This is a genomic window from Chloroflexota bacterium, from assembly GCA_011322445.1.
Classification (GTDB): domain Bacteria; phylum Chloroflexota; class Anaerolineae; order Anaerolineales; family DRMV01; genus DRMV01.
The window spans coordinates 1-45,162 of the sequence record DRMV01000042.1 but is presented as its reverse complement, the minus strand read 5'-3'; the positions used below and the strand labels follow the sequence as shown (position 1 = coordinate 45,162).

49 protein-coding genes are annotated in these 45,162 nt (G+C 60.2%); 20 read left to right on the top strand and 29 right to left on the bottom strand.

The window, feature by feature from the left end:
- The 4 genes from ENJ54_09110 to hemE form a co-directional block, all read right to left on the bottom strand.
- Window positions 1–944 (bottom strand): biotin/lipoyl-binding protein (locus tag ENJ54_09110; GenBank protein ID HFC09990.1); only part of this gene is annotated, 944 nt, incomplete at its 3' end.
- A 464-nt stretch (window positions 945–1,408) separates the two neighbouring features.
- Window positions 1,409–2,695 (bottom strand): glutamate-1-semialdehyde-2,1-aminomutase, encoded by a 1,287-nt coding sequence (gene hemL, locus ENJ54_09105; GenBank protein ID HFC09989.1) that lies wholly within the window; start codon window positions 2,693–2,695, stop codon window positions 1,409–1,411.
- A gap of 121 nt (window positions 2,696–2,816) precedes the next feature.
- Window positions 2,817–4,268, bottom strand: coding sequence for a protoporphyrinogen oxidase (gene hemG, locus ENJ54_09100; GenBank protein ID HFC09988.1), 1,452 nt, complete (start codon window positions 4,266–4,268; stop codon window positions 2,817–2,819).
- 72 nt (window positions 4,269–4,340) lie between these two features.
- Window positions 4,341–5,417 carry a uroporphyrinogen decarboxylase gene (gene hemE / locus ENJ54_09095; GenBank protein HFC09987.1) on the bottom strand — a complete coding sequence of 359 codons (1,077 nt, stop codon included), beginning with the start codon at window positions 5,415–5,417 and terminating at the stop codon, window positions 4,341–4,343.
- Window positions 5,418–5,454: 37 nt separating this feature from the next.
- Between hemE and ENJ54_09090 the strand changes: the two genes are divergently transcribed.
- Window positions 5,455–5,679: a hypothetical protein gene (locus ENJ54_09090; protein ID HFC09986.1), complete on the top strand. Its 225-nt coding sequence runs from the start codon at window positions 5,455–5,457 to the stop codon at window positions 5,677–5,679.
- Complete coding sequence (locus ENJ54_09085) at window positions 5,669–6,019, top strand: type II toxin-antitoxin system RelE/ParE family toxin (protein HFC09985.1); 351 nt, start codon at window positions 5,669–5,671, stop codon at window positions 6,017–6,019. Before ENJ54_09090 ends, ENJ54_09085 begins: the two co-directional genes overlap by 11 nt.
- Window positions 6,020–6,149: 130 nt before the next feature.
- On the opposite strand, the gene ENJ54_09080 is transcribed toward ENJ54_09085, so the two are convergent.
- The 3 genes from ENJ54_09080 to ENJ54_09070 form a co-directional block, all read right to left on the bottom strand.
- Window positions 6,150–7,340, bottom strand: a complete 1,191-nt coding sequence (locus ENJ54_09080) for a TIGR04053 family radical SAM/SPASM domain-containing protein (protein ID HFC09984.1) — start codon at window positions 7,338–7,340, stop codon at window positions 6,150–6,152.
- Window positions 7,341–7,427: 87 nt separating this feature from the next.
- On the bottom strand, window positions 7,428–8,447 hold the full coding sequence (hemB, locus tag ENJ54_09075) for a porphobilinogen synthase (protein ID HFC09983.1): 1,020 nt from the start codon (window positions 8,445–8,447) through the stop codon (window positions 7,428–7,430).
- 18 nt (window positions 8,448–8,465) lie between these two features.
- Window positions 8,466–9,305, bottom strand: a complete 840-nt coding sequence (locus ENJ54_09070; GenBank protein HFC09982.1) for a uroporphyrinogen-III synthase — start codon at window positions 9,303–9,305, stop codon at window positions 8,466–8,468.
- Here ENJ54_09070 and ENJ54_09065 point away from each other — a divergent pair.
- Window positions 9,295–9,570, top strand: coding sequence for a hypothetical protein (locus tag ENJ54_09065; protein ID HFC09981.1), 276 nt, complete (start codon window positions 9,295–9,297; stop codon window positions 9,568–9,570). The genes ENJ54_09070 and ENJ54_09065 overlap by 11 nt on opposite strands.
- Window positions 9,557–9,784: a DUF2283 domain-containing protein gene (locus ENJ54_09060; GenBank protein ID HFC09980.1), complete on the top strand. Its 228-nt coding sequence runs from the start codon at window positions 9,557–9,559 to the stop codon at window positions 9,782–9,784. The genes ENJ54_09065 and ENJ54_09060 overlap by 14 nt, the downstream gene beginning before the upstream one ends.
- A 12-nt stretch (window positions 9,785–9,796) precedes the next feature.
- Here ENJ54_09060 and hemC read toward each other — a convergent pair whose 3' ends face one another.
- The 9 genes from hemC to rplU all read right to left on the bottom strand — a co-directional run bounded on the left by hemC (window position 9,797) and on the right by rplU (window position 18,081).
- Window positions 9,797–10,699 carry a hydroxymethylbilane synthase gene (gene hemC, locus ENJ54_09055; protein ID HFC09979.1) on the bottom strand — a complete coding sequence of 301 codons (903 nt, stop codon included), beginning with the start codon at window positions 10,697–10,699 and terminating at the stop codon, window positions 9,797–9,799.
- 25 nt (window positions 10,700–10,724) lie between these two features.
- Window positions 10,725–12,158, bottom strand: a complete 1,434-nt coding sequence (locus tag ENJ54_09050; protein HFC09978.1) for a glutamyl-tRNA reductase — start codon at window positions 12,156–12,158, stop codon at window positions 10,725–10,727.
- A gap of 35 nt (window positions 12,159–12,193) precedes the next feature.
- Entirely contained in the window at window positions 12,194–12,913 is a 720-nt protein-coding gene (locus ENJ54_09045) for a CAP domain-containing protein (GenBank protein HFC09977.1), read from the bottom strand.
- 407 nt (window positions 12,914–13,320) lie between these two features.
- Window positions 13,321–14,517: a DNA replication/repair protein RecF gene (locus ENJ54_09040; protein HFC09976.1), complete on the bottom strand. Its 1,197-nt coding sequence runs from the start codon at window positions 14,515–14,517 to the stop codon at window positions 13,321–13,323.
- An 83-nt stretch (window positions 14,518–14,600) separates the two neighbouring features.
- The gene (gene def / locus ENJ54_09035) at window positions 14,601–15,110 is read right to left on the bottom strand and encodes a peptide deformylase (GenBank protein ID HFC09975.1); all 510 of its coding nucleotides are present in this window, start codon (window positions 15,108–15,110) and stop codon (window positions 14,601–14,603) included.
- A 21-nt stretch (window positions 15,111–15,131) separates the two neighbouring features.
- A complete protein-coding gene (locus ENJ54_09030; GenBank protein HFC09974.1) occupies window positions 15,132–16,850 on the bottom strand; it encodes a cyclic nucleotide-binding domain-containing protein in 1,719 nt (572 codons plus the stop codon).
- A 130-nt stretch (window positions 16,851–16,980) separates the two neighbouring features.
- Entirely contained in the window at window positions 16,981–17,445 is a 465-nt protein-coding gene (locus ENJ54_09025; GenBank protein HFC09973.1) for a 50S ribosomal protein L31, read from the bottom strand.
- Between the two features lie 39 nt (window positions 17,446–17,484).
- On the bottom strand, window positions 17,485–17,748 hold the full coding sequence (locus ENJ54_09020; protein ID HFC09972.1) for a 50S ribosomal protein L27: 264 nt from the start codon (window positions 17,746–17,748) through the stop codon (window positions 17,485–17,487).
- A gap of 18 nt (window positions 17,749–17,766) precedes the next feature.
- Window positions 17,767–18,081, bottom strand: coding sequence for a 50S ribosomal protein L21 (rplU, locus tag ENJ54_09015; GenBank protein ID HFC09971.1), 315 nt, complete (start codon window positions 18,079–18,081; stop codon window positions 17,767–17,769).
- 343 nt (window positions 18,082–18,424) lie between these two features.
- Between rplU and ENJ54_09010 the strand changes: the two genes are divergently transcribed.
- From ENJ54_09010 to ENJ54_08985, 6 genes are all read left to right on the top strand, one after another.
- On the top strand, window positions 18,425–19,498 hold the full coding sequence (locus tag ENJ54_09010; GenBank protein ID HFC09970.1) for a hypothetical protein: 1,074 nt from the start codon (window positions 18,425–18,427) through the stop codon (window positions 19,496–19,498).
- A 123-nt stretch (window positions 19,499–19,621) separates the two neighbouring features.
- Window positions 19,622–20,617, top strand: coding sequence for an ABC transporter ATP-binding protein (locus tag ENJ54_09005; GenBank protein ID HFC09969.1), 996 nt, complete (start codon window positions 19,622–19,624; stop codon window positions 20,615–20,617).
- A gap of 3 nt (window positions 20,618–20,620) precedes the next feature.
- Complete coding sequence (locus ENJ54_09000; protein ID HFC09968.1) at window positions 20,621–21,361, top strand: hypothetical protein; 741 nt, start codon at window positions 20,621–20,623, stop codon at window positions 21,359–21,361.
- On the top strand, window positions 21,361–22,902 hold the full coding sequence (locus ENJ54_08995) for a hypothetical protein (protein HFC09967.1): 1,542 nt from the start codon (window positions 21,361–21,363) through the stop codon (window positions 22,900–22,902). Before ENJ54_09000 ends, ENJ54_08995 begins: the two co-directional genes overlap by 1 nt.
- A 9-nt stretch (window positions 22,903–22,911) precedes the next feature.
- A complete protein-coding gene (locus ENJ54_08990) occupies window positions 22,912–23,565 on the top strand; it encodes a hypothetical protein (protein HFC09966.1) in 654 nt (217 codons plus the stop codon).
- 269 nt (window positions 23,566–23,834) lie between these two features.
- Window positions 23,835–25,040, top strand: a complete 1,206-nt coding sequence (locus ENJ54_08985; protein ID HFC09965.1) for a sigma-70 family RNA polymerase sigma factor — start codon at window positions 23,835–23,837, stop codon at window positions 25,038–25,040.
- A gap of 124 nt (window positions 25,041–25,164) precedes the next feature.
- Here the strand turns inward: ENJ54_08985 and ENJ54_08980 are convergent, their stop codons facing one another.
- Both ENJ54_08980 and ENJ54_08975 read right to left on the bottom strand, forming a co-directional pair.
- Window positions 25,165–25,851: an RluA family pseudouridine synthase gene (locus tag ENJ54_08980; protein HFC09964.1), complete on the bottom strand. Its 687-nt coding sequence runs from the start codon at window positions 25,849–25,851 to the stop codon at window positions 25,165–25,167.
- A complete protein-coding gene (locus ENJ54_08975) occupies window positions 25,848–26,726 on the bottom strand; it encodes an isopentenyl phosphate kinase family protein (protein HFC09963.1) in 879 nt (292 codons plus the stop codon). The genes ENJ54_08980 and ENJ54_08975 overlap by 4 nt, the downstream gene beginning before the upstream one ends.
- Window positions 26,727–26,798: 72 nt before the next feature.
- Between ENJ54_08975 and murJ the strand changes: the two genes are divergently transcribed.
- From murJ to ENJ54_08955, 4 genes are all read left to right on the top strand, one after another.
- A complete protein-coding gene (murJ, locus tag ENJ54_08970) occupies window positions 26,799–28,424 on the top strand; it encodes a murein biosynthesis integral membrane protein MurJ (protein HFC09962.1) in 1,626 nt (541 codons plus the stop codon).
- 17 nt (window positions 28,425–28,441) lie between these two features.
- Window positions 28,442–29,035: a glycerol acyltransferase gene (locus tag ENJ54_08965; GenBank protein HFC09961.1), complete on the top strand. Its 594-nt coding sequence runs from the start codon at window positions 28,442–28,444 to the stop codon at window positions 29,033–29,035.
- Window positions 29,036–29,329: 294 nt separating this feature from the next.
- A complete protein-coding gene (locus ENJ54_08960; GenBank protein ID HFC09960.1) occupies window positions 29,330–29,851 on the top strand; it encodes a hypothetical protein in 522 nt (173 codons plus the stop codon).
- A 38-nt stretch (window positions 29,852–29,889) separates the two neighbouring features.
- Window positions 29,890–30,945 (top strand): helix-turn-helix domain-containing protein, encoded by a 1,056-nt coding sequence (locus ENJ54_08955; GenBank protein ID HFC09959.1) that lies wholly within the window; start codon window positions 29,890–29,892, stop codon window positions 30,943–30,945.
- Between the two features lie 243 nt (window positions 30,946–31,188).
- On the opposite strand, the gene ENJ54_08950 is transcribed toward ENJ54_08955, so the two are convergent.
- From ENJ54_08950 to plsX, 4 genes are read right to left on the bottom strand one after another with little or no spacing between them, the layout of a single operon-like run.
- Window positions 31,189–31,689: a hypothetical protein gene (locus ENJ54_08950; protein ID HFC09958.1), complete on the bottom strand. Its 501-nt coding sequence runs from the start codon at window positions 31,687–31,689 to the stop codon at window positions 31,189–31,191.
- A complete protein-coding gene (locus tag ENJ54_08945) occupies window positions 31,679–31,981 on the bottom strand; it encodes a hypothetical protein (GenBank protein ID HFC09957.1) in 303 nt (100 codons plus the stop codon). Before ENJ54_08945 ends, ENJ54_08950 begins: the two co-directional genes overlap by 11 nt.
- 6 nt (window positions 31,982–31,987) lie before the next feature.
- Window positions 31,988–32,716, bottom strand: coding sequence for a hypothetical protein (locus ENJ54_08940; GenBank protein HFC09956.1), 729 nt, complete (start codon window positions 32,714–32,716; stop codon window positions 31,988–31,990).
- Between the two features lie 7 nt (window positions 32,717–32,723).
- Window positions 32,724–33,731, bottom strand: coding sequence for a phosphate acyltransferase PlsX (gene plsX, locus ENJ54_08935; GenBank protein ID HFC09955.1), 1,008 nt, complete (start codon window positions 33,729–33,731; stop codon window positions 32,724–32,726).
- Window positions 33,732–33,806: 75 nt separating this feature from the next.
- Here plsX and ENJ54_08930 point away from each other — a divergent pair, with 75 nt between their 5' ends.
- From ENJ54_08930 to ENJ54_08915, 4 genes are all read left to right on the top strand, one after another.
- On the top strand, window positions 33,807–34,565 hold the full coding sequence (locus ENJ54_08930) for an NAD-dependent deacylase (GenBank protein ID HFC09954.1): 759 nt from the start codon (window positions 33,807–33,809) through the stop codon (window positions 34,563–34,565).
- A gap of 107 nt (window positions 34,566–34,672) precedes the next feature.
- Entirely contained in the window at window positions 34,673–35,251 is a 579-nt protein-coding gene (locus ENJ54_08925; GenBank protein HFC09953.1) for a sigma-70 family RNA polymerase sigma factor, read from the top strand.
- A gap of 1 nt (window position 35,252) precedes the next feature.
- Window positions 35,253–36,116: a DegV family protein gene (locus tag ENJ54_08920; protein HFC09952.1), complete on the top strand. Its 864-nt coding sequence runs from the start codon at window positions 35,253–35,255 to the stop codon at window positions 36,114–36,116.
- Entirely contained in the window at window positions 36,100–36,372 is a 273-nt protein-coding gene (locus ENJ54_08915; protein ID HFC09951.1) for a hypothetical protein, read from the top strand. The genes ENJ54_08920 and ENJ54_08915 overlap by 17 nt, the downstream gene beginning before the upstream one ends.
- Before the next feature lie 17 nt (window positions 36,373–36,389).
- Here ENJ54_08915 and ENJ54_08910 read toward each other — a convergent pair whose 3' ends face one another.
- The 6 genes from ENJ54_08910 to ENJ54_08885 form a co-directional block, all read right to left on the bottom strand.
- Complete coding sequence (locus tag ENJ54_08910) at window positions 36,390–37,139, bottom strand: ComF family protein (GenBank protein ID HFC09950.1); 750 nt, start codon at window positions 37,137–37,139, stop codon at window positions 36,390–36,392.
- On the bottom strand, window positions 37,129–38,079 hold the full coding sequence (locus ENJ54_08905; protein ID HFC09949.1) for a type II secretion system F family protein: 951 nt from the start codon (window positions 38,077–38,079) through the stop codon (window positions 37,129–37,131). The genes ENJ54_08910 and ENJ54_08905 overlap by 11 nt, the downstream gene beginning before the upstream one ends.
- Before the next feature lie 11 nt (window positions 38,080–38,090).
- Window positions 38,091–39,077 carry a secretion system protein gene (locus tag ENJ54_08900; GenBank protein HFC09948.1) on the bottom strand — a complete coding sequence of 329 codons (987 nt, stop codon included), beginning with the start codon at window positions 39,075–39,077 and terminating at the stop codon, window positions 38,091–38,093.
- Window positions 39,078–39,096: 19 nt separating this feature from the next.
- Window positions 39,097–40,482: a CpaF family protein gene (locus ENJ54_08895; GenBank protein HFC09947.1), complete on the bottom strand. Its 1,386-nt coding sequence runs from the start codon at window positions 40,480–40,482 to the stop codon at window positions 39,097–39,099.
- Between the two features lie 16 nt (window positions 40,483–40,498).
- The gene (locus ENJ54_08890; GenBank protein ID HFC09946.1) at window positions 40,499–41,731 is read right to left on the bottom strand and encodes a CobQ/CobB/MinD/ParA nucleotide binding domain-containing protein; all 1,233 of its coding nucleotides are present in this window, start codon (window positions 41,729–41,731) and stop codon (window positions 40,499–40,501) included.
- Window positions 41,732–41,854: 123 nt separating this feature from the next.
- Window positions 41,855–43,006, bottom strand: coding sequence for a hypothetical protein (locus ENJ54_08885; protein HFC09945.1), 1,152 nt, complete (start codon window positions 43,004–43,006; stop codon window positions 41,855–41,857).
- A 166-nt stretch (window positions 43,007–43,172) separates the two neighbouring features.
- Here ENJ54_08885 and ENJ54_08880 point away from each other — a divergent pair, with 166 nt between their 5' ends.
- Entirely contained in the window at window positions 43,173–43,967 is a 795-nt protein-coding gene (locus tag ENJ54_08880) for a DUF2437 domain-containing protein (GenBank protein HFC09944.1), read from the top strand.
- A 27-nt stretch (window positions 43,968–43,994) separates the two neighbouring features.
- Here the strand turns inward: ENJ54_08880 and ENJ54_08875 are convergent, their stop codons facing one another.
- Window positions 43,995–44,726, bottom strand: coding sequence for a 1-acyl-sn-glycerol-3-phosphate acyltransferase (locus ENJ54_08875; GenBank protein ID HFC09943.1), 732 nt, complete (start codon window positions 44,724–44,726; stop codon window positions 43,995–43,997).
- A 201-nt stretch (window positions 44,727–44,927) separates the two neighbouring features.
- Here ENJ54_08875 and rpmF point away from each other — a divergent pair, with 201 nt between their 5' ends.
- The gene (gene rpmF, locus ENJ54_08870) at window positions 44,928–45,110 is read left to right on the top strand and encodes a 50S ribosomal protein L32 (protein ID HFC09942.1); all 183 of its coding nucleotides are present in this window, start codon (window positions 44,928–44,930) and stop codon (window positions 45,108–45,110) included.
- Window positions 45,111–45,162: the final 52 nt, after the last annotated feature.

Sequence of the window (45,162 nt, the reverse complement as noted above, 5' to 3'; positions counted from 1 at the left end):
CGTGGAGCGCACCCTAAGTTGGCTGGTGAAACGCCGGAGTGTACGCACCCGTTGGTGCAAAAAACCGGAAAACTATTTGGCCTTTGTGTTATTCGCTGCTGCCTCCATTGTGCACGATTTGGCTTTTTTCGGATAGACTCTAAGTTGATTTCGTATTCAGAAGGTGGATAGACCACCGGCTCATTTCGACCAGTGTCGGGGTCGTATTCGTACACGATTCGCTCTTCGCCCGTGCGAGGATTGACGACGGTTTGGGCGAAGGTTTCAATAATGTAGGTGTCTTCGTAATACCGCTGGGAAACCCGCAATCCGGCTTCGGCTTCTTTGACAGCCCGTTCCGCGGCTTTGATTTCTTCTTGCTGTTCTTCGGTGGGGTTATCGCCGTATTCGGCTTTGAGCTCGGCCAGATGGGCCTGGGCTTGCTGAAGTCGTTCAGTCCAATTGAACACGCCCAGGCTGACCAGCCAGATGAGGTGGCCTTTCTTCTCGTCCAGGTTATCTTCGGCCGCGGCCAGTTCGTATTCGGCTTCAGCCAGTGCGCTGGGGGAAGTGAGTTCGCGCAGGTTGCGCTGAGCCTGTTCCAGCCGCAGGCGGGCGTCGGTGTCGTCCAGGCGGGCTAAGAGGTCGCCTTCTTCGACGTGATCGCCGACTTCGACCAGCACTTCCACCACTTCGCCGCCGGTATCGAAACCCAAAGCGACTTCATAGGCCGGGGCCAGATTGCCACTACCATTGGCGTAAAGCACTAAATCGCCTCGGCGGACTTTCGCGGTTTTGAGTTCGCTTTCTGTGGGGGCTTGCGCGGCCTCTTTCGTTTGCTGATAGCGGCTGTAACCATAGTAACCGCCGCCGGCCAGCAAGAGCACCAGAAGGGTCAATAACCATTTGTTTCTGAACAGTTTGCTCATGGCGTTGTCCTTGTTGTATAGAGATGAGTGTATCATGCCTGTTATAAATTGGTCTCGCCCCTGATAGAGGCGAGACCAAGGAGAGTGGCTCAGGCTCAGATCAGCAAAGGAAAGAGTCGAGGGCCTGCACGGCGGAAATCAGTGATTCGAATAAGCCAGCCCTTATGAAGGAAGCACCCTCATTATTACGATTGTAATGTGGTAGAGTTTTGCTTTTCTGATGAGTGGAAGGCAATATTGGGAGTGCGGTGATTCCCAAGTGTTGTCATTGTAGCGAGGCGTGGTTAATAGAACTTTAGTAGGATGTAAGGGGATTGTAAAATCTTTTCTGAGGAGTCAGGGGAACAGGACGCGAGCAAGTGTTGTAGAAAAAAGAGAAATCTCCCGGTAAAGGTAGGGAAGCAACAGAACCCCAACCACCAGGAGATCCACCATGAAATTTAGCACAAAAACGATAGCCTTTTTATAGAGAAGGCTGACACGCTTGGCGCCGTTGCGCCTTATGCAATTTCTTGCATCGCCTCCATCGCGGCTTCCACCGTTGCGTCGATCACCGCATCGTCGTGCATCAGGCTGATGAAACCAGCCTCGAATTGCGAGGGGGCGAGGTACACGCCGCGTTCCAGCATGGCCTGGAAGAAGTGGGCAAAGCGTTTGGTGTCGCACGTTTTCACCGTAGGCCAGTCACGCACCGGCGTTTCGGTGAAGAAGGTGGCGAACATGGTACCCACGCGGGTTTGCTGCACGGGCACGCCTGCGGCGCGTGCGGCTTCGCCAATGCCCGCGGTCAGGCGCTGGGCCGCGGCTTCCATTTGCTCCCACACGCCTTCTTTTTGCAGCGCCCGCAGTGTCACGATGCCCGCGGTCATGGCTAAGGGATTGCCCGAAAGGGTGCCAGCCTGATACACCGGCCCCAACGGTGCGACCATTTCCATGATTTCCCGCTTACCGCCGTAAGCGCCCACAGGCAGGCCGCCGCCGATGACCTTGCCCAGGGTGGTCAGGTCGGGCGTGACACCGTATAGCCCCTGCGCGCCGTGGGGGTGCACCCGCCAGCCGGTCATCACCTCGTCGAAAATGAGGACCGCGCCGTGTTCCTGGGTGATTTTCCGCAGACCCTGCAGGAAACCCTCAACAGGCGGCACCACGCCCATGTTGCCGCCCACCGGCTCGACAATGACTGCGGCGATTTCCTCAGGATATTGCGCGAACAGCGCGCGCACGCTTTCCAGATCGTTGTAGCGGGCGACCAGGGTATCCTGAGTTGCCCCGCGCGGCACGCCGGGAGAATCAGGCAGCCCCAAAGTGGCAACGCCGGAACCCGCCTGCACCAACAGCATATCCGCGTGGCCGTGGTAGCAACCCTCGAATTTGACGATTTTGTCACGCTGGGTGTAGGCTCGCGCCAGGCGCAGCGCGCTCATGGTGGCCTCAGTGCCGCTGTTGACGAAGCGCACCATTTCCACCGAGGGTAGGAAGGCACGCACCAACTCGGCCAGTTCCACTTCCAGCGGGCTGGGCGCCCCGTAACTGGTGCCCCTGGCCACGGCCTCTTGCAGGGCTTCCACTACATCAGGGTGCGCGTGGCCGAGGATGAGCGGCCCCCAGGAAAGGACATAGTCAATATAACGGTTGCCGTCCACGTCGTAAAGGTAGGGGCCTTCCCCGCGGGCGATAAACAAGGGCTGACCGCCCACGGCGCGGAACGCGCGCACAGGCGAATCCACTCCGCCGGGGAGAATTTGCTGCGCGCGCTCAAACCATCGGATGGAATTGGGAATGTGCATGGGAACCTCCGAGGAAATTGCGAGTGAGGAGCTGCTTGCAAGATGCAAGTTGCAAGTTGCAAGATGCAAGATGCAAGTTGCGAATCGCGAATGGCGAGGGGGGCCTTTTATAACACGCCACTCATAACTCACCATTCATAATTCGTTCCACCGCTTCCCGCCCTGAACGGATGCAATCGGGAATGCCGATGCCGCGGTAGGCATTGCCGGCCAGGGCGAGGTTGGGCCAGGGGGAAAGCGCACCTTCTGCGGTCCGCACCCGATCCAGATGTCCCAGCGTGTACTGCGGCATGGCCTGGGGCCACACAAACACCTCGGCAAACAGCGGCTCTGCGGTAATACCCACGGTCTGCGCCAATTCGCGGCGGGCGATGGCTTCCAGAGCCGCGTGGTTCCAGGAAATGTCGGCTTCCTGGCCCGCTCGGCCCACGAACACCCGTACCAGCGCGTAGCCTTCAGGCGCGCGGTGGGGGAATTTGGTGGAAGTCCACGTGCAGGCGAGGGCTTCCCGTCCTTCGCTGTGCGGAATGACGTAGCCGTAGCCGTCGAGGGGGCGGGGCAGATCGGTTTCCCGATAGGCCAGGGAAACGGTAGCGGTGGTGGCATAAAGAATACCGCGCAGGGCCGCGGCGGCCTCCGGGGCAAAGGGTGCGACCAAATCCGCGGTGGCATAGGCCGGGGTCGCGAGCACCACCGCGCGAGCGTGATATTCGCCCTGGGGCGTGGTCAGGTGGAAACCGTCCGCGGTGGGGGTAAGCGCCTGCACAGGCGCGCTGGTGTGCAGCGCCACGCCGCCCGCGCGCAAAGTGGCTTCCAGGGCTTCCACGATTTCGGCGAGGCCGGTTTCGGGGGTGAGGAAGGCGCTGCGGGTGCCGGGGGCGCGTTTGCCCATTTTGCGGCGCATGGCCAGCGCCCCCTTGATCAGGCCGCCGTATTTTTGTTCCAACTCCCGTAAATACGGGAACGTCGCGGGCATACTGAGTTGGTCACCGTCGCCCGCATAGATGCCGCTCAGCAAAGGCTCAATCAGATTTTCGTAAGCCCCGCGCCCCAGGCGGCGGGTGAGGAATGCACCCAGGCTTTCGTCACCATCCTCGCGGCGGGGCGGCAGGAAGAAATCCAGCCCCATGCGGGCCTTCTGAGGCCACGACAGCAAGCGGGTGCGGATCATGGGGCTAAAGCGGGTGGGGATCATCATGGTCAGGCCGTCGGGCAACGGCTCTAACCTGCCCCGATGCAAAACATAGGTGGCCTTGCGGTGAGGGTTGGTGCCCCGCAGGCGGTCTTCGATGCCCAGTTCGCGGCAGAGTTCCACAGCCCAGGGCTTGGTTGCGAGGAAGGTGTCGGGGCCGCCCTCCACCACAAAGCCATCCCGGCGATGGGTGGTAATCTTACCGCCAAGGCGCGGCGCGGCTTCAAAGAGGGCAATATTCGGCGAGGCGGCTTTCCCACTCTGGCCGCCTTCTTTTCTGGCTATACGAAGCGCCTCGTAAGCCGCAGCCAGGCCCGAAATGCCACCGCCAACAATGGCTAAGGTTAAAGTCTTGGATTTGATAGAAAGGGGTGTTGTCATGGTTGCCTTTGATCAGGTTGCAGGGTGCAGGGTGCAGGATGCAGGATGCAGGATGCAGGATGCAAAGGGTGTTCAATCTGTGGCATCTGCGTAATCTGCGGCTGCTGTCCGCTCGTGCACCATCGCGACCACATCCCGCACGGCTTCTACTGGCGTATCGGGCAGGATGCCGTGGCCGAGGTTGAAGATATGCCCTCGCCGCGGCGCGCGGCGCAGGACGCCTTCCACCTGGGCGGCGAGTTCCCTGGTAGGAGCAAACAAGGCTAAGGGGTCCAGGTTGCCCTGCAGGGGTGCGTTGCCCAGGCGGGAAGCCGCGCGGTCGAGCGGCTCGCGCCAATCAATGCCCATCACGGTGCCACCGGCTTCCTGCATGGCTTCCAGCAAATGGCTGGTGCCCGTGCCAAAGTGAATGACCGGCACGCCAGTTTCCTGCGCGGCCTGAAGCACGCGACGGCTGTAAGGCAGCACATAGCGGCGGTAGTCGGGCACGCTGAGCACGCCTACCCAGGAATCGAACATCTGCACGGCCTGCGCGCCGGCTTCCACCTGGCCGACCAGATAGGCGGCCAGGGTGTCGCTGAGTTTGTCCATCAACGCGTGCCAGAGGTCGGGCGCGGCGTACATCATGGTCTTGGTGGTGCGGTAGTGCCGCGACGGGCCGCCTTCCACCATGTAGGAAGCCACGGTAAACGGGCCACCAGCAAAGCCAATCAGGGGCACGCCGCGGCCTTCCAGGGCCTGGCGGGTCAGGCGGACGGCTTCCAGCACGTGCCCCAAATCCGCGGTGATGTCGGGGCGGCGAAGGCGGGCAATGTCATCGGCAGTGCGCACAGGGTTGTGGAACGTTGGCCCCTTGCCGGGGACGAATTCCAGTTGCAGGCCCATCGCCTCGGCAGGGAGCAGGATGTCGGCGAAAAGGATGGCGGCATCCACGCCCAGGACGTCTACGGGCTGAAGGGTGACTTCCGCAGCAACGTCGGGGCGGCGGGTGATTTCCAGCAAGCTGTATTTCGCGCGCACGGCCTGATATTCGGGCATGTAGCGCCCGGCTTGACGCATAAACCACACCGGCGTGGCGTCCACCGGCAGGCGGCGGCAGGCGCGGAGGAAGCGAGGGAGGGGTGACGTTGCAGAAACATGTTGTGACATTGTATAATGTCCTTAGTAGCAAAATGAGCGAACCCGAATGGGAGCATTAGCAATGGACAATAAAGAACTTAACCTCATGCTGGAAGAAGTACAACGCACGCCCGAAGAGTATTGGCCTGCGCTGTTACAACTCATTCGCACGTTTCGAGAAGCCATTACACTGAAACCAGCCAAAGCATCTTTCCGCCAAGGTTGGCAAGAAGCCCTGAACGGAGAAACCCAAGATATCGAAACCTTGTGGGAAGATATTGATGCCGAATGAGGATGGCAAACGCTCGTTAGCCTATACGCCGGAATTCAAACGGAATATACGGCTTCTAAGTCGGCGCTATCGTCATATCCGCTCGGATATTGAGCCTATTCTGGAGCGTATCCAGAACGGCGACACGCCTGGGAAACAAATTCCTGGTGTCAAATACGCTGTTTTCAAAGTACGGGCCAAAAATTCAGACGCTCGCAAGGGCGCACGAGGGGGTTATCGCATCATTTATTACTTACCCACACCGGACAAGGCAATTTTGATCACGATTTACTCCAAAAGCGACCAGGCGGACGTCAGCATCCAACGTCTGCGACAAATTATTCAGGAAAGCGAGCATTGAACACTGCGCCAGCCTTGGCTCCGAGTGTTGCGTCCTTCGACTGCAGCCCTCGCTCACGCTCATGCTTCCGCTCAGGGCACTTCAACCTAATACAAACACCACTTACAAGTTACAAGGCAATTCTTGCGCATTATTTCTCGTCTGGCCGATACTCCCCGCGGCGGATGGCTTCGTCCACCAGCACACACGCGGGGTCAGAGGCCAGGTAATCGCCAAACACGCCGTAGGCGCGTCCGCGCTGCCCGCCGCAGACATCGCGATAGGGGCATGTGCTGCAGGGGCCTTTGAGCCTGTCAGGGTCGCGCAGGTCACGGAACAAGGGAGCATTGCGGTAAACGTCCACCACGTTGTGGGTTCGGACGTTGCCCGCCGAAATGGGCAAAAAGCCCGAAGGCATGATTTCGCCCAAATGGGAGATGAACAAAAAGCCGTTGCCATCGTTCACGCCCTTGGTGGGGCGGTTAAGGCCATCGGCATACTGGAAGCCTGCGCCCTGGAATGTGACCGCAGCGCCGCCACCCAACTCTGCCCGCCGCCGTTCAATGCTCACCCGGCGGTACATGGGCGCCGCGGTGCCCTTGATGTCAAAGGGTGCAGCCTTGGAAAGGTCATACAGCCAATTGAACACCCGCTCGTGTTCCTGAGCAGAGATCATCCACTGCGCCTGGGCGCGCCCTGTGGGTACCAGGAAGAAGACCGACCACTGCACCGCGCCGACTTCCTCAATGAAGGGCACCATCTCAGGCAGCAAATCCACGTTGAATTTGGTCACCGTGGTATTGACCTGCACGCTCAGCCCCACCTCGTGGGCGTTGTGCAAGATGTTCATCGTCCGCTGCCAGGAACCATCCACCCCACGAAAATCATCGTGCACCGCGGGCGTAGGTGCATCCAGGCTGAGGGCAATGCGGCGGATGCCGGCTTCCCTGGCCTTGCGCAGGCGTTCCACCGTGGGCAGCGCGGTGGCCGTTGGTGTCAGAGAGCAGCGCAAGCCCTTTTCCGTGGCATAGGCGATCAGGTCAAAAAGGTCCCTGCGCATCATAGGGTCGCCGCCGGTGAAAATGAGGATGGGATTGCCAAATTCGGTAAACTGGTCAATCAGGCGGAAGCCTTCCTCGGTGGTCAATTCGTCGGGATGGCGTTGGGGCTGGGCATTGGCCCGGCAATGTTTGCACGCGTACGCGCACGCGTGGGTAATTTCCCACGCGATGGTAAACGGCGCTTTGTTGAAATCCACTTCCGCGTAGCGGCGGTCGTGGGTGCGCCGCTCGCGCGCGGCTTCGGGGGAAAGGTTAGCGTAGGGGTCTTGGGGTACGGTCATTCCTCACTCCGTAAAACAACGGTGAGAAACCACCGATTTCACAGATTACACAGAAAAAATCTGAGTAAATCTGTGTAATCTGCGGTTTCACTTCAACCACCGCGCCGCATCTTTGGCGTGGTAGGTCAGGATCAAATCCGCCCCCGCGCGCTTGATGGCGGTGAGGGCTTCCAAAACTGTGCGCTGCTCGTCCAGCCAGCCGTTGGCCGCAGCGGCCTTGATCATGCTGTATTCGCCGCTAACATTGTACGCGGCCAGCGGCAATTCGGGAAACGCGTCTTTCACTTGCCGGATGATGTCCAGATAAGGCAAGGCAGGTTTGACCATGAGCATGTCCGCGCCTTCGGCCACATCCAGTGCGGCTTCCTTGAGGGCCTCGGCTGCATTGGCGGGATCCATTTGGTGCGAGCGGCGGTCGCCGAATTTCGGGGGCGATTCCGCGGCGTCGCGGAAAGGGCCGTAGAAAGCCGACGCGTATTTCACCGCATACGACAAAATCGGAATATGCTCAAACTGCGCCTCATCCAGTGCGCGGCGGATGGCCTGCACCATGCCGTCCATCATGCCGCTCGGGGCAACCATATCCGCGCCGGTTTCCGCATGGGAAACCGCGACCTGACCAAGAATTTCCAGCGTGGGGTCGTTGAGCACATAGCCCTCGGGCAAATGCGGGTGGGGGCGCGGGTCGCCCGTGTTGAGCAGGCCGCAGTGCCCGTGGTCGGTATATTCACAGAGGCAAACATCGGTCACCACCACCATTTCAGGCACCGCGTCCTTGATCGCCCGCACGGCCTGCTGGACGATGCCTTCCAGCGCAAAATTTTCCAGCCCCACGGGGTCTTTTTCTGCAGGAATACCAAACAAAATCACCGCGGGAATGCCCAATTGCCACACTTCCCGCGCTTCCGCGGCCAACTGATCAACGGAAAACTGGAACACGCCGGGCATGGAAGGCACTTCGCGGCGGATGTTGCGGCCATGACGGACGAACAGGGGGTAAATGAAATCACTGGGGTTGAGTTCGGTCTCCCGCACCATGCGGCGCAGGGCAGGCGTGTGCCGCAGGCGTCGCGGGCGGCTGGTGGGGAAAAGGGGGAATTTTGCCATGAGAGCCTCCGAGAGGTGTCAGGTGTCAGGTGTCAGGTGTCGGGATAGACGGACGATGGCCTCAACCAAACCTTCGGCAGTGTAAGGGTCTGCTACGGCGGCCACGGGGAAGCCCATTTCCCTGGCGGCCTGGGCGGTAATCGGGCCAATGCACACCACCTGCGGGTTGCCAGGCAGGGCCAGCGGGTCCAGTCCGGCCTGCCGCGTCAGGGCAACGAAGTTGCGCACGGTGGAAGGGCTGGTGAAGGTCAAATAATCCACCCCACGGCGCAAGGCTTCCAGGCCTTCAAGGGAAGGCTGCGCGGGCAGCGTGTCGTAAACCGGCACCTCATGAGCCTCGCCGCCCGCGGCGGCAATCATTTCTGCCAGGGTTGGGCGGGCTTGCAAGGCCCGCAAGAGCAACACTTTTTGGCCGCGCACATCGCCCAAGCCCGGCAAAATGGCCTCGGCCACATATTCCTGGGGCACAAAAGCGGGCGTGATGCCCCGCTGGCGCAAAGCCCGGGCAGTTTTAGGCCCAATCGCGGCCACGCGCGCCTTTTGCAACGCCTTTGCAAGCCCCAAGGCTTCTGCGCGCTCCCACACAATGCGCACGCCATTGACGCTGGTCAGCACCATCCAAGCATATTCGTCCACGTGGCGAAGCGCCGCATCCAAAGCCGGATTAGGCGTTATGGCACGAATGGCAATGGCAGGGAAGCGCACAGGCCGAAAGCCGCGGGCTTCCAGCAGCGCGGCCAGAGGCCCGGCCTGGTGCGCCGGGCGGGTGATGAGGACAGTGGGGGCGTTTTGGCGTATAATAGAAGTCACGATATCGTTTCCTCGTATTTCTCTCAGGAGAGATACGGTGAAAATCATCTGGACAGCATATTTGCGTTACCGTGCCCGCGTGCGTGGCTTTGATTTAAAGCGGCTGGACGAAATACTGCGCTATGGCAACGAACGGTACTACGACACCCAAACGGGGCGGTTCGTTGTGGTAGGACGCTGCGGAAAACAACTCTGCCTCGTCCCTTACGAAATCCGGGCAGAAACCATCACGCCGGTAACAGTACATGCCACAACTCGAAAGCAAATCCTCCAACGTGTGCGCGTAGGAAGGTATCTCCATGTCCAAGGATAAAAAACCACGGTTGCGATATTTCGAAGAAGAAGATGTGCTCCATTTGGTGCTTTCGGAAGAGCCGGAAGCCAACAGCGTGGAAATTTCGCCAGACATCACCGTGGAATTGAACGCGCAGGGCGACATTATCGGCATCGAAATCTTGAATGCGGGGCGATTTTTGCAAAACGCGCTTTTGGAAACCGTTCAGGCAAAACTCCTCATTTCGGGGTAGAGCGTTCCACAATCACTTCAACCACCGCCGCGCGCCTTCGGCAATGGCCTTTTGGGCCAAGGCTTGCCCCAGGGCACGGGCAGACTCGCCCGTAAGGCTACCCCGCCAATGGCCACTGCCATCGGGTGCGCCTACAAAGCCGGTCAAACGCAGCGCGCCCTGCGGCAAGGCTTCTGCATAAGCCGCGACAGGCACCGCGCAGCCACCGCCGAGGGCTTCCAGAAACGCACGCTCAGCATCCACCGCGGCGCGGGTGGCAGGATGTTCTATCGCGGTCAAAAGGCGCAGCGTTTCGGCATCGTCATCCCGACACTGCACCGCCAGCGCGCCCTGCCCGGGCGCGGGCAGCATCACTTCCAAAGGAAGCCACTGGCTGACGTGCTCTGTCAGGCCCAGGCGTGTCAGCCCAGCCCCAGCCAGCACCACCGCGTCGTATTGGCCTTCCATAGCCTTGCGCACACGAGTATCCACATTGCCGCGCAGGGGGCGAATCTGCAGGTCGGGGCGCACAGCCAGCAGTTGTGCAGCCCGCCGCAGGCTTGAAGTGCCCACCACCGCGGCCTGGGGCAGGGTTTCCAGGGTGTAGCCCTGAGCGGACACCAGCGCGTCGCGCACTTCCGCACGCTGCGGGATCGCGCCTACGGTCAGACCAAGCGGCATTTCGGTGGGCAAATCCTTGAGGGAATGCACCGCGGCATCCACACGGCCATTGAGCAGGGCGGCTTCAAGTTCCTGTGTGAACAACCCCTTGCCGCCGATCTCCGGCAGGGGTTTGTCAAGCACACGGTCGCCGTGGGTCACGATGACCTCTTCCTGGCAGGTCAAGCCAGGATGCACTGCTTCTAAAGCCCGAATCACCCACTGGGTCTGCCAGCGGGCCAGGGCTGAGGGGCGGGTAGCAAAAATAAGTCGCATAGTCGGGTGGTCAGCGAGCCGTTGGTCAGTTGGTGGAAATACCGAAAAGGCGACGGGCGACCGCGGCGGTTTCCGCGGCGCGATGGCCCTGGGCGGCCTCTTTGAGCGCCACCGTGGGGGAATGCAACAATTTGTTCACGATGGCTTTCGTCAAAGCCTCCAAACGCGCCCGTTCCTCTTCCGTGAGGTGGGGCATCTTGCGCAGAGTTTTCTCCAGTTCGGCCTGGCGCACCATTTCGGCCTGGGTGCGCAGTGCCCGAATAATCGGCACGACTTCCAGGGTCTGGAGGTAGCCCACGAAAGCAGCAACTTCCTCTTCAACAATCGCTTCCACTTGCGGCACAGCAGCCCGCCGGGATGCCAGTGCGTCTTCCAAATGGTCTTGCAAAGCATCCAGGTCGTAAAGCTGCACCCCCGCCATCTCCCCCACAGCGGGCTCTACATCGCGAGGTACGGCAATATCCAGCAACACCAAAGGACGACCGGCGCGTGCGTCCAACGCCTCTTGCACGTGTCGAGCATCAATCAAGGTATGCGGTGCGCCCGTAGAAGTCAGCACAATATCTGCCCAGGCGAGGGAAGGCAACAACGCCTCAAAGGTTGTTGCCTCGCCTCCCCATCGCGCCGCGAGCGCCTCGGCTTTGCTCAGCGTGCGGTTCATTACCCGAATATGGGAAACACCCCGCACCCGCAACGCTTCCACCGCCTGCTCGGCCATTTCCCCCGCTCCCAACACCAACACCCGCGCGGTATCAAAGTCTTTCACCGTTTGGGCGGCCAAATGCACCGCCATCGTTGCAACCGAAGCCGGATTATGGCTAATGGCCGTTTCGGTGCGCGCCCGCTTGCCCGTATGCACTGCGGCCTGGAACAGCCGTCCCAACACGGCGCGCACGGTGCCTTGCCCGCGGGCGAGTTCCCACGCGCGGGTGACTTGCCCCAGAATCTGGGGCTCGCCCAACACCAAAGAATCCAGCCCGCTGGCTACACGAAAAAGATGCGCTACCGCGTCAGCATCGCGGTAGCGGTAAAGATGAGGATGCAAAATCTCGGGGGCAACCTGCCGGGCATCAGCCAGAAATGATTCCAGCGTCTGGAAATCCTCAGTGGGGGCAACCGCGTAAATTTCCGTGCGGTTGCAGGTCGAAAGAATGACCATTTCCGAAACACCCGCCGGGCGGCTGCCGTTCTTTCCACACCCCAGCCGCGCCAGCGCGGCGCGAATGTCTTCTTCCGAAAACGCCACCTGCTCGCGCAAACCCAAGTCGGCGGTGCGATGGTTGAGGCCCAGGCAATGAATGGTTGGCACAATGCACCTCAAAACTTCTGGAATAGACAACGCTCGCTCTTTACTATACTCCTGCCCCGCCAGCCCCGCCAGACAAGTATCCTCAGCATCCGCTAAACCAGAGATTAAAAGCCCTAAAAGGCGCCTTAAACTTTCAAAGGGTGACCCCAGAGGATCACCCTTTTGGAAATCATCACTCTAACAGGCTATGGATGCCCAAAATCGGCCGTGAAATAGCCACCGTAAGGGCTTCCGGCCACATACACGTAGCCAATGCCTACGTCCACATACGCCGAATTGAGCATGTTTTCCCGATGGCCGTCGCTGTTCATCCAGCCATTGAAAGCCGCCTGAGGCGAGTTGTACGAACCGCTACCGGCATAGATGTTCTCGGCAGCAGCAGTAAAGGTGTAGCCCTGTCGCCGCATCCGATCAAAGGGGGAAGAACCATCAGAGCCCGTATGAGAGAAAAAGCCGTTGCAGCCCATATCCTGACTGTGAGCGCGAGCGGCCGCCACCAGCCGCGAATCCATGCGCAAGGGTGGGATGCCCCGATTCTGGCGTTCCTGGTTGATCAAATCGAGCAATTGCTGCTCATACGAAGCATTGAGGCTGTAACTACATCCCGCAGGTGTCGGTGTTGGCGGCACCGGTGTCGCAGTAGGCGGCACAGGGGTAGCAGTTGGCACCCGCGTGGCGGTAGGCGGTACGGCTGTGGCCGTTGGTGGCACCATCGTTGCCGTGGGAAGGTGCGTCGGCGTAGGCGGCACAGGTGTCGCCATAGGTGCTGGCGTTGCCGTGGGCGGGTGCGTCGCGGTGGGAGGAAGCATCGTCGGCGTCGGTGGTATGCGCGTGGCCGTGGGTGGCATCGTGGCCGTTGGGGGCTTTGCCGTGGCCGTAGGGAACGGCGTGGCGGTGGGCGGCACGCGCGTGGCCGCAGGCAACGGCGTCGCCGGGGCTGCCGCCGTATTCGTGGGCACAACAGCCGTAGGGGAAGGTGACGCCAGTGGCATCGTCGCCTTTGGCGCTACCGAAGGCGTCGACGGGGCAAAAGGCGTCCATGTGGGTGTACTTTCCCCTTGCCAAACGGTCGTCACCCGCGGCCCCTGAGCCTGCGGCATCGGTGGCACCGCACAGGCAGCCAACAGCACCACACTGACGGCTACCCATCCTGCAAATCGTCTCACTCTTGCAAACATCCTCTGCTCCTCAACAACGTGGTAGTCGTTTCCCCCAGTATACCCAATGCCATCGCGGCCAGCCATAGTCCAAAAGTCTTAGCGCAAACCCTGCCCCCTTCACTCCCCCTGCCACGAACCACTTCCCCGACCTCTTATGCCACCAGCCGCCCTTCTTCCAAATGCCAGACCGTGCTGTGCGCCACAAAGTCGGCATCAAACAAGCCCAAATCTGTGGTAGTTAGAATCACCTGTTCCGCCTCAGCGAGATAAGCCTGCAAATCTTCCCTGCGGCGGACATCGAGTTCGGCCAAGATTTCATCCAACAGCAACACCGGGCGGCGTCCGGTCTTCCTCGTCATCCATGCCATTTCTGCCATTTTGAGAGAAAGCAACGCCGTGCGAATCTGCCCTCGCGAGCCATACAGGCCCAAGTCGAGTTTGCCATCCAAAAAGCGGAAGTCATCTCGGTGAGGCCCGATGGTCGTCACGCCGCGGGCCACCTCTTCCGCACGCCGCCGTGCCAGAGCCTCTTGCAGCCCCTGCGCCAATGCCTCCGTTGAAAGGGAAGCCAGCGCCGCGTTGTCGGTCGCTTGTAACAATTGCCCCTCACCAAAAGGGTCATACGCCGGCAAATACCGCAGGCGGAGGTTTTCCATGTTTTGCGTCAAACGCCAATGCACCTGACGCGCCTCGCGCTCCAACGCCACAAGGGCGCGGCTGCGGGCAGCCATCAACTCAGCCCCCCGCAGCGCCAAACGCGCGTCCCAATACCTCAACTGCTCCCAATCACCGCCTTGCTCGGCCAGCAACTTCAGCAAAGCATTACGCTGAGTAAGCGCCTGCGTATATTCGCTCAGCGCCTGAGCATACCCCTCCTGCGCCTGCGAAAGCAACATATTGAGATAACGCCGCCGGGTTTCCGGCGCGCCTGTCACCATTTCGGTCATCTGGGGCAAAAAAAGCACTGCATTGAACGTCCCCAGGGCCTCGCTCAGTTTCTTTTTGATGCCGTCTAACAACACCTCCCGACGCAAACGCACTCCATTGCCGTTGGCTTCCAGAATCAGGCGCACTTCCAGGGTGCGCGCCGAAGATTCACCTTCCCGCTGAAATTCCGCGACAATACGCCCCACCGCCGGGAACCCCCAACGCTGGGCGCCAAAATTCACCAACTCACGGTCATGACGGGAATGAAACGAAGCAAACGTTGCCAGGTAATATACCGCTTCCAACAAACTCGTCTTGCCCTGGGCATTGCCCCCCACCAACAAAAGCGTCCCTGCGGGCAGCGTTTCATCAAGGCGGACGTAATTCCGAAAGTTCTGCAAAGACAGGCGTAACAAACGCATCAGCGGCTACCCGAAAATGGCGTGAAAAACGCTGCCAGGGAAAGCCCGTGGCAGCGCGGCAAAAAATACGGCACCTGAACCAATCACACGCGATCCAATTCCGCTGCCCGCTCAGGCGACACCCGCTCAACTCGCGTCGCTCGATCGGTGAACAACACGCCGTTGAGGTGGTCAATCTCGTGCTGAAAAATCCGCGCCAGCCAGCCGGAAGTGCGCAAACGGAAGGGTTTGCCGTGGCGGTCAAGGCCGCGCACTTCCACGCTCCTGGCCCGCACCACATCACCGATAATCCCCGGGATGGAAAGGCAGCCTTCCACCCCTACCTCAGTCTCTTTGGAAAACGCCACAATCTCCGGATTTACCACCGCGTACAACTGGTGCGGCACCCCCTCCTCGGGATCTTCATATTCCACCACGATGACCCGCTGAGACACGTTGACTTGCGGTGCAGCCAACCCCACCCCCGGGGCGTCCCGCATGGTGTCAATCATATCGTCAATCAACTTCTGCAAAGCGGGGCCAAAATCCGTCACCCGAGCGGCCTTGCGGCGGAGCACCGGATGCGGCACTGTTACGATTTCACGAACGGCCATAATACCTCCTGAGCAGTCGAATTATACCTCACTTTCGGGCTTCTCAGGCAAAGGCGGCCCGCCTTCCTCCATGGTGATTTCGTAAAACGCTTTCAGCAAGCGCAGCATGTGATCGCTCTCGCGCTGGGTATCGGCTGCCTCTTTCTGCCGTCGGCGGCGCTCCATATAGTGAAAAATTTCCTGTTGCACCATATCAGGCCGGGCCACCCCCTCGAAAATCATGGTGGTCGTGCCGACGCGAATTTCGACATCCCCAAAATTGAACAACCACCCCAGGAACCCCCGCCGCTGGTAGGTCATGTTCTCAATGCTTTCCAGCGGCGCGGACTGTTTGTCTTCCGAACCAAAAGGCTTGCGGTAAATATCAATGATGTGCTCGGGGGTCAGTTGGTAAATATCGTTGCTCCAATCCCACACTTTGTAGCCAAACCAGATCGCCAGCCCCAATCCCACCAATACCGCGACGCCCCACCACATTGCGGCGTAGGCCACGTGCGGGAACGCGGCCCATCCTGCCACCACCAGCACCCACCACCCCACCAACAGCAGGCCCTCGAACCCGCCACGTCGCAGCAACAAAAACCAATGCTTGCGGTAAGTGACCGTGCCATTTTCCTCGACACGCTGCTTCAACCAGCGCGTGTATTTGCGCAGCGTGCGCGGCAACCAGCCTTCCGTGCGCTGCACCCCTGAAACCCCCGCCCCCCCTTGGGCTTGATTTTCCGAAGCAGGTGGCAGTTTACCCAACCGCTCCATCACCATGTGGCGCAGCTCTTCTTCGGATTGGCGGCGAACATGGCTGCGGGCGCGCTGCCAGTATTCCTCCACCAGGGCAGCAACGACGTAAGGGAAAGCCACCTCACTGATGATGATTTTGCCAGCATACGTGCGCACGATCACATCGCCGTAATGCAACAAGCGTCCCCACCAATCGGTGCGCACGTGCACCGAAAGCACCGATTCCAGGGAAGCCTCGTTCCGGCTCTCGTAGAGAAAAACAATCTTGTCCACCCACGCCACCCGGCGGTTGGTGACCACACAATAGTCATTCCGCCAGTCCTCAAACTCCCAGGCAAGCCCCGGCAAAACCAGCAGGCCAATCACGCCCCCCACCCCCATCAGCAGCGTGCTGCCTTTGACCGAGCCGATAACCAGCAAAGCCGCGGCCACAGTGCCTGCCAGCAACAACCACCATGTGCGTGGCACCAACGCAATCGGCGGACGTCCCAGCAAAAGGTACACCATCTCGTCAGCCGGAATCCAGGAAGGGCGCTTACGCCGAATGCGACGGCGGCTGCGTTGCACAAGGCTCAAAAACTCCCAAATGTCTCGATACTGGGCCACAGCCTCGCCCACGGCTTCCAACGGCCAGCAATACACCTCCCCTGCATCCAAAGCCCGCCCCGTATATTCAAAAGCGGGATAGTCTTCTTCCAGCACGCACTCTTCTCCCCAATAGTCGCGGCTGACCAAAACACCCACGCGCTTGCTCGTTTTTTCGAGAGGCAAATCTTCGGCATCTTCCAGCATTTTCCCTACAGGCCGAAAAAGTTCCACCCTGCCGCGACGGACGAAACACAAGCCGTGGCACGCCTCGCCCGCGCGCGCCACCACGTCACCCGCCTGAAAAGGACGGCCTTCCATGGATTCCAGAAAACCTGCCAGCACCTCATCCGGCAGATCGTGGAAAAGGTGAATATGACGAATCCATTCCAGGTTTTCAGGCGAAGGAGCAACCACAGCCTCACCTCGGCCAAGGGGAGATGGTTTGATTGTAGCACGATTTCCAGTGCAAGCAGCGGGCCAAGCCAACAAAAAAGCCACCGCACAGGGCTGCGCGGTGGCTTCTCAAAGCAAAACAAGGGAAAAACTATGCTGCTTCTGCTTCCGGCAAAGTGTAACCTTCGCGCCGGAGGGCTTTTTTCAAGTCGATGAGCGACTTGCTGCCAAAACCATCAATTTCCAAAAGGGCTTCGGGGCCCTCAGCAAGTTTTTCCAACGCCTGGCCGGCGGTGGTAATGCCCGCCTTGCTCAACGCGCTCACAGCGCGCTGGCTAAGGCCAAAATCGGTGAGTGGGCGCTCCGGCGAAGTGCGGGCGGCCGCGCGGGCTTCCTCTTCCTGGCGATAACGCTCGTAACGCTCAAGGCGCTTCTTGAAGCGTTCCACCTGGCCTTCGGTGTCCACGATGCGCTGTTCACCGGTGAAGAAGGGGTGACACTTATAGCACACGTCGGTGTGCACCACCGGCACCGTCGCCCCGGTCGTCCAGGTGTTGCCGCAAGCGCAAATCACTTTGGCATCGTAGTAGTATTCGGGATGAATGCCTTTTTTCATGGCTGCTTCCTTTTTTTCTATCCGCAACAATAGCGGGGTTCAATTCTCGGAGAACGGCACAACGCTGACGCGCTTCCGGCCATCGCGAATGGTTTCATACTGCACGATACCATCCACCAGGGCAAAGAGGGTATAATCGCCACCCACGCCCACGTTGCGCCCCGGCTTGATTTTCGTGCCGCGCTGGCGCACGAGGATGTTCCCGGCACGCACGCGTTCGCCGCCGTATTTTTTCACGCCCAAGCGTTTTGCTTGACTGTCGCGACCATTGCGGCTGGAACCGCCGCCTTTTTTATGAGCCATAGGTCAACTCCTCTCCACTCAGGCTTCAATCGCGTCGATGCGCAAGCGGGTGTATTGCTGACGATGGCCGCGCTTTCGGCGATAGCGTTCACGGGGAATGTACTTGAACACAATAACTTTGCGGCCTTTGAAATGCTTTTCAACCGTGGCTTTCACTTTGGCACCGGGCACGGTGGGATTACCCACCTGCACCGCGTCGCCATCAGCCACGAGAAGCACGCGCTCCAGTTCAATCTGGGCGCCCTCTTCGTGCGGCAAGCGGTCCACTTCAATGGTGCCGCCGGGGACGGCTTTATATTGCTTGCCGCCACTCTCGACAATGGCATACTGCATACAAACCTCCGACTTCACTTCGCCGCCAGCGCCGCCAAACAGGGCCGCGTAGCGGGGAAGTTGGGGTAAAGCCCGCAGCAGCAGGCTTTCGGAACGGACAACACAAAACCCCGCCCCTGCGCGCCGCGCCGGGGCTAAGGCCACGCAATTATACTGAAAGGGGGGATGGATGTCAACGAAAACAGAAAAACAACGCGCGGTGATTGGGGAAGGGAAAGTGCCGGGCACCCTCTTTTTCAGGTTCAAGCATCAGGCGCCTCTCCAAAAGTTCCTTGCGGCATGTCACCGCCAAGCAGGCTGAGCGGTAACAAGACGCCTCGACACACACCCGCTTCGGCCACACATGCCCCTTGACGCCGCCGTCAAACTCGGCTATACTGCACAGCAACCAAGTGACTATACGAACATACTACACGCAAGGCAGGTCTTTATGACTCCTGAGAATGTTCCTCCACCCAACACCCAGCCTTCTGGCGCTCACCTGACGCCCGAGATGCCCCTGGCCCCTGTGATCAAGGCCTGGAGCATCTACTTACAAGACCAGGGGCGCTCCCCACACACCATCAAGGCCTTCACCGGCGACCTGCGGCTGCTTGCCAGTTACCTGCCCCCCGACACCCCCCTCGGCCGCATCAGCACTGACGACCTCAACCGCTTCATGGATTGGGTAAAAGAAGGGCGCGGCGTGCCCTGCAGCCCCAAAACCTGCGCCCGCCGCATCACGTCGCTCAAGTCGTTCTTCAAGTGGCTATACGAGGGCGGCGTTATTCTCACCAACCCTGCCGAGCGGCTGGTGCAGCACTCCGTCCTCAGCCCTTTGCCTGAAGTGCTTTCCCCTGCCGAGGTTGAAGCCGTGGTGGCGGCAGCCCAGGCCCTGCGCACCGCCCGCCCCGCCGACGCGCGCCCTTACGTGTTGCTTACCCTTTTGCTCGGCACAGGCATCAAGAAAAGCGAAACCGTCAACATCCACCTCAACCACCTGGCTCTTGACGTCCCAGAGCCTTACCTCTTTGTGCGCTACGCCAGCCCCCAGCATCGCTATCGCGAGCGCAAAATCCCTCTACCAGAAGGCTGGCTGGAAGCCTTTGAAGAATATCGCAGCCAATACGCCCTCCAGGAACGCCTTTTCCCCTGGACAGCGCGCCGGCTGGAATACCTTTTGGAAGAATTGGGCGAGGCCGCAGGCCTGAACAAGCACCTTTCCTTCTCCATGTGCCGCTGGACAGCCGCGCTCATGGATTTACGGGCCGGCATGGAACCCAACGCCATTCGGCAAAAACTGGGGGTTTCCAAAGTGCAGTGGCGAGAGTTGTATGCCAAACTCCAGCGGCTCGATAGCCTTGTGCCCGCAGAATCCACCCCCGCAGCGAGCACCCCCTCCCCGGCCCAGCCGCCTTCCTCTGCCCCCCAAGATTAGGATTTCATTAGAAATTTGACATACCCTCTTGACTATGGCGTCCCCGCGGGTCTATAGTAAAGCCTGTGGGGACGCTGCGCGCGCCCTCGATTCCACTCGTGGAGCGACGCCATGACCCAAACCATGATCGCCGTGCAAGGCCTTACCAAAACGTATGGTCCGCGGGTCGCCATCGACCACCTGGATTTCAGCGCCAAAAAAGGGGAAATTCTGGGCTTCCTGGGCCCTAATGGCGCCGGCAAAACCACCACCATGCGCATCCTGACCGGCTACATGCCGCCCACCACGGGAACAGCCCGCATTGCTGGCTTCCACGTGGTGGACGAATCGCTGGAAGTGCGCAAACGGGTGGGCTACCTTCCCGAAACGGTGCCCCTCTACAACGACATGAGCGTGCTCGACTACCTTGTTTATATGGGGCAGTTGCGCCGCGTGCCAAAAGTAGAAGACCGCGCCTGGGAAGTGCTGGAACAGGTGGGCATGGAAGACCGCGCCGACAGTTTCATCGGCTCACTTTCCAAAGGGATGCGCCAGCGCGCGGGGCTGGCTCAGGCCATTTTGCATCGGCCTGAAGTGCTCATCCTCGACGAGCCCACCATCGGCCTCGACCCCACCCAGGTGGTGGAAGTCCGCAACCTCATTCAGGAGATCGGCAAAGAGCACACCGTGCTGCTTTCCACCCACATTTTGGCCGAGGCCCAACAGCTCTGCGACCGGGTGCTCATCATCAACAAAGGGCACATCGTTGCAGAAGACACCCCTGAAAACCTGCAAATGCGGCTTCAGGGCGGCACTCGCATTCTGGTCACCGTGCAAGGGAAGCCACAGGAAAGCCTGCTTGAACGGCTGCGGGCACTGCAAGGCGTGCAAATGGTTGCCGGCAAGGACGACGGCCAAATTGAAATCGTGGCCGAGGAAGGCAGCGAAGTGCGGCCTCAAATTGCCCGCACGGTGCTGGAAAGCGGCCACAACCTGCTGGAAATGCGGCGTCTCGCGATGAGCCTGGAAGAAATCTTCCTGCAACTCATCGGAGAAGAAACAGCCGCAGAGGCCACAGCCGAAAGCGAAGCCGAAGCGAGCGCCGAAGCCACCGAAGCCGAACCCACCGAGGAGGCGTGAGCCATGCGCACATTGTGGATTATCGCCCGCAGGGAATACAGCCGCTATTTCACCACCCCGGCGGCATACCTGGCCGCTTTCCTCTTCTTGCTCGTGCTGGGCATCATCTTTTACGCCAACATCGCCGCGACCACCATGCGCTCGTTTATGATGCCCGGCTCAGCCCCCGACATCAGCATCATCGTCAACCCCATGACCACACTGCTGGTCTTCATCGTGCCCGCCCTCACCATGCGGCTTCTGGCCGAAGAACAGCGCATGGGCACCATCGAACTGCTGCTCACCTCGCCGGTGAGCGACGCGGAACTCATCATCGGCAAATGGCTGGGCAGTTTCCTTTTCGTTGCCACGCTCATCCTCATTGCGCTGATCTACCCCGTGGTGCTCAACCAGTTGGTTTCGCCGGGCATCGATTGGGGTCCGGTCATCACCGGCTTCCTGGGGCTGCTGCTGATGGCTGCCACGCTGACCGCGCTGGGCACAGCCGTGTCTGCGCTGTTCAACAACCAGATTGCAGCCTTCGTGGCAACGCTGGCTTTCTTCCTGCTGCTGTGGCTGCTGGGCTTCCCCAGCCAGAGCATGGGCGGCAGCAACCTTTGGCAATACCTTGACCTCAGCCATCATTTCTACGACACCTTCGCCCGTGGCATCATCGACACGCGCGACATCATCTACTACCTGAGCGGCGCCGCGCTGGGCTTGTTTGCCGGCACGGTCATCATTGAAACCCGGAGGTGGCGCTGATGAAACGCGAACAACGTCAACGCTATGCCCCACTGGTCCTGGCGCTTGCCCTCGTAGGGCTGGCGGTGGCTTTCGGCGGCTACATCGTTTACCGCGCCTTCGCCCCTGTGGTGACGGTGAGCCTCACATGGACAGTTTTATTGCTGGCCCTGTATGTCTTCCTGGTGCCTGAAAAAGTCCAAAGCGCCCTGACCGGAAGACAGGCCCGTTATGGCAGCAACGCGCTCATTTTGAGCCTGGCCTTCATCGGCATCCTGGCCGTCATCAACTACGTCGGCTACCAGTTTCCCAAGCGATGGGACCTCACAGCCGACAAAAGCCACACGCTCACCCAGGTCACGTTAGACACGTTAGCCAAACTTCCCCAAAAAGTGACGGCCACGGCCTTCTACACCTCGCGCATGCCCAAAGGGAATGCCCAAAACCTGCTCGACCAGTATGCCTTTGCTTCGCACGGCAAGTTTACCTACAAGTTCGTCAACCCCGAAGCCCAACCTACCATCGCGCAGCAAATGGGCATCACCCGCGACGGCACCGTGGTGCTGCAAATGGGCGACCGCACCGAAAAGGTCACGGCAGTGACGGAACAAGACCTGACCAGCGCCCTGGTGCGCCTCATGCACCCCAAGAAGCAGGTGGTCTACTTCCTCACCGGCCACGGCGAGCGCTCGCCTGACGACTTCGACGACAAAGGCTATTCCACCGCCAAGCGCGAACTGGAAAACAAAAACTACACCGTCAAGCCGCTCAGCCTGCTGAAACACAAAGCCGTGCCAAAAGATGCCAACGTGGTCATCATCGCTGCGCCGCAAAAGCCGCTCTCGCAAGAAGAGATTGCCGCGCTGGAACTCTTCATCCAAAACGGCGGCGGCGTGATGGTGCTGCTTGAACCGCCCCTCAAGCCCGATACGAAACCCGGGCCGCTGGTCACCTATTTGGAAGCCAAATGGCACCTCAACCTCACGCCCGACCTGGTCATCGACCCACTGGCTAACCCGGCAACGGTTATCGTTTCCTACAAATATGGTGCGCACAAAATCACCGACCCCATCAAGACCGTCGCGACCATCTTCCCCACCGCACGCAGCGTAGGCGTGCCAGTGCCCGTACCCGATGGGCTTGACGAAATTACCCTGGTGCGCAGCGAGCCCAAATCGTGGGCCGAGACCAACCTTGCCGCGCTGCAAAAGCAACAAGCCAAAGAAGACGATAAAGACATCAAAGGGCCGGTGGGCATCGCGGCAGCGCTGGAAAACCTGAAAACCCACGGGCGCGTGGTGGTCGTGGGTGACGCCGACTTTGCCAGCAACGCCTACTACCCCGCTTACGGCAATGCCGATTTCTTCCTCAACAGCGTCGACTGGCTCAGCAAACAGCAGGAACTCATCCACCTCAACCCGCGCACGCCCACCCAGCGCGTCGTCGTGCTGCCGCGACGTGATACGCTGATGCTGCTCTTCCTGGCCTTCGTGTTCGTGCTGCCTGGGGCTGTGCTGCTGGCAGGCGTGGTGGTATGGGCGCGACGGCGTCGGCGGGCATAGGAGGCAGCCATGATTCGCCGAAGCACATGGATTACCCTCATCGTCTTCCTCGTGTTGGCCGCCGCGGGCTATGGCGCCATCACGTACAAGAACCAGCGCGCCAAAACGCATCCTACGCCTTCCCCCACACCTAACGACGTCATCACCTTTACCGAAAACGACATCGTAAGCGTGGAAATCGACGGGCAAGGGCGCAAGGTCGTCTTGCAGCGCAAAGACCCTAAAAGCCCGTGGCAAGTGGTACAGCCAGCACCCCAAGGCAACGAGCGCCCTGACCAGCAGCGCATCAGCACCGCCGTTTTCAACATCACCACTCTCAGCGCCCTAAACAGTGTGCCGGAAGGCATTGACCTGAACGCTCTGGGGCTGCTCAAACCAACGTACATCCTCAAACTGCGCCTTGCCAACGGCAAAACCTGGCAGGCCGAAATCGGTAAAGAAACCCCCATCGGCAGCGGCTACTACGCCCGTGCAAACGGCCAGTTACTGGTGGTCGAAAAATACGCCGTTGACAGCATTGCCTCGCTGTTGAACAAGCCGCCGCTGGCGACCCCCACACCCACACCGACGCCTACACCCACCAGCACGCCAACGCCCATGCCTTCACCGACGCCTACATCCAACAACACCGGCGGCCCTCCTCCTCCCACGCCGACTCCCTGACCTCCTCCTCTCTCGCTCGGGGCAGCCTGCGGAAGGCTGCCCCGTTGCCCTTCAACGCGGGCAGATTCCCGCGCTGCACAACCATTAAAAAACCATTACAAAATCCAAAAAGGATGCCAAGAGGGTTGATTTTTGCCTTGAAAGGCTGTATGCTGAAATTGTTCTGAGACGCATTTTGCCGTGATATAATCACGGTTTTGGTGCCACCGAGCACCTGATTCCCGCACGTGGGAAGCGACAAAACCCCTGGCATGGAGAGCACACGCACCATGATTGAAGAAGAACTGTTACTGACCGAAATCGAAGAGGAATACTCCCCCATTGCCCACCTGGTTGACCTGGGGCGGCAAAAAGGCTTTGTAACTTTAGACGACATTCTGCAGTTTTTCCCTGAAGCCGAACAAAACGTTGACCAATTGGAAGAAGCCTTCGCCGCCCTGCTAAGTGCGGGCATTCCTTACATTGAAGACGAAATCGTCGAAAACCCCACCGACGAAGAACTCGAGGCCGAAGAGGAAGAAGAAGACGCGACGCCGCAGATCGACGAGGAAGATTACCTGGCCAACATCGATACGGACGACATGATCGGCCTCTACCTGAAAGAGGTGGGGCGCATCCCGCTGCTGACAGCGGAAGAGGAAGTAGACCTTGCCAAGCGCATTGAGGCTGGCCGGGCAGCGCGCGAGGAACTGGCGCTGGGCGTGGACGACCCGGAACGCCGCCAGGAACTCCGCCGCCTGATTGAGGATGGCTGGCGGGCGCGCGAGCACCTCATCACCGCCAATTCTCGCCTGGTCATCAGCGTGGCGAAAAAATACATGGGGCGCGGCGTGCCCTTCCTCGACCTGATTCAGGAAGGCAACATCGGCCTGATTCGCGCCATCAAGAAATTCGACTACCGCCGCGGCCACAAATTCAGCACCTACGCCACCTGGTGGATTCGCCAGGCCGTCACCCGCGCCATCGCCGACCAGGGGCGCACCATCCGCGTGCCGGTGCACATGGGCGACCAAATCAACAAACTGTTGCGGGTGCAGCACCACCTGACCCAAAAACTGGGGCGCAACCCCAACATCAACGAACTGGCCGAGGAACTCGGCGTGCCGCCCAAAAAAGTGGAATACATGCTCAAGGTTGCCCGCAGGCCGCTTTCCCTGGAAATGCCCACCGACGACGAAGAAGATTCGGTGCTGGGCGACTTCATCGAAGACAAAGACTCCCCCGCGCCCGACGAAGCGGCCACCCGTAATCTGCTACGGGAACATCTGGAAAGCATCCTCGACTCGCTGCCGCCGCGCGAAGTGCGCATTCTGCAACTGCGCTACGGCCTGCTCGACGGGCAGGCCTACACGCTGGAAGAAGTGGGGCGCAAAATGGGCGTCACGCGGGAACGCGTCCGCCAGATCGAAGCCCAGGCGCTCAGCCGCCTGCGCCACCCCAACATCCGCCGTCAGTTGCGGGAATATTTAGGGTAGTCGCGTGGTCGGGTAGTCAAATAGTCAGATAGTCATATCGTCGGGTAGTCGGGCAACTTGCACGGCTACCCGACGAAACGATTAACCACCGACCAAGCGACCATCCGACTATCCGACGACGCGACTATTCATACAGATTCCCATACGCCGCGAGGTTTTCCAGCGCGGCGGCAAAATCGGGCGGGTGGAGCGCCGTAAAGCCCATCGTTTCCCCCGTAGCAGGATGCTGAAAAGTCAGCCGCCGGGCGTGCAATGCCAGCCGCTGAATGGGCAAAGGGTGGTCATCCGTCGCGTCGCCGTAAAGCGGGTCGTTCACAATGGGGAACCCCAACGCAAACAAATGCACCCGTACCTGATGCCGCCTTCCGGTGTGCGGCGCGGCTTCCAGCAGGCTGAAAGCGCCGAACCGCTGCAACACCCGCACCTCGGTGCGGGCTGGCTTGCCGCGAGCATCCACCACGGTGCGCTTACGGCGGCCACGGTTGGGCGTCAGACGCAGGCTGACCGTGCGTTGCCGCCACACTGGTTCACCAAACACAATCGCGTGGTAAGTTTTGCGGATTTCCCGCTGCGCAAACTGAGCGTTGAGGGCGCGGTGGGCTCCCGCGGTGCGCGCCAGCACCATCACGCCGCTGGTTTCCCTATCCAGCCGATGCACCACCCACAAACGCCCCCACTGCGGCGCCAACAACGCGGCCAAATGGGGCAAATCGGGCTGCCAGCCGTCGGGCACCGTGAGCAAGCCCGCGGGCTTCGCCACCACCAGCAGGTAGTCATCGGCAAATAACACCGGAATTTCCCACGCCGTCATTGTGCCACCACCCGCGTGCCCCGGGGCTCGCCCAACAGCGCTGCCTGCACATCCTCGCCGCGGCGCCCGTCGAAAATCAGCACTTCCACGTCAGGAGAAGCCGCAGCAAGAGCAAGCATGGTTTCGACTTTAGAAGCCATGCCGCCGGTCACATCCGCCGCTGCGGAGCCGCCCAGCGCTGCGGCGAGCGCAGGCGCGTTCGCGGGGGTGATTTCCGGCACGATGCGGGTGCATTGCGGGAAATCAGCCCACACGCCGGGTTCCACCCCCGCAATCAAAATGCGCTGGGGGCGCAAACGCGGAGCGAGGAAGGCAAAAATCTCTTCGGTGGAAACGATGACGCCGCCGCGCCGCGCGTCGAAGACCACATCGCCATAGGTCACCGGCACCAGTCCCGCGGCCAGTGCGGCTTCCAGCGGCGCGGTATCCCAGCGGTGCAGGATGCCATCTTCGGCCAATGCCACCGCCGAGGGTGGGAAAGCCACCGCGGGCACACCGGCTTCCAGCAACGCATCGACCACCAGCCGGTTGAGGCGCTGCGCGGCATGCCACACCCGCACGAAATGCTGCCAGTCTTCCGGCTGGCGCACACCGTGGCGGATGTCGCCGCCCTGTTTGGCAGCCCAATGCCCAAAAGAGCCAGAGCCGTGCCCCACCAGCACCCGCAGGTCGGGGCGGGCACGGCGGGCTGCAGCCAGCGCCCCGGCCAAAGCGGCCAGACGGCCGGGCAGGGGGGTGTAGGGGCGGTGCTTGTCGGTAATCAGCGAGCCGCCAAGTTTGAGGAAGACCATGCGGGCATTATACCGCGGCGCGTCGTTTAGTCGTGTGGTCGTTTCGTCGTCTGGTCGTTTCGTCGTTTCGCAATTCGAATTCATAATTCGCAATTTTTCTCATCGCGCGGCACCACCACACCGGGCATCAGGGCATCACGTGCTATAATCGCACCCATGCTTGAAGAAAGCGCCTTTGAAGAGGCCCCTCTCGACGCGATCGAAGAAACACCTCCCGGCCCAAGCGGCGGGCAGCAGATTGCTCGCGCTGCCGGGGTGGTGATGGCTGCCTTCGTGCTCAGCAACCTCGCGGGCCTGGCGCGGCAAATCCTGGTTTCGCAGGCTTTCGGCACCGGTGCGGCCATTGATGCTTTCAACGCCGCCTCGCGCCTGCCCGACCTGCTCTTCAACCTGGTGGCAGGGGGGGCGTTAGGCTCGGCCTTCATTCCCACCTTTACCGGCTTTCTCGCCAAGGGGGAACGCAAACGCGCCTGGCATTTAGCCTCATCCATCGCCAACCTTGTCACCATCACGCTGTTACTCACCAGCGTGATAGCCTATGCCTTTGCCACGCCCATCGTGCGGCACATCCTCGCCCCCGGCTTCAGCCCCGAACAGCAGGCGCTCACCGTATCGTTGCTGCGGGTGCTACTGATTTCTCCACTGATTTTCGGCCTCAGCGGGCTGGTGATGGGCATTTTGAACGCCCATCAGCGCTTTTTGCTGGCCGCGTTAGCGCCCACGATGTACTGGCTGGGGATGATTTTCGGCGTGCTGGTGTGGGCGCCGCGCTGGGGCATCTTCGGGCTGGCATGGGGCGCAGTGCTGGGCGCGGCGCTGCACCTCGGGGTGCAAATTCCCGGCTTGCTGAAACTGCCCGGCAAGGCCTATCACCTCACCTTAGGCCTGCGCGACGCCGCGGTGCGGGAAGTCGGACGGCTGATGGCCCCGCGGGTGCTGGGCGTCGCCATCGTGCAGTTGAATTTCTGGATCAACGTTGTGCTGGCTTCCTCGCAGCCCAAAGGCAGCCTGACCGCCATTCAAATCGCATGGGCGGTGATGACCATGCCGCAGGTCGTCATTGCCCAATCCATCGCGATTGCAGCCCTGCCCACTTTTTCGGCGCAGGTCGCCCGGCAGGAAATCGCCGCCATGCGGCGCGCTTTGGCGGGCACGTTGCGCGGCGTCGTGCTGCTGGCCTTGCCTTCTGCCGTGGGGCTGATTCTGCTTCGCAAGCCCATTATTGTGCTGCTCTTCCAGCGCGGCGAGTTCAACGCCCATTCCACCGCCCTGGTGGCCTGGGCACTGCTGTGGTACACGTTGGGGCTGGTCTCCCACTCGGTCGTCGAAATCGTGTCACGCGCCTTCTACGCGCTGCACGACACCAAAACGCCGGTGCTGGTGGGCAGCGTGGCGATGAGCCTGAATGTGGGGCTGAGTTTCGCCTTCGTGGCGCTGTTCAACGCCCTGGGCTGGATGCCGCATGGTGGCCTCGCGCTGGCGAACACCGTCGCCACCACGCTGGAAATGAGCGGCCTGCTCTTTCTGATGCGCCGCCGCCTGCAAGGGCTGGAAAGCCGGCACCTCTCGGCAGGCATTGTGCAGGCAGTCATCGCCAGCGCGGTGTTGGCGCTGGTGGTGGAAGCCCTGCGGCGCGCGACGGGCGGCTTCCCGCTGTGGCTGGCGCTAACAGCAACGATTACAGGCGGTGCGGTGTTTTATGCTTTAACCCTGCTGCTGCTGCGCAACGCCGAAATTTTCGCCCTCTGGCACGCCGTCCGCAGCCGGCTGGCGCATTCCTGAAACGAAAGGACAAAACCATGAGCACGACAACCTCGCGAGAACCCTGGTGGCAGCGCCTCGGGCGCTGGGCGCTCAAAATCGGCGGCTGGAAACTCATCGACAAACGCCCCCCACACCGCAAATACATCATCATCGGAGCCTACCACACCACCAACTGGGATCTGCTCCTCGCCTTGGCGTTGCTTTCTGCCCTGGGCATCCGCCCGCGATGGATTGGCAAAGATAGCCTTTTCCGCGGGCCGTTGGGGCCCATCATGCGCCTGTTGGGCGGCATTCCGGTCAAACGCGGCGCTCGCCTCAATTTCGTGGGGCAAATGGCCGAGCGCATCAAGCAAGAAAAGGGCGATTTCGTGGTGGTCATTGCGCCGGAAGGCACACGCAAGGCCACCGACCACTGGAAAACCGGCTTTTATCACATTGCCCGCGAAGCAGGGGTGCCCATTGCCTTTGGATTCGGCGATTACCCTTCCAAAACCTGCGGCATCGGCGGCTATCTGGAACCTTCAGGGGACATCGAAGCCGATTTGCAGAAAATTCGCGACTTCTATGCCCACGTGCGTGGCTTTCATCCCGAAAACCACGGGCTCATTCGCGTAAGGCCACGGCAATAGCCCCCACGCGTGTTCCAAATGCACCACCGCAAGGGGCTTTCGCGGCGGGTGCGGGCAAATGCTGTAGAGGGGTGATTTCGCCCTTACCCCACTTTGGCTCGCTTCGCTCGCCGTTTGCACCCCTTCGACCTCGCTCTTCGCTCAGAGGGCGGCTTGAGGGGTGAGGGCGTTTCCCACGACAAGGCAGCCATTTCTACACAATTTGCCTGCACCCCTCGCCGCGCGCAAGTTGCGCCCCCGCCCCTTTTATGCTATCCTATACCTGTCTGTTCGCTTTCCCCAAAAGAGGTGATGATGGAACACCCCGATTTCAACGACCGTATTCAGCAAGCCGAGAACGCACTGGAACGCCTGGCAAGCCAAATCCCCGGCTTTCGCGGCTATCGTGAAAAGGAACACCGCCGCGATGCCGACAAAATGCTGCGTGTGACCGTCGCCCAACGCGTCGACGAGCAATGGCGCCGCCTGACCGAGGTGCAGCGCCAACTGGCTGCCGCCGGTGAGTTCGGCTACCTGGACGACCTGGAAGCCATTGCCATTCGCCTGCGCACCTTTTCCGACCAGGTTCGCACGGCTTCCTACGGCTACGCCGGCCTGTTCGACGCCGTCAAAATAGAAGATGCCGAACTGGCAAAACTCTACGCCTACGACAGCACCCTGCTCGACCTGACCGACGAAATTCGCCAGGGCGTCGACCAACTGGAAAACGCGATTGGCACGGAAAGTTTTCCGCAGGCCATGCGCGACTTGCTGGCCATTGCCCGCAAAGCCATCGAAACCTTCAATCGCCGCGAAGAAGCCATTACCGGGACTTGACGGCCCACCGCCCCTCATCTACCTAAGGAGAACAACCCATGGCACGTGTGTTCGACGTCATCGAATGGGCAGACGAAATGCCCAACGAAATCGTCCATCGCTTTCCCGAGACCGGCCCCGGCGACTTCCGCATTGGCTCTCAGGTCATCGTGCGCGAGGCGCAGGCCGCCGTCTTCTTCCGCGATGGCAAAGCGCTGGATGTGCTTGGCCCCGGCCGGCACACCATCACCACGGCCAACATCCCCCTGCTGATCAACTTCCTCGGCAAGGCCTTCGACGATCGTTCACCTTTCACCGCCGAGGTGTACTTCGTCTCCATGCGGGAATTCCGCGACCGCAAATGGGGCACCCCGCAACCTATTCCGGTGCAAACCCCCGGCGTGGGCCTGGGCTGGTTGCTGCTAAAAGGCTTTGGCACCTATTCGTATCAGGTAAAAAACCCGCAACAGTTCGTCACGCAAATCGTGGGCACGCGCGGCATCTACCTGATGTCGGACATCGAAAACGACCTCCGCAGCCGCCTGCTCCGCAGCCTGACCGACATGTTCGGCGAAATGAAAGGGAAATACCAGACGGTGCAAGATATTCTGGGCTGGCTGGACGAAATCAGTGCAGGCGTGCGGGCAAAGGCAGCCGCCGAGTTCGAGGCCATCGGGCTGGAACTGAAAACCTTCGTCATTGCCAGCATGACGCCCTCGGAAAACACCGCCGAAGAATTGCGCAGCCGCGGCCTGCTGGATGCCCAGATGTACGCCCAGTTGCAGGCTGCCGACGCCATGCGGGAAGCCGCCCAAAACCCCAGCGGCGGCGCCGGGCTGACTGCGGGCATTGGCGCAGGCATGGGCATCGGTAACATGATTTCGCAAACCATGAACGGCATGACCCAACAGGCCCAACAGCCTCAGCAAAGCGCGCAGCAGGGGGCAGGCAATGCCCTGCCGCCGGTAATGACGCCAGCCGAGGCGGCGCAAGTGCTGCGGGTTTCCGAGGAAGACGTCATTGCGGCCATCGAATCGGGCGACCTGCCGGCGCGCAAGATCGGCCGGGCTTATCGCATCAGCCGCGAGGCGCTGGAGAAGTTCTTAGGCGGATAAGCACACGGGCAACATCTCGTGCCGAGCGGAGCGACCAACGGCAGCGAAGCCACAGCCCCTGCACTGAGCCATGCCGAAGTGCGAAACGCCACAAACAACGCGTTTCGACTACGCTGGCTCCGCAATCTCCGCTCAACACGCCTATCCGCAACTCAGGTTAACAAAACTACTCAGGGCTTCTGCGTTTGCAGAAGCCCTGCTCGTTTAAACTTCTTCGAAGAGGGGGAATTTACGGGGAAAATGTTACAAGTCCGCTTTTGCCTTCGGGCGGGTTTGTTCTTCAATCTGCAGCAGGGCTTTCAACATCGCTGCCAGCGTGCCCATAATCCACCACACGATAAACACTTCCACAGCCGCGCTAATCATCATAATCGCGCCATCCACGCCCCACCATATCAACGCCCCTACATCGCCACGATAGGGCCTGTGCCACGACCAAACCACCCAAAGATTCATCGCCACAATGGCCCAAACCAGCCATTTCCGCGCCTGTGTCCACAACGAGAGCAACCTCATCGCTTCTTCTTTAGCATAAAAAACCGGCCCTTCCTCTTCCTCTTCCTCTTCTTCGTCCTCAAAATTCGGCACTTCGCCCAATCGCTCTTTCACAATGCGCTCAATGACCTCTAACGCTTCCAGCGTCCACTCCTCTTCATCCCTGGTGCGCAGGGCTTCCAACAAATCCTCGGTTTCCCACAAACGCAGGCGGCGATAGATGCGCTCGCTCTGTTCATCAAAGAACATCTTCCCCCTCCCCTTGCTCCTCTTGAGAGACCACATTTTGCCGAATTTCGATGATCACGCGCAGGCTCAAGGACGCGCCCCGCAGCAACAAATACGCTGCCCAAACCCACAACATTTGCCAGAGCGCGCCCGCAATCTGCGCCGACCAGATGATGAATGCATCCTTTGGCAATACAGCCAAAGCCAGCAGATGCAACACCTCATAAACGCCGCCCACCAACAGCACCAGCCAGGCTGCGCTCCCCAATGCTACGGCCACGCGCCACAATTTGCGCTCTTCTTCGCTGAACATTGATCCCTATGCTTCGTCCCTGGCGCGCTTGCCCTCGTCACCCAACGCGGCGCGAATGCGCTTGAGTTGCTCACCAGTCAGGCGGGTATCCCTGGCAAGGCGCTTGACGGTGGCCTTCAAGTCATCGATTTTCACTGTGGGGACGGGGGCTTCCTCCACATCCTTCAGTTCTACCGACGGGTTGGTAAAAACCAAAATGGGCTTGATGGGCTGCAGCGCCTCGTAATCTTCTGCATCCAGGTGCTGGCGCAACTGCTCGGAGACAGCATCTACCTCGGCTTTGATTTCCAAATCGGGGCGGCCAATGCCTTCCTGCGCAAAAATGCGCCAATACCACAGCATCAAGCCGCCATGTTGTCGCCATTTACCTTTTTTGTAAGTCATCGTCCCTCGCTGGAAGCGCGACACAATCACAAACACCCCGCCAGGCCCCACCAGCAAGTGAGAAGCGGGGGTAGCGTAATGATAGAGGGTGTAACTGCGCCCCATGCCTTTCAGCGCGGCAGAAATCTGGACATCCACACGGGGCGGCTTGGCCCAGCGGTTGCCGAAATAAATGCCCACCTGGGAAAGAATGAAGCCCACGATGAGAAGGGCGAACGTCAGAGTGACCAGGTCGGGGCGGGCAAAGGTCAAATACACACCCGCGCCCAAAATAACAATGGAAGCCACACTCGCGTACCGCCCAATGCGAGCGTTCCGAGCGATGAACTTTTCGTTGGTTACCACGCGCATAATGGTTTTACTCCCTGGCTGCGGTCAGGCGAGCGGCAATTGCCGTGCCCAATTGGGTCAAAAGATCGCTTTCCACACCCTGACGGGCAGCGCGGATGGCGCTCAGCAAAGCCCGGGCATCGGAACGCCCATGCCCCACAAACACCAACCCATTGATGCCCAACAGCGGGGCCGCGCCGATTTCCTCAGGGTCCAGCATCCCTTTGAGGGCGTCAAAAGCCGGTTTTGCCAGCAACGCCCCCAGTTTCGTGCGCGTGGAAGCCATCAGGTTTTCCTTCAACACATCAACCAGCAACTTTGTCACCGCCTCTGAGGCCTTCAAAAGCACATTGCCGGTAAACCCATCGGTCACCACCACATCGGCCTCACCGCCAAAGAGCTCTTTCCCTTCAACGTTGCCGATGAAATTCAACCCGCTTGTTTCCAGCAAAGGGTAAGTGGCCTTCACCAAATCGTTCCCTTTGCCTGCTTCTTCACCATTGGAAAGCAACCCCACCCGCGGGTTCTGCACGCCGAGCAAACGTTCGGCATACACCGAACCCATCACAGCAAACTGCAGCAAGTATTCCGGCTTGCATTCGGCATTTGCGCCGATATCCAACACCACACAATAGCCCTTGCGGGTGGGGAAACGCGTCGCCAACGCGGGGCGCTTGACGCCGCGAATGCGCCCCAGCCGAAACAGTGCATTCGCCATCGCCCCGCCGGTGTTGCCCGCGGTGACAAAAGCATCGCCTTCCCCCGCCTTCAGCAACTCCATGCCCACCGCCATCGAATTTTGCGCCTTGGTGCGCGCCGAGCGGGCTGGCTTGTCGGTCATTTCCAGCACTTCAGGCGCGTGCACAATGCGCACTGGCGCGCCGTCGGGGTTCAAGGCTTCCAACCGAGGGCGCAGCACATCTTCTTTACCCACCAAAATGATCTCATCCCCAAACAGCCGGGCTGCTTCCACTGCAGCGTGAAGTTCGGGCTCTGGGTGACGATCGCTGCCCATCGCATCCAAAATAATCCGCATAGCCTTCCTCCGAAAAGATTGTGTGGCGTTAAGTGTATCATAACGCGGTAGAATAAAGACATCGAAGGAGCGCCCATGCCCCCCTCGACTTTTCCCGCTGACCTCATTCGCCGCCTGCAGGAAGCCCGCCACATTGTGGCGCTGACGGGTGCGGGCATTTCAGCAGAAAGCGGCATTCCCACCTTTCGGGAAGCCCAAACCGGCCTGTGGGCCCGCTACGACCCCCAAACGCTGGCCTCGCCCGAAGGGTTGGCCCGCAACCCCGGCCTGGTGTGGTCGTGGTACGCCTGGCGGCGCAACCTGGTGCGGCAAGCCGCCCCCAACGCAGGCCACCGGGCGCTGGCCGCGATGGAACGCCTGGCGCCCCGCTTTACCCTCGTCACCCAAAACGTGGATGGGTTGCACCAGCAAGCAGGCAGCCGAGCGGTCATCGAACTCCACGGCAACATCATGCGGACCGTCTGCGCCGCGAACCGCCACCTCGTGACAGCCTGGGAACCGCCTGCGGAAGGGGAAGCCCCGCGTTGTCCCCAGTGTGGGAGCGTGCTGCGTCCCGATGTGGTCTTCTTTGGCGAAAACCTGCCGCCTCAGGCGCTGGAAGCAGCCCTCCATGCCGCCCAAAATGCCGACGTGATGCTTGTCATCGGCACGTCGGGTGTGGTTTACCCGGCCGCGGCGCTGCCCGGCCTGGCGAAAGAAAACGGCGCGTGGGTCGTCGAAATCAACCCCCAGCCCACCCCGCTTTCCGACCTGGCCAACACCATCCTGCGCGCAGCCGCAGGCGAAGCACTGCCCGCGCTGGTAGCCGCCGCATGGCCCCAGCAAAATCCCTGAAGCCTGTAACTTTTCCCCCGAAACGCGGCCGCACCGGGCGCCGCTCTTCCGGATACTCCCAGCAAAATCCCTGAAGCCTGTAACTTTTCCCCCCTGGACGGGTTTTAATGGACGACACGCAAACCGCCGAACTTTCCGATAGCGAAGCCATCGCCCGCGCGCGCGAAGGCGACCAGGAAGCCTTCGGCATCCTTTACCAGCGGTACGTGCAACGGATTTACAGTTACATTTACTACCGCGTTGGGCACCCCCAGGAAGCCGAAGACCTCACCGCCCGGGTGTTCTACCGGGCGATTCAGAACATTCACCGCTACGAAGAGCGCGGGCTGCCTTTCTCGGCTTATCTTTACCGCATCGCACACAACCTGGTCGCCAACTGGCATCGCGACCAAAGCCGTCGTAAAGAAATTGCCTTAGAGCAGACCGCCTGGAACCCACCGGCAGCCCACGACCCGCACCCCGAAGAGCGCCTCATCCGCCACGAAGAAGAAGAGCGCCTTCTTATGGCTATACGAAAACTACCCCCTGACCGCCAGGAACTGCTCATTTTGAAATTCGTCGACCGGCTTTCCAATGCCGAGATCGGACAAATTTTAGGGCGCAGCGAAGGCGCGATCAAAAGCCTTTACCACCGCACCCTGATCGCCTTACGCACCGAGCTCAAAAACCAACCTCCCGAGGCCTGAAATGATTCACATCGTCACCGACGGCACAGCCGACTTCCCCCCCGGATGGATCGAAAAATACCGCGTTCGCGTGGTGCCTTTCCGCATCCACTTCGGTGAAGAGACCTTCATCCAAAACGTCGACATCGACGAAGAAGGTTTTTACCGCCTGATTGCCGAGCGCGGCATCATTCCCAAAACTTCCCAAGCCTCCCCCGAGCAACTGGAAGCCGTCTACGAAGAAGTTGCCCAACCCGGCGACACGGTGTTTTCCATTCACGTGGGCAGCAAACTCTCGGGCACTTACGAATCCGCTGTCATCGCCGCCCGCAGGCTGGCAGGCAAAATCCGTGTCATTCCCTTCGACAGCGCAGCCGGTGCAGCCGCCCTGGCTTTCATGTGCAAGGAAGCCCGTGAAATGGCCGACCGCGCGGCTTCCCCTGAGGCCATTTTGCGGCGTCTGGAAGCCATTCGCGAGAGCGCCCGCGTGGTGCTTACCGTGGACAATCTGGACTACCCCCGCATGAGCGGCCGCGTGAAAGCCATCCAGGCGCTGGTGGCCTCGTTGCTGCAACTGAAACCCATTATCGAACTCATCGACGGCGAACTGGTCGCCACCGACAAAGTGCGCACCCGTAAACGCGCACTGGAGCACGTTGTGCAGCGAATGAAAGCGGAGATGGGCGGACGGCTGGCCGATGTAGCCATCGTGCATGCACGGGCCCCCAAAGACGCCGCCAAACTGGCCGAAATGGCCCGCGCGGCGCTGAATGTTCGGGAACTCGTCACTACCTCGCTTTCCACGGCCGTAACCGTGCACCTGGGGCCGCAAACCGCAGGGCTGGTTGCCTATCCGGTGGAGGTCGAAAATGCCGCTGTGGGGTGAGCGTCTTTCTGCCGAAGAGATGGCCGCACTGGAAGCCCAATTGCGGGCATCCCTGGTGCCGGTAGAAGCCGACCGCACTTTCGTGGAAGAAATGCGCACCCGTCTGCAAACTTCGCGGCCGCTTTACGTGCCCCAGGCACGCACCTGGCAACAGGCATGGCTGATTTTCGGGGGACTGAGCGGCACGCTGTTGGCCCTGGCCGGGCTGACTATTTTCCTTTTCTTCCGGCATCGCAGAAGAAACAGCGTCGCCTGAAACAGCCTCGCACAAGGCTATGGCACCAGTCTCGTGCCGCGCAACACGGCGCGTGCGACGGTCACTGCAAAGACCTGGCGCGCGCCGCTGGTTTTAAGCGCCGTCGCGGCAGCGTCGAGCGTAGCACCGGTCGTCATGACATCATCCACCAGCAACACCGCCCTGCCCGCCACGGCCTGCGGCTGCACCACGGTGAACGCCCCCGCCACATTACGCCGCCGGGCCTCGGCGCTCAGATTTACCTGCGAGGGGGTTTCGCGAACACGCACCAGCGCCTTGCCTTCATAGGGAACCCCCAACCCCAAAGCCAGAGGGAAAGCCAGCAACGCCGCCTGATTGTACCCGCGCGCCCGGTAGCGCGCCTTCCCCAGGGGCACAGGCACCACCACATCCACGCGCCACCCCAACGCGTCCACCAGGGCAAGCAAAAACCCTGCCAGGGTTTCGGCAAGCGCCAGGTCCCGGTGGTATTTCAACTGATGCACCGCCTTGCGCACGGTGCCCGTCATCGGGGCCCAGGCGCGAGCCACATCAAACGCGGGAGGATGCAAACGGCAGCGCGAGCACAGCCCGTCCGCTGCGGGCGCGGGGAGGGGGTTCCCACAACGAAGGCAGCGCGGCTCAGGCACTCGCGGCACCGCAGCACGGCAGGCATCACAAAAACGCGCCCCGACGCGTCCACAACCAACGCATCGGGGCGGGAAAAGCCAATCGAGAGCAAGCCAAAAGGTGTGATAAAGCCGAAAAGGCCAGGGGTTAGAAGCCACCTGTCACGAACATCTGAATGACGATCATGGCCGCCGGGCCCAGCAACACGAGGAAGAGCGCAGGCAGCACCAAAAAGACCAGCGGGAACAGCATTTTCACCGGCGCTTTTTGGGCGGCTTCCTGCGCCCGTTGGCGCCGCTTGACGCGCATGTTATCAGCCTGAATTTGCAACACTTTGCCCAGGCTAACACCTAACTGCTCGCTTTGGATGATCGCGGCCACGAAACTGGTCATCTCTGGAACATCGACACGGTCGGCCATATCGCGCAGGGCTTCGCGGCGGGTTTTCCCCAATTGCACTTCGCGCAACACCCGCCCAAACTCAAAAGCCAGTTCGTTATCCCACTTTTCCACCACTTTCTGCATGGCCGCGTCGAACCCCAACCCTGCCCCCACACAAATCGTCAACAGGTCGAGGGCATCGGGCATGGCTTTGAGGATGGCGTCTTGCCGTTTGTTGATTTTGCTGCGCAGCCACAATTCGGGCATAAAATAGCCCAAAATGCCAAAGACAATCATCAACAGCAAGGCCTTGGAACGCAGCCCGGCATTGGGCGCCACTTTCAAGAGGAAAAAGGTGCCCAGCCCCAGCCCAATAGCCAGCACAAAGCGCATGGCAACGTACGTCGAGGCTTCCAGCCCATTGGGACGGCCAGCCAGTTCCAGGTTCCTCTGGGCTGCTTGAATGGCGCTTTGCGGCGTGAAACGCAGCGCCAGGTTACCCAAAGCACGCGCCAGTGGCATAATCACACGCTGGCTGAAAGGCTGCTCCAGTTCCACCTCTTCCAGCGAATGAATTTCACGGCCACTGTCCATATATTCGGCCAGGCGCTCTTGCAGCGGGTCTTCGCTTTCCGCTTCGCTCTGCCGCAAGCCAATAATAGCCAGCAGGATCGCGCCAATAATGAGAAGAGCAATCACAAGCCAGACGACAAGCATGGCACCAATCCTTACACTTCAATATCAGCGATTTTGTTCATCACCACGTAACCAACAGCAATCAAAATCAAGCCGGTGCCGATGATGCAATAACCTATCGGCTTGACTGCCGGGTTGTCGGGTTTGATGAGTTGCCCCATGTACGAGGGGTTCATGCGGTAGATGAGGAAGAAAAGAGCGATGGGCAAAATAGCCAGCGCCGTACCCGAAAACCGCACCTGGGAAGTCAACACCCGAATTTCGCCCTTCAGCCGCACCCGGTCGCGAATGGTGGTAGAAATGGTTTCCAAAATATCGGCAAGGTTACCACCCACTTCGCGCTGAATGTTGATGGCCGTCACCACCAGGTCCAGGTCGTCGCTGGGGATACGGCGCAGCATATTGTCGAGGGCGTCTTCCAGCGGAATGCCGATTTGCACCTCGCGCACCACCCGTCGGAATTCGGTAGAAATGGGGTCAGGCATCTCGCGGCTCACGGCTTCCAGCGCCTGCAAAGTGGAATACCCTGCCCGCAGACCATTCACCATCAGATTGAGCATATCGGGTAACTGGGAATTGAAACGGCGCAAGCGCTGGCCCTGGCGCATTTTCACGAACATCCCCAGCGAAAAATAGCCCAACACCAGGCCGGCGAGGGTAAACACCAACGTCCCCCCACCAAGGCCGTAGCCCAACGCCGTACCAACCACGGTAAGGCCCAGGCGCAGCCAAATGTATTCCATAGGTTTGAGGCGAAGGTTGGCCCGCGCCAGATCGCGCGAAACCTTTTCCCACCAGCCGGTGCGCGCCAGTTGCTTATCCATCCGGCCCTCGCGCTGGCGCTGGGCTTCGCGCTCGGCTTCGATGGCCTGCAAAGTCTCTTCGCCGAGGTATTTATCCAACCGTTCTTCTACCAATGAACGGCTGGAGCGGTAAGTCAGCACCACACCTACCAGCAGCAAAAGTAGCGCCAACCCACCGCCGACAATCAATATCAACATCGGATTGATGTTGGTCATACCGCTCTCCTCGGCAGCATCATGCCCGTCGTCTGGCTCCAATGCCGAAAATCGAGGCCGGCAAATGAATGCCCGCCGCCTCAATTTTATCCATGAACTTAGGCCGTAGCCCCGTGGGGGTCAAACGCCCATAAACTTTGCCCTCTCGGAAACCGCCATGCTGAAAGACGAACAAGTCAGTCATACTGATGACGTCCCCTTCCATCCCCGACACTTCCGAAATAGCCACCACTTTGCGGCTACCATCACGCATACGGGACTGATGGACGATCAGGTCAATGGCCGAAGCGATTTGCTCGCGAATGGCCCGCACCGGCAATTCCATACCTGCCATCAGGGTCATGGTTTCCATACGGGAAAGCGTATCGCGCGGGCTGTTGGAGTGCACCGTCGTCATCGAGCCTTCGTGCCCGGTGTTCATGGCCTGCAGCATATCCAACGCCTCTGCACCGCGCACCTCACCCACGATGATGCGGTCGGGACGCATACGCAACGTGTTGATGACCAATTGGCGGATTGTCACTTCGCCGCGCCCTTCAATGTTCGGCGGGCGCGACTCCAGCGTGACCACATGTTCCTGCCGCAATTGCAACTCAGCCGCGTTCTCCACCGTAATGATGCGCTCGTCGTGAGGAATGAAGCCCGAAAGGATATTCAGCAACGTCGTTTTACCCGAACCCGTACCACCAGAAATCACGATGTTCAGGCGGGCTTTGACGCAGGCTTCCAGAAACTGCACTGCTTCGGGCGTAATGGAGCCAAACTTGATCAAGTCTTGCACCGTCAGGGGCGTCTTGAAGAACTTACGGATGGTCACCACAGGCCCTACGAGAGAAATGGGCGGGATAACAATGTTCACACGAGAGCCATCGGGCAAACGAGCGTCCACATAAGGGCTGGACTCATCCACACGCCGCCCCAGCGGCGCCACGATGCGCTCAATAATGCGCATCACATGGTCGTCGTCCTCAAAGGCCACCGGCACCCGCTGAAGTTTACCCGCGCGTTCCACGTAAATATTCTTAGGGCCGTTGACCATAATTTCTGTAATCGAGTCATCTTCCAGCAACGGTTGCAGAGGGCCAAAGCCCAAAATTTCGGCTGCGATGGCTTCAAACAAGCGATGCCGCTCGGGCCGCGAAAGCACGATGTTTTCCTCTTGCAAAATCTGCTCAAAGAGGTCCCGAATTGTGCGGCGCACCTCCGCGGCCTGGCTGATATCCATTGCCGGGTCGAGTTCGGCCAAAAGCCGCTGCTGCACCCTTGTTTTGAGGTCTGCCAAGGTGCTCTGTTCGGCTTTGGGGCGCGGCGCAACCGCCCGGCGGGATTGCAAGCCACTGGGGCGACCTTGCGCCTTATTGCCTTGTGAGCCCCCCTCACGCTCGATGCGTTTCAAAAGGGACATACCCAAACCTCCAGGCTCAATCGCTCAACTCGGCCGTTTCCAGTTCGGTGAGCCGTCGCCGCACCAGTTCGGCCATTTTGACAATGCTGCGTGCAATGGGCGCGCTTCGGCTCAGCCGCAACACCGGCGTGCCTTTGTTGATGGCCGGCAAAATATGCCGGAAATCATCGGGAATCGCCAGCGCCACCGGATGGCGGAAACTATCACCCACGCGCTCGGGGGTGATGCCGATGCGCTTGTCGTAACGGTTCATCACCAGGAAGATATGCTCATCCGGCACACCAGCACCCCGCAGCCAGTTCAAAAACACGCGGGCATCTTTGATAGAAGGGATGTCTTGTGCCACCAGCGCCACTACCAGGTCACTGGCATCCAGCGCCGCCAGCGTAATTTCGTCCAACGCCGACGAGGTATCTACAATCACATACTCGAACATGGTCTTGAGGAACGTGATCAATTGCCCAAACTGTTCGCCGCTGATCTGGTTGGCTTCCTCAAAAGTCGTCGGCGCTGCCAGCACTTTCAGCGCCGTATCCTGATAGGTAATCAGCACACTCTCGACCACATCGGGGTCTAACGCATCAGCCCGGGGCGCCAGGTCGAGGATGTTATGGCGGCCGTGCTCGTTGAGCAGCAAAACCACATCGCCAAACTGAAGATTGCCATCCACAATCACCACGGGCGTGTCGGGGCTCTGCAGCGCCATCGCGAGGTTGACGGCCAGCGTTGTTTTGCCCAGGCCGCCTTTGCCGCTAAAGAAAGTGATGACTTTGCCGGTCGCGAGCATGCCCGTGCCGCCTCCTGCGGCGCCGCCTCCCGGCATCGCCACCTGCCCTGCGCTCCCCAAGCGCTCTTTTTCCTGATGGGCAAATTGCCCTGCCCGCCGCACGGCGGCGGTCAATTCGTCGATCGTGGGCGGTTTGGCAAGAAAATCGCGGGCTCCGGCCAGCATTGCCCGCCGCATGTAGTTAGGGTCGTCTTGCACTGTCAAAATGACAACTTGCGCATACGGCACTTTTTCACGCACCAATTCGGTCGCCGTGATGCCGTCCATGTCAGGCATGTTGATATCCATAATGACGACATCGGGCCTGACCCGCTCGGCCAGGGCCACGGCCTCACGCCCGCTTCCCACCGAACCTACAATTTCAACACCCTTTTCAAACTGCAACAACCGCCGAATGTTTTCGCGAGTCTCGGCAATGTCATCGACAATCAACACGCTGATCACATCTGGATTCACGCCCATGTTTGTCCCTTCGTCGCTCCAAAGTCAAAATGGCCTACACGCTTGAGGCAAGGAAACCCATCTGCCACCCCACGGGGAAGCCACCCGCTGGCGGTCATCCCCGTGGGGCATTTAGTTTCAAACTTACTGCTGAGGCTGCACCAGTTGCATATCGTTCTGCAACGTCGGCGGCACCACCTGATCCATGCGAGGCTGAATGTCGTAAGGCAACTTCGCCGGCACGACCACTTTGTAAGTATCCAACACGTAGGTCAGCGTCACCGCTTCGCTGGAAAGTTCCGTAGTATCGCCACCAGCCCGCAAAGCCAGAGTAAGCGGCACCTGGCGGTCCATCAAATACTTGAGCGTCACAGCCTCTTGCGGGGAAACCACCAGGGTGATAATGTCTGGTGGCGTGTTCTGCTGCTGGGTGTTCTCCGTGCCCGTCTGCTGCCCTTGCTGGGCCTGAGGCGGCGGCGTCGGCTGGGCGGCCTGTTGCTGGTTGTTCTCCTGCTGGCCCTCACCGGTAGGCTGAACAGGCTTTTGAGGCGTCAAGGGGAAGGTGCCCACATACAGCACCGCGGCATCCTGAATGAGCATCTGGCTCACCAGGCGCGCCCGCTGGGCTTCCGAAGGAATGACATAGAACGGCACCCCCAGGTTGTCGTCGTTCAACGACCGCCCCATCGGGGCTTCCGAAGGCTGCACGCCCGCCGTCATCGTCGATTGCCCCTGCTCATTCGTCTGCGGCGGCATCACCACCGCGATTTTATTCGGCAAAACGCTCTGATAGTCCTGATCCACATCCACAAAGGGGAACGAGGCCAGCACCGCGACGTGGTCGCCCGGCCGAATGCCGTAAGCCACCCCGCTCAACCGCGTCATCGGGATAGAAATCGCCACCGAGCCAGGTGGGATCTGCAACGAAGCCAACGACCCCTCGGCACTCACCGAAAGTTTCTCGGCCACATCGCCTCGCGTGATGAACATCCCTTGCGCCAGATCACGCACCGCCAGTTTGCCAATAGCCTGCTTCGGGTCAGTCAACTGCACCGCGAGCACGCGGTCGGCAGGCAACTTGACGGTCGTGAGCATAGCATCGGTAATCTTGGTGCCACGGCGAATAGGCTGAGCGGCTACCACCACCGGCAGCATGTTCTGCGCTGCTTCAGGGGTTGCCATTTCACCCCCACCGGGCGCTGCGGGAGCAGCCGACCGCTTTAACCACAGGAAAGCGGTTGCAACCCCCAGAATCAAAATCAGGGCAACCAGTATCAACACTCGGCCGAGTTTCATCCTTGAGCCTCCTTAAAAAACGCGTGATAACGCCTTTGCATCCCACAAAGGGGGACGGTATAAGTTTACCCTATCCTGCAGGTTTTGGCTACTGGATTTTGGTACCATTCCACCGCCACCCCAGCCATGCTATAATGCAGCCACCCCATTGTTTACGGAGCATCTCATGCGCTGGATCCGCTACCAATATCAAGACGAGCCGCCCCGTTATGGGTGGGTGGAACGCACGCCCACCAAGGAAGGCGAAACGCTCAAGGTCGGCGCTGTGCACGGCACCCCCTTCGGAGAACGGCAACGCGAAGAAGCCACGCTGCCGTGGGAAGCCATTCGCGTGCTGCCGCCGGTACAGCCCTCCAAAATCATCTGCGTTGGGCGCAACTACGCTGCCCACGCGGCGGAACATCAGGCCGAAGTGCCCGAAATCCCGCTGATTTTCCTCAAGCCGCCCTCTGCCCTCATCGGGCCAGGGGGCACCATCATTCTACCGCCACAGTCGCAACAGGTAGAACACGAAGCCGAGTTGGCGGTGGTGATTGGCAAACGCGGCCGGTGGATTGCTCCCGAAGAGGCTCAAGAATACATCCTTGGCTACACCATCGCCAACGACGTCACCGCGCGCGACCTGCAACGCCGCGACGGACAATGGACGCGAGGCAAAGGCTTCGACACCTTTTGCCCTCTCGGCCCGTGGATCGACACCGACTTCGACCCCGCCGACGCGCTCATCACCTGCCGCGTCAACGGCGATGTCCGCCAAATGGGCTCCACCCGCGACATGGTCTTCCGCATTCCCCAGTTGCTGGCCTTCATTTCGTCCGTGATGACCCTCGAGCCGGGCGACGTCATTCTCACCGGCACGCCGGCAGGCGTAAGCCCCCTGCACGACGGCGACAGCGTGGAAGTGGAAATTGCCGACCTGGGCGTGCTACAAAACCCGGTGCGCGCCGCGACACCGCGCTAACCCGCTTCCCCCCACCGATTCGGCCACCTACCCCCCGCGCCCCACACCATAGGGCGGGGGGGTATTGTCTAATTCGGCCAGGGGGCAAGGCAAATCGGGGTGCGGGCTTCGCCAGCCAGGGGGCGGCGCGTATTCCACGCCGGGAAGCCGATAGGCACTCGCCACAATGTTACGCACGTGGCGGGTCAGCGCCAAAGCCGCTTCCCGTCGGCGCCGGATCGCCAGCCACGGCTCTGGCGCAACGGGCGGATGCACAATGATTTCAAGATGCCAGCGTCGCGGGCGTTCCCGATGAATGGGCCAGGCTTCGTACATGCCGTTGATGGTAATCGGCACAATCGGCGCGGTAGCCGCCAACGCCAGGCGGGCCGCCCCCGTGCGCCAGCACATAAAACGGCCATCGGGGGTACGCCCGCCTTCGGGGAACACCGCCAGCAACCCACCGCTTTCCAGGTGCTCCCGCGCTGTCCGATAGGCTTCCTGCCCAATGGGGGGCACGTCCTTCCGCCAGCCATCCACCGGAATGGCATCCAGCCGGCGGTAAAGCCAGCCCAAAAGCGCCTGTTCGTAGTGCTGTGTCCACACGATAAACCGCGGCACCTCGGGCAAAGCAACATACAGCAACACGCCATCCAACAGCGAAGCATGATTAGCGACAATCACCGCCGGGCCATGCGAAGGGAAATTCTCCTTCCCGTGAACCTCATACGGCCAAAAGCGGCGAAAAACCGCATTCAGCACCCGCCGAGCAACAGCCATACGCACCTCCAGTTTTCAAACGGGCACATTATACCCCCACCTCGGCCGCGCAGCGCGCCGGCAACGTAAACGCAACGTCAATTTTTGCTTGACACCCCTGCCCACCATCGAGTATAATCTGCCGCACCCGCCAGCGGCGGGCTTTTTAGCGTCTTGCGCCCATTCCCGTTGAGCAACCTCAACGAAACAAGGAGTTCAACCATGCCTCCCCTTCCTAAACGCCGTGTTTCCAGCGCCCGCCGCGACAAGCGGCGCTCGCACCATGCTTTGAAAGCCCTGCACCTGGTAGCCTGCCCCAACTGCGGCGAAAAGCACCTGCCGCACACCGTTTGCCCCCACTGCGGCTACTACAACGGCAGGGAAGTCATCGAAGTGGAGAAATAGCAACCTTCTCCCCCATGCGCTTTGGCGGGGCGGCTGTGTGCCGCCTCGCTTT

What these genes read in the sequence shown, in the direction of transcription:
- hemL (HFC09989.1), bottom strand. Translation starts at nt 2,695, where the DNA reads ATGCACATTCCCAATTCCATCCGATGGTTTGAGCGCGCGCAGCAAATT.
- ENJ54_09000 (HFC09968.1), top strand. Translation starts at nt 20,621, where the DNA reads ATGCGCACATTGTGGATTATCGCCCGCAGGGAATACAGCCGCTATTTC.
- ENJ54_09060 (HFC09980.1), top strand. Translation starts at nt 9,557, where the DNA reads ATGTCCAAGGATAAAAAACCACGGTTGCGATATTTCGAAGAAGAAGAT.
- ENJ54_08965 (HFC09961.1), top strand. Translation starts at nt 28,442, where the DNA reads ATGAGCACGACAACCTCGCGAGAACCCTGGTGGCAGCGCCTCGGGCGC.
- hemB (HFC09983.1), bottom strand. Translation starts at nt 8,447, where the DNA reads ATGGCAAAATTCCCCCTTTTCCCCACCAGCCGCCCGCGACGCCTGCGG.
- ENJ54_08915 (HFC09951.1), top strand. Translation starts at nt 36,100, where the DNA reads ATGCCGCTGTGGGGTGAGCGTCTTTCTGCCGAAGAGATGGCCGCACTG.
- murJ (HFC09962.1), top strand. Translation starts at nt 26,799, where the DNA reads ATGCTTGAAGAAAGCGCCTTTGAAGAGGCCCCTCTCGACGCGATCGAA.
- ENJ54_09090 (HFC09986.1), top strand. Translation starts at nt 5,455, where the DNA reads ATGGGAGCATTAGCAATGGACAATAAAGAACTTAACCTCATGCTGGAA.
- ENJ54_09020 (HFC09972.1), bottom strand. Translation starts at nt 17,748, where the DNA reads ATGGCTCATAAAAAAGGCGGCGGTTCCAGCCGCAATGGTCGCGACAGT.
- ENJ54_09085 (HFC09985.1), top strand. Translation starts at nt 5,669, where the DNA reads ATGCCGAATGAGGATGGCAAACGCTCGTTAGCCTATACGCCGGAATTC.
- hemG (HFC09988.1), bottom strand. Translation starts at nt 4,268, where the DNA reads ATGACAACACCCCTTTCTATCAAATCCAAGACTTTAACCTTAGCCATT.
- def (HFC09975.1), bottom strand. Translation starts at nt 15,110, where the DNA reads ATGGCCGTTCGTGAAATCGTAACAGTGCCGCATCCGGTGCTCCGCCGC.
- ENJ54_08940 (HFC09956.1), bottom strand. Translation starts at nt 32,716, where the DNA reads ATGCGCGTGGTAACCAACGAAAAGTTCATCGCTCGGAACGCTCGCATT.
- plsX (HFC09955.1), bottom strand. Translation starts at nt 33,731, where the DNA reads ATGCGGATTATTTTGGATGCGATGGGCAGCGATCGTCACCCAGAGCCC.
- ENJ54_08975 (HFC09963.1), bottom strand. Translation starts at nt 26,726, where the DNA reads ATGAATTCGAATTGCGAAACGACGAAACGACCAGACGACGAAACGACC.
- ENJ54_08920 (HFC09952.1), top strand. Translation starts at nt 35,253, where the DNA reads ATGATTCACATCGTCACCGACGGCACAGCCGACTTCCCCCCCGGATGG.
- ENJ54_08930 (HFC09954.1), top strand. Translation starts at nt 33,807, where the DNA reads ATGCCCCCCTCGACTTTTCCCGCTGACCTCATTCGCCGCCTGCAGGAA.
- hemE (HFC09987.1), bottom strand. Translation starts at nt 5,417, where the DNA reads ATGTCACAACATGTTTCTGCAACGTCACCCCTCCCTCGCTTCCTCCGC.
- ENJ54_08960 (HFC09960.1), top strand. Translation starts at nt 29,330, where the DNA reads ATGGAACACCCCGATTTCAACGACCGTATTCAGCAAGCCGAGAACGCA.
- ENJ54_08875 (HFC09943.1), bottom strand. Translation starts at nt 44,726, where the DNA reads ATGGCTGTTGCTCGGCGGGTGCTGAATGCGGTTTTTCGCCGCTTTTGG.
- hemC (HFC09979.1), bottom strand. Translation starts at nt 10,699, where the DNA reads ATGCGACTTATTTTTGCTACCCGCCCCTCAGCCCTGGCCCGCTGGCAG.
- ENJ54_08955 (HFC09959.1), top strand. Translation starts at nt 29,890, where the DNA reads ATGGCACGTGTGTTCGACGTCATCGAATGGGCAGACGAAATGCCCAAC.
- ENJ54_08945 (HFC09957.1), bottom strand. Translation starts at nt 31,981, where the DNA reads ATGTTCAGCGAAGAAGAGCGCAAATTGTGGCGCGTGGCCGTAGCATTG.
- rplU (HFC09971.1), bottom strand. Translation starts at nt 18,081, where the DNA reads ATGCAGTATGCCATTGTCGAGAGTGGCGGCAAGCAATATAAAGCCGTC.
- ENJ54_08905 (HFC09949.1), bottom strand. Translation starts at nt 38,079, where the DNA reads ATGCTTGTCGTCTGGCTTGTGATTGCTCTTCTCATTATTGGCGCGATC.
- rpmF (HFC09942.1), top strand. Translation starts at nt 44,928, where the DNA reads ATGCCTCCCCTTCCTAAACGCCGTGTTTCCAGCGCCCGCCGCGACAAG.
- ENJ54_09070 (HFC09982.1), bottom strand. Translation starts at nt 9,305, where the DNA reads ATGATTTTCACCGTATCTCTCCTGAGAGAAATACGAGGAAACGATATC.
- ENJ54_08900 (HFC09948.1), bottom strand. Translation starts at nt 39,077, where the DNA reads ATGACCAACATCAATCCGATGTTGATATTGATTGTCGGCGGTGGGTTG.
- ENJ54_08890 (HFC09946.1), bottom strand. Translation starts at nt 41,731, where the DNA reads ATGGGCGTGAATCCAGATGTGATCAGCGTGTTGATTGTCGATGACATT.
- ENJ54_09010 (HFC09970.1), top strand. Translation starts at nt 18,425, where the DNA reads ATGCCCCTTGACGCCGCCGTCAAACTCGGCTATACTGCACAGCAACCA.
- ENJ54_09005 (HFC09969.1), top strand. Translation starts at nt 19,622, where the DNA reads ATGATCGCCGTGCAAGGCCTTACCAAAACGTATGGTCCGCGGGTCGCC.
- ENJ54_08995 (HFC09967.1), top strand. Translation starts at nt 21,361, where the DNA reads ATGAAACGCGAACAACGTCAACGCTATGCCCCACTGGTCCTGGCGCTT.
- ENJ54_08985 (HFC09965.1), top strand. Translation starts at nt 23,835, where the DNA reads ATGATTGAAGAAGAACTGTTACTGACCGAAATCGAAGAGGAATACTCC.
- ENJ54_08980 (HFC09964.1), bottom strand. Translation starts at nt 25,851, where the DNA reads ATGACGGCGTGGGAAATTCCGGTGTTATTTGCCGATGACTACCTGCTG.
- ENJ54_08925 (HFC09953.1), top strand. Translation starts at nt 34,673, where the DNA reads ATGGACGACACGCAAACCGCCGAACTTTCCGATAGCGAAGCCATCGCC.
- ENJ54_08885 (HFC09945.1), bottom strand. Translation starts at nt 43,006, where the DNA reads ATGAAACTCGGCCGAGTGTTGATACTGGTTGCCCTGATTTTGATTCTG.
- ENJ54_09040 (HFC09976.1), bottom strand. Translation starts at nt 14,517, where the DNA reads ATGCGTTTGTTACGCCTGTCTTTGCAGAACTTTCGGAATTACGTCCGC.
- ENJ54_08950 (HFC09958.1), bottom strand. Translation starts at nt 31,689, where the DNA reads ATGTTCTTTGATGAACAGAGCGAGCGCATCTATCGCCGCCTGCGTTTG.
- ENJ54_08880 (HFC09944.1), top strand. Translation starts at nt 43,173, where the DNA reads ATGCGCTGGATCCGCTACCAATATCAAGACGAGCCGCCCCGTTATGGG.
- ENJ54_08895 (HFC09947.1), bottom strand. Translation starts at nt 40,482, where the DNA reads ATGTCCCTTTTGAAACGCATCGAGCGTGAGGGGGGCTCACAAGGCAAT.
- ENJ54_08990 (HFC09966.1), top strand. Translation starts at nt 22,912, where the DNA reads ATGATTCGCCGAAGCACATGGATTACCCTCATCGTCTTCCTCGTGTTG.
- ENJ54_09080 (HFC09984.1), bottom strand. Translation starts at nt 7,340, where the DNA reads ATGACCGTACCCCAAGACCCCTACGCTAACCTTTCCCCCGAAGCCGCG.
- ENJ54_09025 (HFC09973.1), bottom strand. Translation starts at nt 17,445, where the DNA reads ATGAAAAAAGGCATTCATCCCGAATACTACTACGATGCCAAAGTGATT.